Source organism: Curtobacterium sp. MCPF17_047 (genome assembly GCF_003234045.1).
Taxonomy (GTDB): Bacteria; Actinomycetota; Actinomycetes; order Actinomycetales; family Microbacteriaceae; genus Curtobacterium.
In genome coordinates this window covers 55,151-110,446 of the sequence record NZ_QKSF01000008.1, presented here as the reverse complement: position 1 = coordinate 110,446, position 55,296 = coordinate 55,151, and the positions used below count along the sequence as shown (strand labels likewise).

59 protein-coding genes (2 of these 59 only partly in view) are annotated in these 55,296 nt (G+C 72.4%); 36 read left to right on the top strand and 23 right to left on the bottom strand.

From position 1 onward, the window contains the following. A protein-coding gene (locus DEJ33_RS09980; protein ID WP_111076835.1) for a phosphatase PAP2 family protein crosses the window boundary here: on the top strand, positions 1-625 show its 3' portion. 92 nt of this gene lie to the left of the window's left edge; 625 of the gene's 717 nt are visible here — the last part of the coding sequence; its start codon lies off the left edge, out of view; it ends in the stop codon at positions 623-625. 52 nt (positions 626-677) lie between these two features. Further along, positions 678-1,136: a MarR family winged helix-turn-helix transcriptional regulator gene (locus DEJ33_RS09975; protein ID WP_111076834.1), complete on the top strand. Its 459-nt coding sequence runs from the start codon at positions 678-680 to the stop codon at positions 1,134-1,136. Here the strand turns inward: DEJ33_RS09975 and DEJ33_RS09970 are convergent. Then, a complete protein-coding gene (locus tag DEJ33_RS09970; protein ID WP_111076833.1) occupies positions 1,114-1,572 on the bottom strand; it encodes an iron chaperone in 459 nt (152 codons plus the stop codon). The genes DEJ33_RS09975 and DEJ33_RS09970 overlap by 23 nt on opposite strands. Positions 1,573-1,625: 53 nt before the next feature. Between DEJ33_RS09970 and mgrA the strand changes: the two genes are divergently transcribed. The 3 genes from mgrA (at position 1,626) to DEJ33_RS09955 (ending at position 5,371) form a co-directional block, all read left to right on the top strand. Continuing rightward, positions 1,626-2,669, top strand: coding sequence for an L-glyceraldehyde 3-phosphate reductase (gene mgrA / locus DEJ33_RS09965; protein WP_111194872.1), 1,044 nt, complete (start codon positions 1,626-1,628; stop codon positions 2,667-2,669). Between the two features lie 99 nt (positions 2,670-2,768). Beyond that, on the top strand, positions 2,769-3,947 hold the full coding sequence (locus tag DEJ33_RS09960; protein ID WP_220034472.1) for a Fic family protein: 1,179 nt from the start codon (positions 2,769-2,771) through the stop codon (positions 3,945-3,947). A 200-nt stretch (positions 3,948-4,147) separates the two neighbouring features. Then, complete coding sequence (locus DEJ33_RS09955) at positions 4,148-5,371, top strand: MFS transporter (RefSeq protein WP_111194871.1); 1,224 nt, start codon at positions 4,148-4,150, stop codon at positions 5,369-5,371. A 13-nt stretch (positions 5,372-5,384) separates the two neighbouring features. Here DEJ33_RS09955 and mnhG read toward each other — a convergent pair whose 3' ends face one another. The 7 genes from mnhG to DEJ33_RS09920 form a co-directional block, all read right to left on the bottom strand. Then, positions 5,385-5,747, bottom strand: a complete 363-nt coding sequence (mnhG, locus tag DEJ33_RS09950; RefSeq protein ID WP_111076828.1) for a monovalent cation/H(+) antiporter subunit G — start codon at positions 5,745-5,747, stop codon at positions 5,385-5,387. Beyond that, positions 5,744-6,142 carry a hypothetical protein gene (locus DEJ33_RS09945; RefSeq protein WP_181432842.1) on the bottom strand — a complete coding sequence of 133 codons (399 nt, stop codon included), beginning with the start codon at positions 6,140-6,142 and terminating at the stop codon, positions 5,744-5,746. The genes mnhG and DEJ33_RS09945 overlap by 4 nt, the downstream gene beginning before the upstream one ends. After that, the gene (locus DEJ33_RS09940) at positions 6,139-6,720 is read right to left on the bottom strand and encodes a Na+/H+ antiporter subunit E (protein WP_111194870.1); all 582 of its coding nucleotides are present in this window, start codon (positions 6,718-6,720) and stop codon (positions 6,139-6,141) included. The genes DEJ33_RS09945 and DEJ33_RS09940 overlap by 4 nt, the downstream gene beginning before the upstream one ends. Then, positions 6,717-8,450, bottom strand: coding sequence for a Na+/H+ antiporter subunit D (locus DEJ33_RS09935; protein ID WP_111194869.1), 1,734 nt, complete (start codon positions 8,448-8,450; stop codon positions 6,717-6,719). Before DEJ33_RS09935 ends, DEJ33_RS09940 begins: the two co-directional genes overlap by 4 nt. After that, positions 8,447-8,929, bottom strand: coding sequence for a Na(+)/H(+) antiporter subunit C (locus DEJ33_RS09930; protein WP_111194868.1), 483 nt, complete (start codon positions 8,927-8,929; stop codon positions 8,447-8,449). The genes DEJ33_RS09935 and DEJ33_RS09930 overlap by 4 nt, the downstream gene beginning before the upstream one ends. Beyond that, positions 8,926-11,796, bottom strand: a complete 2,871-nt coding sequence (locus tag DEJ33_RS09925) for a Na+/H+ antiporter subunit A (protein ID WP_111194867.1) — start codon at positions 11,794-11,796, stop codon at positions 8,926-8,928. Before DEJ33_RS09925 ends, DEJ33_RS09930 begins: the two co-directional genes overlap by 4 nt. 163 nt (positions 11,797-11,959) lie before the next feature. Continuing rightward, entirely contained in the window at positions 11,960-12,763 is an 804-nt protein-coding gene (locus DEJ33_RS09920; RefSeq protein ID WP_111194898.1) for an SDR family NAD(P)-dependent oxidoreductase, read from the bottom strand. A gap of 52 nt (positions 12,764-12,815) precedes the next feature. Here DEJ33_RS09920 and DEJ33_RS09915 point away from each other — a divergent pair, with 52 nt between their 5' ends. The 5 genes from DEJ33_RS09915 to DEJ33_RS09895 all read left to right on the top strand — a co-directional run bounded on the left by DEJ33_RS09915 (position 12,816) and on the right by DEJ33_RS09895 (position 17,449). After that, positions 12,816-13,583, top strand: a complete 768-nt coding sequence (locus DEJ33_RS09915; RefSeq protein ID WP_111194866.1) for an SDR family oxidoreductase — start codon at positions 12,816-12,818, stop codon at positions 13,581-13,583. A 73-nt stretch (positions 13,584-13,656) separates the two neighbouring features. Beyond that, the gene (locus DEJ33_RS09910; RefSeq protein ID WP_111076821.1) at positions 13,657-14,286 is read left to right on the top strand and encodes a DedA family protein; all 630 of its coding nucleotides are present in this window, start codon (positions 13,657-13,659) and stop codon (positions 14,284-14,286) included. A 69-nt stretch (positions 14,287-14,355) separates the two neighbouring features. Beyond that, positions 14,356-15,258, top strand: a complete 903-nt coding sequence (locus tag DEJ33_RS09905; protein WP_258378144.1) for an SMP-30/gluconolactonase/LRE family protein — start codon at positions 14,356-14,358, stop codon at positions 15,256-15,258. A 17-nt stretch (positions 15,259-15,275) separates the two neighbouring features. Further along, positions 15,276-16,427, top strand: coding sequence for a 23S rRNA (uracil(747)-C(5))-methyltransferase RlmC (rlmC, locus tag DEJ33_RS09900; RefSeq protein ID WP_111194864.1), 1,152 nt, complete (start codon positions 15,276-15,278; stop codon positions 16,425-16,427). A gap of 335 nt (positions 16,428-16,762) precedes the next feature. Beyond that, entirely contained in the window at positions 16,763-17,449 is a 687-nt protein-coding gene (locus DEJ33_RS09895) for a transglycosylase family protein (protein ID WP_111044597.1), read from the top strand. 127 nt (positions 17,450-17,576) lie between these two features. Here DEJ33_RS09895 and DEJ33_RS09890 read toward each other — a convergent pair whose 3' ends face one another. Further along, positions 17,577-18,614 carry an LCP family protein gene (locus DEJ33_RS09890; protein ID WP_111194863.1) on the bottom strand — a complete coding sequence of 346 codons (1,038 nt, stop codon included), beginning with the start codon at positions 18,612-18,614 and terminating at the stop codon, positions 17,577-17,579. Positions 18,615-18,690: 76 nt separating this feature from the next. Then, positions 18,691-19,110 carry a MarR family winged helix-turn-helix transcriptional regulator gene (locus DEJ33_RS09885; protein ID WP_111194862.1) on the bottom strand — a complete coding sequence of 140 codons (420 nt, stop codon included), beginning with the start codon at positions 19,108-19,110 and terminating at the stop codon, positions 18,691-18,693. Between the two features lie 86 nt (positions 19,111-19,196). Between DEJ33_RS09885 and DEJ33_RS09880 the strand changes: the two genes are divergently transcribed. Together DEJ33_RS09880 and DEJ33_RS09875 are read left to right on the top strand one after the other, a co-directional pair. Then, on the top strand, positions 19,197-21,332 hold the full coding sequence (locus DEJ33_RS09880; RefSeq protein ID WP_111194861.1) for an efflux RND transporter permease subunit: 2,136 nt from the start codon (positions 19,197-19,199) through the stop codon (positions 21,330-21,332). 12 nt (positions 21,333-21,344) lie between these two features. Then, positions 21,345-21,995: a GntR family transcriptional regulator gene (locus DEJ33_RS09875; RefSeq protein WP_111194860.1), complete on the top strand. Its 651-nt coding sequence runs from the start codon at positions 21,345-21,347 to the stop codon at positions 21,993-21,995. Positions 21,996-22,023: 28 nt separating this feature from the next. Here DEJ33_RS09875 and DEJ33_RS09870 read toward each other — a convergent pair whose 3' ends face one another. After that, entirely contained in the window at positions 22,024-22,860 is an 837-nt protein-coding gene (locus DEJ33_RS09870; RefSeq protein ID WP_181437290.1) for a YdcF family protein, read from the bottom strand. 136 nt (positions 22,861-22,996) lie between these two features. Here DEJ33_RS09870 and DEJ33_RS09865 point away from each other — a divergent pair, with 136 nt between their 5' ends. From DEJ33_RS09865 to DEJ33_RS09855, 3 genes are read left to right on the top strand one after another with little or no spacing between them, the layout of a single operon-like run. Further along, entirely contained in the window at positions 22,997-24,502 is a 1,506-nt protein-coding gene (locus tag DEJ33_RS09865) for an LCP family protein (RefSeq protein WP_258378143.1), read from the top strand. A gap of 59 nt (positions 24,503-24,561) precedes the next feature. Next, positions 24,562-25,176 (top strand): sigma-70 family RNA polymerase sigma factor, encoded by a 615-nt coding sequence (locus DEJ33_RS09860; protein WP_181432839.1) that lies wholly within the window; start codon positions 24,562-24,564, stop codon positions 25,174-25,176. Further along, positions 25,173-25,955 carry an endonuclease/exonuclease/phosphatase family protein gene (locus DEJ33_RS09855; protein WP_111194856.1) on the top strand — a complete coding sequence of 261 codons (783 nt, stop codon included), beginning with the start codon at positions 25,173-25,175 and terminating at the stop codon, positions 25,953-25,955. The genes DEJ33_RS09860 and DEJ33_RS09855 overlap by 4 nt, the downstream gene beginning before the upstream one ends. Positions 25,956-25,958: 3 nt before the next feature. On the opposite strand, the gene DEJ33_RS09850 is transcribed toward DEJ33_RS09855, so the two are convergent. Next, positions 25,959-26,702, bottom strand: a complete 744-nt coding sequence (locus DEJ33_RS09850; RefSeq protein WP_146242587.1) for a hypothetical protein — start codon at positions 26,700-26,702, stop codon at positions 25,959-25,961. A gap of 136 nt (positions 26,703-26,838) precedes the next feature. On the opposite strand from DEJ33_RS09850, the gene DEJ33_RS09845 reads away from it, so the two are divergent. After that, positions 26,839-27,045 carry a hypothetical protein gene (locus DEJ33_RS09845; RefSeq protein WP_111076809.1) on the top strand — a complete coding sequence of 69 codons (207 nt, stop codon included), beginning with the start codon at positions 26,839-26,841 and terminating at the stop codon, positions 27,043-27,045. A gap of 99 nt (positions 27,046-27,144) precedes the next feature. Beyond that, on the top strand, positions 27,145-28,056 hold the full coding sequence (locus DEJ33_RS09840; protein ID WP_111076808.1) for an SDR family oxidoreductase: 912 nt from the start codon (positions 27,145-27,147) through the stop codon (positions 28,054-28,056). A 144-nt stretch (positions 28,057-28,200) separates the two neighbouring features. On the opposite strand, the gene DEJ33_RS09835 is transcribed toward DEJ33_RS09840, so the two are convergent. Continuing rightward, complete coding sequence (locus DEJ33_RS09835; RefSeq protein ID WP_111076807.1) at positions 28,201-28,521, bottom strand: hypothetical protein; 321 nt, start codon at positions 28,519-28,521, stop codon at positions 28,201-28,203. Between the two features lie 203 nt (positions 28,522-28,724). On the opposite strand from DEJ33_RS09835, the gene DEJ33_RS09830 reads away from it, so the two are divergent. Beyond that, entirely contained in the window at positions 28,725-29,417 is a 693-nt protein-coding gene (locus DEJ33_RS09830) for a TetR/AcrR family transcriptional regulator (RefSeq protein ID WP_111044495.1), read from the top strand. A 110-nt stretch (positions 29,418-29,527) separates the two neighbouring features. Continuing rightward, positions 29,528-29,722, top strand: coding sequence for a DUF2795 domain-containing protein (locus DEJ33_RS09825; RefSeq protein ID WP_110903840.1), 195 nt, complete (start codon positions 29,528-29,530; stop codon positions 29,720-29,722). A 99-nt stretch (positions 29,723-29,821) separates the two neighbouring features. Here DEJ33_RS09825 and DEJ33_RS09820 read toward each other — a convergent pair whose 3' ends face one another. Together DEJ33_RS09820 and DEJ33_RS09815 are read right to left on the bottom strand one after the other, a co-directional pair. Further along, positions 29,822-31,324: a threonine/serine exporter ThrE family protein gene (locus DEJ33_RS09820; RefSeq protein ID WP_111076806.1), complete on the bottom strand. Its 1,503-nt coding sequence runs from the start codon at positions 31,322-31,324 to the stop codon at positions 29,822-29,824. Between the two features lie 91 nt (positions 31,325-31,415). Beyond that, positions 31,416-31,856, bottom strand: coding sequence for an OsmC family peroxiredoxin (locus tag DEJ33_RS09815; RefSeq protein WP_111076805.1), 441 nt, complete (start codon positions 31,854-31,856; stop codon positions 31,416-31,418). Positions 31,857-31,957: 101 nt separating this feature from the next. Between DEJ33_RS09815 and DEJ33_RS17245 the strand changes: the two genes are divergently transcribed. From DEJ33_RS17245 to DEJ33_RS09805, 3 genes are read left to right on the top strand one after another with little or no spacing between them, the layout of a single operon-like run. Beyond that, on the top strand, positions 31,958-32,116 hold the full coding sequence (locus tag DEJ33_RS17245; RefSeq protein WP_181432838.1) for a hypothetical protein: 159 nt from the start codon (positions 31,958-31,960) through the stop codon (positions 32,114-32,116). A 35-nt stretch (positions 32,117-32,151) separates the two neighbouring features. Next, positions 32,152-33,111: a GNAT family N-acetyltransferase gene (locus DEJ33_RS09810; protein WP_111076804.1), complete on the top strand. Its 960-nt coding sequence runs from the start codon at positions 32,152-32,154 to the stop codon at positions 33,109-33,111. Between the two features lie 43 nt (positions 33,112-33,154). Then, positions 33,155-33,571, top strand: coding sequence for a VOC family protein (locus DEJ33_RS09805; protein WP_111076803.1), 417 nt, complete (start codon positions 33,155-33,157; stop codon positions 33,569-33,571). A 21-nt stretch (positions 33,572-33,592) separates the two neighbouring features. Here DEJ33_RS09805 and DEJ33_RS09800 read toward each other — a convergent pair whose 3' ends face one another. Continuing rightward, positions 33,593-35,488: a gamma-glutamyltransferase family protein gene (locus DEJ33_RS09800; protein WP_111076802.1), complete on the bottom strand. Its 1,896-nt coding sequence runs from the start codon at positions 35,486-35,488 to the stop codon at positions 33,593-33,595. 200 nt (positions 35,489-35,688) lie between these two features. Between DEJ33_RS09800 and DEJ33_RS09795 the strand changes: the two genes are divergently transcribed. The 6 genes from DEJ33_RS09795 to DEJ33_RS09770 all read left to right on the top strand — a co-directional run bounded on the left by DEJ33_RS09795 (position 35,689) and on the right by DEJ33_RS09770 (position 41,619). Beyond that, on the top strand, positions 35,689-36,849 hold the full coding sequence (locus tag DEJ33_RS09795; RefSeq protein ID WP_111194854.1) for a peptidoglycan DD-metalloendopeptidase family protein: 1,161 nt from the start codon (positions 35,689-35,691) through the stop codon (positions 36,847-36,849). Positions 36,850-36,887: 38 nt separating this feature from the next. After that, the gene (locus DEJ33_RS09790; RefSeq protein ID WP_111076800.1) at positions 36,888-37,529 is read left to right on the top strand and encodes a DNA alkylation repair protein; all 642 of its coding nucleotides are present in this window, start codon (positions 36,888-36,890) and stop codon (positions 37,527-37,529) included. Between the two features lie 79 nt (positions 37,530-37,608). After that, on the top strand, positions 37,609-38,439 hold the full coding sequence (locus DEJ33_RS09785) for a cytochrome c oxidase assembly protein (RefSeq protein ID WP_111194853.1): 831 nt from the start codon (positions 37,609-37,611) through the stop codon (positions 38,437-38,439). A gap of 101 nt (positions 38,440-38,540) precedes the next feature. Further along, positions 38,541-39,746: a zinc-dependent alcohol dehydrogenase gene (locus DEJ33_RS09780; protein WP_111044599.1), complete on the top strand. Its 1,206-nt coding sequence runs from the start codon at positions 38,541-38,543 to the stop codon at positions 39,744-39,746. Then, positions 39,743-40,768, top strand: coding sequence for an NAD-dependent epimerase/dehydratase family protein (locus tag DEJ33_RS09775; protein ID WP_111194852.1), 1,026 nt, complete (start codon positions 39,743-39,745; stop codon positions 40,766-40,768). The genes DEJ33_RS09780 and DEJ33_RS09775 overlap by 4 nt, the downstream gene beginning before the upstream one ends. Before the next feature lie 122 nt (positions 40,769-40,890). After that, the gene (locus tag DEJ33_RS09770) at positions 40,891-41,619 is read left to right on the top strand and encodes a trypsin-like serine protease (RefSeq protein ID WP_111194851.1); all 729 of its coding nucleotides are present in this window, start codon (positions 40,891-40,893) and stop codon (positions 41,617-41,619) included. A gap of 56 nt (positions 41,620-41,675) precedes the next feature. On the opposite strand, the gene DEJ33_RS09765 is transcribed toward DEJ33_RS09770, so the two are convergent. Further along, positions 41,676-42,143, bottom strand: a complete 468-nt coding sequence (locus tag DEJ33_RS09765) for a MarR family winged helix-turn-helix transcriptional regulator (protein ID WP_146242586.1) — start codon at positions 42,141-42,143, stop codon at positions 41,676-41,678. A gap of 208 nt (positions 42,144-42,351) precedes the next feature. On the opposite strand from DEJ33_RS09765, the gene DEJ33_RS09760 reads away from it, so the two are divergent. The 3 genes from DEJ33_RS09760 (at position 42,352) to DEJ33_RS09750 (ending at position 44,826) form a co-directional block, all read left to right on the top strand. Beyond that, positions 42,352-42,999, top strand: a complete 648-nt coding sequence (locus DEJ33_RS09760) for a hypothetical protein (RefSeq protein ID WP_110903833.1) — start codon at positions 42,352-42,354, stop codon at positions 42,997-42,999. Positions 43,000-43,093: 94 nt separating this feature from the next. Continuing rightward, positions 43,094-43,978, top strand: a complete 885-nt coding sequence (locus DEJ33_RS09755) for a S26 family signal peptidase (protein WP_111076796.1) — start codon at positions 43,094-43,096, stop codon at positions 43,976-43,978. Next, positions 43,975-44,826 (top strand): LamG domain-containing protein, encoded by an 852-nt coding sequence (locus tag DEJ33_RS09750; protein WP_111194850.1) that lies wholly within the window; start codon positions 43,975-43,977, stop codon positions 44,824-44,826. Before DEJ33_RS09755 ends, DEJ33_RS09750 begins: the two co-directional genes overlap by 4 nt. 204 nt (positions 44,827-45,030) lie before the next feature. Here the strand turns inward: DEJ33_RS09750 and DEJ33_RS09745 are convergent, their stop codons facing one another. Both DEJ33_RS09745 and DEJ33_RS09740 read right to left on the bottom strand, forming a co-directional pair. Then, a complete protein-coding gene (locus tag DEJ33_RS09745; protein ID WP_111194849.1) occupies positions 45,031-46,029 on the bottom strand; it encodes a signal peptidase I in 999 nt (332 codons plus the stop codon). A gap of 42 nt (positions 46,030-46,071) precedes the next feature. Further along, positions 46,072-46,689, bottom strand: coding sequence for a hypothetical protein (locus DEJ33_RS09740; RefSeq protein WP_258378142.1), 618 nt, complete (start codon positions 46,687-46,689; stop codon positions 46,072-46,074). A gap of 102 nt (positions 46,690-46,791) precedes the next feature. On the opposite strand from DEJ33_RS09740, the gene DEJ33_RS09735 reads away from it, so the two are divergent. The 3 genes from DEJ33_RS09735 to DEJ33_RS09725 all read left to right on the top strand — a co-directional run bounded on the left by DEJ33_RS09735 (position 46,792) and on the right by DEJ33_RS09725 (position 48,459). After that, positions 46,792-47,274, top strand: coding sequence for a MarR family winged helix-turn-helix transcriptional regulator (locus DEJ33_RS09735; protein WP_258378141.1), 483 nt, complete (start codon positions 46,792-46,794; stop codon positions 47,272-47,274). 91 nt (positions 47,275-47,365) lie between these two features. Beyond that, the gene (locus tag DEJ33_RS09730; RefSeq protein WP_111194847.1) at positions 47,366-48,031 is read left to right on the top strand and encodes a pentapeptide repeat-containing protein; all 666 of its coding nucleotides are present in this window, start codon (positions 47,366-47,368) and stop codon (positions 48,029-48,031) included. Next, on the top strand, positions 48,028-48,459 hold the full coding sequence (locus DEJ33_RS09725) for a DUF6314 family protein (protein WP_111194846.1): 432 nt from the start codon (positions 48,028-48,030) through the stop codon (positions 48,457-48,459). The genes DEJ33_RS09730 and DEJ33_RS09725 overlap by 4 nt, the downstream gene beginning before the upstream one ends. Positions 48,460-48,462: 3 nt before the next feature. Here the strand turns inward: DEJ33_RS09725 and DEJ33_RS09720 are convergent, their stop codons facing one another. Then, a complete protein-coding gene (locus DEJ33_RS09720; protein WP_111194845.1) occupies positions 48,463-49,458 on the bottom strand; it encodes an NAD(P)/FAD-dependent oxidoreductase in 996 nt (331 codons plus the stop codon). Positions 49,459-49,525: 67 nt separating this feature from the next. Here DEJ33_RS09720 and DEJ33_RS09715 point away from each other — a divergent pair, with 67 nt between their 5' ends. Then, the gene (locus DEJ33_RS09715) at positions 49,526-50,143 is read left to right on the top strand and encodes a helix-turn-helix domain-containing protein (protein ID WP_111194844.1); all 618 of its coding nucleotides are present in this window, start codon (positions 49,526-49,528) and stop codon (positions 50,141-50,143) included. 99 nt (positions 50,144-50,242) lie between these two features. Here the strand turns inward: DEJ33_RS09715 and xylB are convergent, their stop codons facing one another. The 3 genes from xylB to DEJ33_RS09700 form a co-directional block, all read right to left on the bottom strand. Beyond that, the gene (xylB, locus tag DEJ33_RS09710; protein ID WP_258374549.1) at positions 50,243-51,751 is read right to left on the bottom strand and encodes a xylulokinase; all 1,509 of its coding nucleotides are present in this window, start codon (positions 51,749-51,751) and stop codon (positions 50,243-50,245) included. After that, the gene (xylA, locus tag DEJ33_RS09705; protein ID WP_111194843.1) at positions 51,744-52,937 is read right to left on the bottom strand and encodes a xylose isomerase; all 1,194 of its coding nucleotides are present in this window, start codon (positions 52,935-52,937) and stop codon (positions 51,744-51,746) included. Before xylA ends, xylB begins: the two co-directional genes overlap by 8 nt. Positions 52,938-53,065: 128 nt before the next feature. Next, a complete protein-coding gene (locus DEJ33_RS09700) occupies positions 53,066-53,815 on the bottom strand; it encodes a TetR/AcrR family transcriptional regulator (RefSeq protein WP_181436484.1) in 750 nt (249 codons plus the stop codon). 278 nt (positions 53,816-54,093) lie between these two features. On the opposite strand from DEJ33_RS09700, the gene DEJ33_RS17685 reads away from it, so the two are divergent. Further along, positions 54,094-55,296, top strand: partial view of a GrpB family protein gene (locus tag DEJ33_RS17685; RefSeq protein WP_111194842.1) — the 5' portion only. 507 nt of this gene lie beyond the right edge of the window; the window shows 1,203 of its 1,710 coding nt (coding positions 1-1,203); it begins with the start codon at positions 54,094-54,096; the stop codon falls past the right edge of the window.

Genomic DNA, 55,296 nt, shown 5'->3' with positions numbered 1-55,296 from the left:
GATCGCCCTCGGCACCGTGATCGTCATCACGATCGTCGGGTTCGTCCTCGGCGACGTCGACTTCGGCCTCGCGCACGCGCTGAACACCCTGCACACCGGACCCCTCGGGGCGTTCGCCACCGCGGTCTACCACGTGATCAGCCCCGCCCCGGCGATCGGCGTCACGATCATCGTCACCGGGGTGGTCTGGGCCGTGCAGCGCGACGTCCGCCCGGCGGCCGCGTTCGCCGGGACGGTCGCGATCACCTGGGTGCCATCGGACCTCGTCAAGGAACTCGTCCAGCGCCCCCGCCCGGACACGTCGCTGCTGCCGCACCCGTTCGCCACGCAGCCCGACCCCTCGTACCCGAGCGGGCACACGGTCTTCATCGTCGCCATCGTCATCGCCCTGACGTGGGTGCTCCGCGACACCCGATGGCACACCCTCGCGGTGACGCTCGGCACCGTGGTCGTCGTGGTGGTCGTGCTGTCGCTCACCATCGACGCCGTGCACTACCCGACCGACACCGTCGCGTCGGTGGTGTGGGCGCTCGCCGTCGCGCCGGCCGCCCGGCTCGTCTGGGTGGACTGGGCGATGCCGCGCATCCCCGTGCTGCGGCGCCCGGCGCTCACCGCACGGCACTGAGCGCCGTCCGTCGCCCAGCAGGCTGTCCGTCGGCGCGGGTTACGGTGCGGGGATGACCTCCCCGACCTCCGACGACGCGTTGGCCCGGCTCGCGGACGTCGTCCTCAGCGTCGCGCGGGAGCTCGACCCGACCGGTCCGCGCGCGGTCGACGTCGTGCCACTGACCGGTACCGAGGTCCTGGTGATGCGCTGGGTCGACACGAACCCGGGGACGACGCCGAGTGCCACGGCGGACGCGACCGCGCTCCGGCGGAGCAACCTCAGCGTCGCGCTCGGGTCGCTCGTCGCGAAGGGCATGGTCGAACGCCGTACGCACCCGGACGACGCCCGGACCGCACAGCTGTTCCCGACGGCGCTCGCGGCCGAGAACATCGGCGTGCTGCGGGCCCGGTGGGCGGAGGCGCTCCGGACAGCGCTCGGGGCGCAGGGCATCGACGCTGCCGCCGTGGTGTCCGCCGTCGGCCTGCTCGAGCGGATCGAGGCGGGGCTCAGGCCGTCGCGCGACGGATGAGCTCGGCGACGGCCTGCTCGTCGGCGCCGGAGAACTCCGGCGTCACCGCGAACGAGGTCGGCCAGAACGATCCGTCGTCCAGTGTCGCCGGGTCCTGGAACCCGAGCGTCGAGTAGCGCGCCGTGAACTTCCCCGCGTCCTGGAAGAAGAACACGACGGCGCCGTCCTTGGCGTACGCGGGCATGCCGTACCAGAGCTTCGGTGCCAGGTCGGGAGCAGCCTCGAGCGCGATCCGGTGGATCCGTTCAGCCAGGCCCCGGTCGGGCTCGGGCATCGCGGCGATCTTGTCGACCACGGCCTGGGCGTCGAGCGCCGCCTTCTCGGCCTTCGTCGTCCCGCGTTTCCGGCTCGCCTTCACCTCGGCCGCGTGCTCGCGCATGGCAGCCTGCTCCTCGGCAGTGAAGGTGGTCTCGGACGCGTCGTCGCGTGCTGCCATGGGTGCTCCCTCGTCGGTGCAGCCCACGGTAGCGCCGTGGCAGGCTCGGGTCCATGACCTACATCGCTGCCGACGACCGCTACGACTCGATGACCTACCGGCGGACCGGGCACTCGGGGCTCGACCTGCCGCTGCTCTCGCTGGGCTACTGGCACAACTTCGGCGACGACGTCCCGTTCGAGACCCAGCGAGCGATCAGTCGCCGGGCGTTCGACCTCGGCATCACCCACCACGACCTGGCGAACAACTACGGCCCGCCCTACGGTGCCGCGGAGCTGAACTTCGGCAAGCTCATGCGCGAGGACTTCGCGCCGTACCGTGACGAGATGGTGGTCTCGACGAAGGCCGGCTGGGACATGTGGCCCGGCCCCTACGGCCAGGGCGGCGGCTCCCGCAAGTACGTCCTCGCCTCACTCGACCAGTCCCTCCGCCGCACCGGGCTCGACTACGTCGACGTCTTCTACTCGCACCGCCTCGATGCCTCCACCCCGCTCGAGGAGACGATGGGCGCGCTGCACACCGCCGTCCAGCAGGGCAAGGCGCTCTACGTCGGCATCTCGTCGTACGACGCCGAGCGCACCCGTCAGGCCGCCGCGATCCTCCGTGACCTCGGCACGCCGCTCCTCATCCACCAGCCGTCCTACTCGATGCTGAACCGCTGGATCGAGACGGAGGGGCTGCTCGACGCGGCCGGCGAGCTCGGGTTCGGTGTGATCGGGTTCACCGCCCTGGCGCAGGGGCTGCTCACCGGCAAGTACCTCGACGGCGTGCCCGAGGGCTCGCGTGCCGCGGCCGGGAAGTCGCTCGACCCCTCGTCGATCACGCCCGAGGTCGTCGAACACCTCCGTGCGCTCAACGCCGTCGCCGAGTCGCGCGGCCAGATGATGGCACAGCTCGCCCTGGCCTGGGCGCTGCGGGACGAGCGGGTCACCTCGCTCGTGATGGGCGCCTCCCGCGTGGAGCAGCTCGAGGACAACGTCGCCGCGCTCGCGAACACGTCGTTCTCGGACGACGAGCTCCGCACCATCGACGAGCACAGCGTCGGGATCACCGACGTCGACCTCTGGGCGGGGGCCCGCGCCGGCGAGGTCTCCTGACCCGAGCCGCCCCGACGGAAGTGTCACCAGCGGGGCACGAGTTCGACACTTGGTAGGCTAAGTGTCGAACTCGAGCCCACGCAGTGACAGGAGGACGACATGGGATGGCCCGCCGTCGACTCCGAAGAGCTGTGGTTCGAGTCCCGGTACGCCGGATTCGGCGTCGCCGCGAGCCGACGATCCAGCGTCGGGCATGCGTACAGCGCTGCCGTCCCGCCGCTCATCGTCGACCTCGACCCGGTGGTGTCGTCCGCGACGGCCGCCGTGGTCGACGATGCGACGGAGGCCCTGGTCCGCTTCGATGCGGGCCTCGGTGGCGAGATCGCTGCATTCGCGCCGCTCCTGATGCGCTCCGAAGCCGCGGCTTCCTCGCAGATCGAACACCTCACCGCGAGTGCGCGAGCCGTCTTCACCGCTGAGCTCGGCGACACGTCGCGGCAGAACGCTGCACAGATCGTCGCCAACACGCGTGCGATGCAGGCGGCGCTCGACCTGGCGGACGAACTCACGCCGGAGACGGTCCTCGCGATGCACGCCGCGCTCCTCCTTGGCGATCCGCACCACGACGCCGGAGCGTGGCGGGACGAACCGGTCTGGATCGGACGGGCCGCGGACAGTCCTCGGGATGCGGAGTTCGTCGCGCCCCGAGCCGACCGCGTCCCGGTGCTGATCGACGACGTCATGCGGTTCGCGCGGCGGTCCGACCTGCCACGGCTCGTCCAGATCGCCGTCGCGCACGCGCAGTTCGAAACGATCCACCCGTTCACCGACGGCAACGGCCGGACCGGGCGGGCGCTGATGCAGGCGATGTTCCGCGGAACCGGACTGACGAGGAACGTGACCATCCCCGTCTCCGCCGGCCTGTTGACCGACACCGCTGGGTACCACGCAGCCCTCGACTCGTACCGCGCGGGTGACGTCGAGGCGATCGTCCTCGCCACCGCCGAAGCGTGCTTCCGAGCGGTGCACAACGCCACGGTCCTGGTGGACGAGGTGCACGCGGTGCGTGAGCGCTGGCGGGAGACGGTCCGGTCCCGGAGCGATTCCGCAGTGTGGCGCGTCCTCGAGGTGATCGCCCGTCAGCCGGTCGTCACCGCGGCGACACTGGGAGTCGAGCTCGGGCCGTCCGTGAACGTCTACCGGGCCCTCGACACCCTCATCGCGGCCGGCGTGCTGCAGGCGAAGTCCGAGTACTCGCTGCGTTCGCGGGTCTACCGCAGTGACGATGTCCTCCGCGCCCTCGACGCCTTCGCGGCTCGCGCCGGCCGCCGCGGCTGACAGCTGCGCTCGCTCTGACGGAGGAGCGCCGGACGGGAGGCTCGGTGCCGGACCCTGGGTGAGCCTCCCGTCCGGCAGGTACAGTGGACGGGCAAACCAGCAACAACCGTGTATCTACCGGACGCCGGCACCCCGGCGGACAGCGGCGGCACCCGATGGGTCCGCTCCACACGAGTGGGCCGAGAAGGCACACCCCCACCATGCTCCAGGCGCGTTCCTCCGGCGCTTCCCTGATCGCCCTCGCCGGGCGGTCCTACTTCCCCATCGCCTTCGTGGCGCGACTGCCGTTCGCGATGATGGTCGTCGGCGTGCTGACGCTCGTCGTCGCCGCACGCGACTCGGTCGCCCTCGGTGGCATCAACTCGGCCTCGGTCGGCATCGGCTCGGCGCTGTTCGGGCCGCTCGTCGGCGCCGCCGCGGACAAGTACGGGCAGCGCGCCGTGCTGGTGCCCGTCGGCCTGGCCAACGCCGTCCTGCTCGGGGCGCTGCCCTTCGTCGTGCAGGGCAGCGCCCCGGACCTGGCCGTCCTGGCGATGTCGTTCCTCATCGGGGCGAGCGCACCCCAGGTGGCGCCGATGTCCCGCACCCGGCTCGTCGCGATCATCCGGAACCGGATGGAACCGAATCGGCACGAGCGGGTCCTCAGCGGCACCATGGCGTACGAGTCCGCCGCTGACGAGACCGTCTTCATCGTCGGACCGTTCCTGGTCGGCGTCCTCGCGAGCGCCATCGCGCCGTGGGTCGCCGTCGCCGGTGCCTCGGTGCTGACGTTCGTGTTCGTCACCGCGTTCGCCCTGCACCCGACCGGTCGCCTGACCCTCGGGCATGCGTCCGACCCGCGTCCGGCACCGGCCCGGCAGCTCCTGCGGCCCCGACTGGTGGTGGTCGTCGTCGGCATCCTCGGCATCGGGTTCTTCTTCGGGTCGACGCTGACCGCGCTGACCGCGTTCATGGCCGACCACGGTGGGTCCTCGCGGGCCGGGTTGCTCTACGGCCTGATGGGCATCGGCTCGGCCGGGCTCGCGCTCGGGTCGGCGGCGTTCCCGCGGGCCTTCCGGCTCGGTTGGCGCTGGCTGCTGTTCGGCGTGGTGCTGCTGGCATCCGCGATCGTCTTCGCCACCGTGGACTCCGTGCTCGCGGTCGGGATCGTCCTCGCCGTGATGGGCATCGGCATCGGCCCCACCCTCGTCACCCAGTACAGCCTGGGCTCGGACCGGTCGCCGGTGGGCCGTTCGGCGACCACCATGACGATCCTCGGCTCGGCGGTCATCGTCGGGCAGTCGATCGCGAGTGCGGTCGTCGGTGAGGTCGCCGAGCGTGCCGGCACCCCGGCCGCGATGGCGTTCCCGGCGTTCTCGGCCGCCGTCGTCGTGCTGGCCGGTGCGGCCAACCTGGTGCTGTCCCGCCGGGACGCGCTGCGCTGACCCCGCTCCGCCGTCACTCCGTGTCGTCGACCAGCAGGTCCTCGTGCCGGTAGTCGCCCGAGCGCAGTCCGGCGCGGGCGATCATGTGCGTCGACACCGGCACGAGCGCGAGCTGGAACACCATCGCCGGGATCACCATCCACAGCACGGACCAGGTCCACACCGCGACGACGACGGCCGCCAGGCAGCAGGCGAGACCGAGGACCTGCGGCTTCGACATCGCGTGCAGTCGGACCAGCGGGTCGGGGAACCGGACGATGCCGATCGCCGCGCCGAGTGACAGCGCAGCCCCGACGAGCAGCAGCGCGAGGGCGATCCACGCTCGGATGCCGGCGTCGTCGAGGAACGCCTGGAGCATGTCCGTCATCTCGGTCATCGCTGCCCTCCCGCGCTGTGGCCGTCGTCGGTGGTGTGCGCGTCGTCCGCAGCCTCTTCGTCTGCTGCCTGCACCGCGTGCTCGGGGGTGGTCGCGTCCATGCCCTCGTCCTCGGGGTCGGTCGACGGGGTGACCGCGCGCGCGACGGCGACGGTCGCGAAGACGCTCGTCGCGGCGATCACGACGAGCACCGGCACGGCGCTCGCGTCCTGGCGGACGACGATCGATGCGGCGATCACGAGCAGGACGGTGGTGAGCACCATGTCGGACCCGATCATCCGGTCGAGGATGGTGGGGCCGCGGACGATCCGGCCGACCGCGAGGACGAGGGTCGCGCCGAGCAACGCCAGGACCAGGGCGATCCCGACCGCCATGACGACGACGGCGGCGCTCACCGGACCACCTCGGGCAGCGGTTCGGACAGCTCGGAGACGTCCTGCGCCGACCCGATCGCACGGATCACGAGCGCCTCGATCCGGTGCGCTTCCCGTCGGGCGGCGTCCACCTGCTCGGGGCGCTCGGTGTCGAGCACGTGGAGGAGCAGGCGTCGACGGCGCAGGTCCTCGTCGATGACGTAGGAGCCGGGGACGAGTGAGATCGCGATGGTGGACAGCGTGAAGGTCATCTCCGACGTGGTGTGCAGTTGGACGAGGACGATCGAGCTCTTCCGGACTCCTCGTGGCCGGACCGCGACCCAGGCGACCCGGAACGACGCGAGCACGACGTACCCGGCCCAGACCAGCAGGAACCACACGACGTGCACGATCGAGAACCGTGCCGACAGCGGGACCGGCGGCAGCGGCAGCGACTGGGTGACGAGCAGCGCGACGACGACGCCGCAGAGCAACGTGAGCGGTGTCCAGTTCCCCCAGAGCAGCGCCCACAGCACCGTGAGCCCGGCGACGAGCGGCACGTCGTAGCGCCACGCCAGCGCCATCCGGCGGGCGTTCGTGAAGCGTCGGTCGTCGGTCATCGTGTCTCAACCCCGAGGACGGCCTGCACGTAGCGGTCCGGCGACTCGAGGGACTCAGCCGCACGCGTCGCGTAGCCGTAGAGGGGCCCGGCGAGGACGGTGAGGGCGACCGACCCGAGGACGGCGACGGTGGTCACGACGACGAGCATCGGCGGCAGCTTCGACCGCGCGTGCTCGGTCGACGGTGCGTCGCCGTGGTCCTGGGCGTCCGACCGCGTCGGGTCGTCGAGCGTCGCGACCGAGCCGTCCCCGGCCGGGGCGCGGACGACCGCGGCCGGCGCACCGGTGTCGGACGGGCCTCCTGTCCGGCCCTCGGTCTCCGTCTCGGGGACCGTGACCGGCGCGGGTTCCGGTGCACGCAGGTGCTCGTGCGGCTCGGCGACACTGGCGTGCGGGGCGGCGGCCTCGGCGGCCGGCTTGGGGCGCCAGAAGGCCGCGTCCCAGACGCGCATCAGCGCGTACAGGGTCAGGAGGCTCGTCACGACCCCGGCGCCGATCGTCACGAACGCGAGTGGTGAGCCGTCCTCGGCCGCGGCGCGGAACAGGCCGAGCTTGCCGATGAAGCCGGAGAACGGTGGGATGCCGCCGAGATTGAACGCCGGGACCAGGTAGAGGGCCGCGAGCAGGGGCGCCGCCTTGAGCAGGCCACCGAGGGAGCGCGTCGAGGTCGTGCCGCCGACCCGTTCCATGAGGCCGGAGACGAGGAACAGCGTGGTCTGCACGACGATGTGGTGCACCGTGTAGAACACCGCGGCCGCGGTGCCGACCACCGAACCGAGTCCGATGCCCATCACCATGAACCCGATGTGACTGATGAGCGTGAAGGACAGCAGCCGTTTCACGTCGGTCTGCGACACCGCGCCGAGCACCCCGACCACCATCGTCAACACGGCGACGACGAGCAGGACCCCGTTCAACTGCGGTCCGGGGAAGATGATCGTCTCGAGCCGGATGATCGCGTAGATCCCGACCTTCGTGAGCAGACCAGCGAACACCGCGGTGACCGGCGCCGGGGCGGTCGGGTACGAATCCGGCAGCCAGAACGCCAGCGGGAACACGGCGGCCTTGATGCCGAACCCGATGAGCAGCATGGTGTGCAGCAGCAGCTGGACGTGGTCCGGCAGCTCCGCCACCCGCTGACTGATCTGCGCGATGTTCACGGTGCCGGTCGCGCCGTAGACCAGGCCGATGGCGGCGAGGAAGATCGACGACGCGATCAGGCTCGTCACGATGTAGGTGGTTCCGGCGCGGACCCGCTGCACACTGCCACCGACGGTGATGAGCACGTAGCTCGCCACGAGCAGCATCTCGAACGCCACGTACAGGTTGAACAGGTCGCCCGCGATGAACGAGTCGAGCACGCCCGCCGCCAGCACCAGGTACGTCGGGTAGAAGATCGTGACCGGGGCGTCCTCATCGTCGTCGGCCAGGCCCTGCCCGATGGAGAACAGCAGGACGACGAGCAGCACCGAACTCGACACCGTCAGGAGCAGGGCGCTCAACCGGTCGACGACGAGCGAGATGCCGTACGGAGCCTGCCAGCCGCCGACCTGCACGACGATGGTGCCGTGCCGGTCGACCAGCACCATGAGCGTGACGGCCACCGCGACCGCGATGACGAGCACCGCGACCGTGATGGCGCGCTGCAGCTGCTGGTGGCGGAGGAGTCCGAGGGCGACGGCGGCTCCGAGGAGCGGGACGAGGACCAGGAGCGGGACGAGGAAGGTCACGGCGCGGGCCTGCTCTCGGTCGGGTGTGGGGCCGTTTCGTGCGGGTCGTCCGCGTCCTCGGGGGACTTCGGGTCGTGTCGTCGGGGGCTGTCGTCCTCGGCGAGCTCGGGGTCGTCGTCGGCGGGGTCGGCGCGGTCGGTGCGGATCGCGACGTCGGCCTCGTCCACCTCGACCTCGTCCGCACGCGACAGCCGCCAGGAGCGGTGGATGAGGGCCAGCAGGAACGCGCTGACCGCGAAGGTGATGACGATCGCGGTGAGGGCGAACGCCTGGGGCAGCGGGTCCGTGATCCCCTCGGCGGACTTGCCGATCGGCGGGTCACCGGCCGCGCCGGACATCGTCAGCAGCAGCAGGTTCAGGGCGTTGCCGAGGAGCAGGAACCCGAGCAGCATCCGGGTCAGGGACCGTTCGAGGAGCAGGTAGACGCCGCACGAGAACAGCACGGCCATCGCGATGACGAGGACGAGGGTGACGGTCATGCGGGTCCCTCCAGGGTGTCGGCGGTGGGGACGCGCCGGTCCTCGAGGCGCTGTCGGTCGACCTCGGCCCCGAGCGAGCGGAGCACGTCGAGCACGAGTCCGACCACGACCAGGTACACGCCGATGTCGAAGAACGTGGCGGTGACGAACTCGACGTGGCCGAGGACCGGGACGGTGGCCTCGAAGAACTCGGAGTACAGGGCGTCCTTGCCGAAGAACATCGGCGTGATCGCGGTGATGCCCGCCGTGGCGACCCCGAGGCCGAGCAGTCGCCCGGCACGGATCGGTGCCGCGGCCCCGAGTTCCGCCGGGCCCCCGGCCAGATACCGGGCGGCGAGGGCGACACCGGCGACGAGACCGCCCGCGAAGCCACCACCGGCCGAGTTGTGTCCAGCGAAGAGCAGGTAGACCGACAGCACGACGAGCCCGTGGAACAGCAGGCGGACGACGATGTCGAGCAGTGCCGAGCGTCCGGTCGGGATCGCGGCGCTCGTCGGCAGCCAGGCCCGCGGCTCGCCGTCGGCCCGGTCGTCACCGCTCGCGACCGAGGCCGGCATGTCCCGGAGTCGCGGCAGGGTGTCCTCCCGCGACCGCACGAAGATCAGGCTCGCGACACCGGTCGCCGCGGCCACGACGACGGTCAGCTCGCCCAGGGTGTCCCAGCCGCGCAGGTCGACGAGGGCGACGTTGACGACGTTGAGGCCGTGCCCGAAGGAGCTGGTCAGCGCCGGCAGGTCGGGCCAGAGCGGCTCGGCGGTGCGGGCGGACGCGGCGACGACGACCACGATCGCCAGGGTCAGGCCGGCGAGGGCGGCGAACAGTGCCCGGAGCACCCGGAAGCGCGACGGGTTGGCGGTGCCGATGCGCGGGGGCAGGCGACGCAGCACGAGGACGAACGCGATCAGGGTCACGGTCTCGACGACGAGCTGGGTGAGCGCGAGGTCGACGGCGCCGTGCAGCAGGAACAGGATCGCGGTGCCGTACCCGGTCACGCCGACCAGGACGGCTGCGGCGAAGCGGGTCTTCGCGGCGAGGACGGCGATCGCGGCCATCGCCATCACGACGACGACGGGCAGCTGGCCCCAGGTGTCGGCGAACCGGATGTGGAAGGCCCAGGGACCGCCGACGACCAGGTTGGCGAGGGCGCCGGCGACGAACACCGACAGGATCACGGTCAGGTAGTAGGGCAGCGAACCGCGCTGCAGGCTGGCGGTCAGCCAGGTCGCGAACCGGTCGAGCCCGCGCATCATCCGTCGGTAGTTCGCGGACGCCGAGGGGGAGCCGGCCAGGCGGTGCTGCACGGCCTCGACCCGCGTGCGGAGCAGGAACAGGACGCCACCGCCGACCAGGGTCAGGGCGGAGATGCCGAGCGCCGGCTCGAACCCGTGCCAGAGCGCCAGGTGCGGGACCTTGCCGCTGCCGTGCCGTGCGGCGGTGGCGGCGGACTCGAAGCCGTGCGCGACGAACGGGGTGGCGAGCCCGAGGACGAGCCCCGCGACGCCGAGCACCGTCGGGACGACCCAGAGCCCGTGCAGCGCGTGCGGCTCGGTCTGGGCGACCCCGGACTTGCGGGCGAAGGTGCCCCAGAAGAACCGGCACGAGTAGGCGACGGTCAGGATCGAACCGATCGTGACACCGACGAGTGCGACCCAGGCCCACCCGGCGTCCGCACCGTGCAGTTCCTCGAGGAAGCCGCCGAGCACGGCCTCCTTCGCGACGAAGCCGATGAGCGGCGGGATGCCGGCCATCGACGCCAGCGCGAGCACTGCGACGGCGGCGAGCCCGGGTAGACGGCGTCCGACACCGCTGAGCTTCCAGAGGTCCCGGGTCCCGGCGACGTGGTCGACCGTGCCGACGACCAGGAACAGCGTGGACTTGAACGTGGCGTGGGCGACGAGCAGGACGACCCCACCGAGGGCGATCTCCGGTACACCCCATCCGGCGGCGAGCACCAGGAACCCGAGCTGGGCGACCGTTCCGTACGCGAGCAGCAGCTTGAGGTCGGTCTGCCGCAGGGCCCGGTACCCGCCGACGAGCATGCCGAGCACCCCGAGCACCGTGATCGTCTCGCGCCAGCCGTCGAGCAGCGCGAAGGCCGGGGCCAGCCGGGCGACCAGGTAGATGCCGGCCTTGACCATCGCGGCGGCGTGCAGGTAGGCGCTGACCGGGGTCGGCGCGGCCATCGCGGCGGGCAGCCAGAAGTGGAACGGCACGATCGCCGACTTCGTCAGCGCACCGACCAGGACGAGCATGACGGACACCGAGACGGCCGTGCCGGTCGGGGGGGCGGCGATGATCCCGGACAGCGACGTGGTGCCGGCGGCGACCGAGATCACGACGAGCCCGGCGAGCATCGCGAGCCCACCGGCGGTGGTGACGACGAGGGCCTGCATGGCCGCGGCCCGGCTGGCCCGCTTCACGGCGTCGTGCCCGATGAGCAGGTAGGAGAAGACCGTCGTGGCCTCCCACAGGACGAACAGCACGATGACGTCGTCCGCGATCACCAGGCCGTACATCGACCCGGCGAAGGCGGTCAGGACGCCGGCGAACCGACCGAGCCCGGGCTCGTCGTCGGGGAAGTACGAGGCGCAGTAGACGAGCACGAGCGCGCCGACCACGGTGACCACGAGGGCGAGCACCCACGACAGGGCGTCCACCCGGAACGCCAGGTCGAGTGCGAGCTGTGGGATCCAGCGCACGCGTTCCGTGACGCCGTCGCCGAGTGCCGGAGCGGTCTGGGTCAGGGTGAGGACCGCGGCCGCGGTGGGGGCGAGGGCGGCGACGAAGAAGACGCGACGCCCCAGCAGGGGGGTGAGTGCGGGGACGACGAGTGCGATGACGCCGAACGCGATGAGGACGGTGAACACAGGGGCACCTCCTCGGGGGTCGGGCTGCAGTCCGGCTCTCTTGGCACCTCACAGCCTACGGAGAGCCGCATGCGCAGATCCTGTGCGACCGGACAGGTCCGTCACGGTGGTCCAGACTGCCTCCGACTCTGCCCGCTCGCGGAGGCGACCGCCCGGGTCCGGATCAGCCCTCGTACGCCCGCGACGGGATCTGGGTCGCGAGCTTGCCGCCCGACACGTCGAGCAGCGTCCCCGTCACGTACCCGGCCAGGTCGCTCGCCAGGAAGAGCAGCACGTCCGCCACGTCGTCCGGCGTCTCCCACCGCCGGATCGACAGCGTGTCGAGCAGCCGGTCCTGTGCGGCGGCCGGCATGGTCGCGAAGCCGTTCATCGCGGTCGGCACCATCCCCGGCGCGTACGCGTTGACAGTGATGCCCCACGGCCCGAGCTCGGATGCCAGGACCCGGGTGAACTGCACGACCGCCGCCTTCGACGCCGCGTAGGCCGCGCTCCCCACGCTCGGCACGATCGCCGCGAAGGACGCCGCGTTGATGATCCGGCCGCGCCCCGCCCGCTGCATGACGGGCGCCACCGCCTGGCTCATGAGGAGGGTGCCGCCGAGGTTCACGTCCATGCACCGTTGCCAGGCATCCCACTCCAGGTCGACCACCCGTCCCTCGACGTTGATCCCCGCGTTGTTGACGAGGACGTCGACGGTGCCGTGCCGGGCCACCACCTCGTCCACCGCGGCGCGCACCGACTCCGGGTCGGTGACGTCGCAGGCGAGAACCTCGAGCGGGTGGGCGGCGCCCGGGACGCTGGGCGGGCCTCCCGGCTGGTCGTCCGCCGCGCGGTCCGCGAGCGCCGCCGCCAGGTCGAGCGCGACCACGTGCGCGCCCTCGAGGCGGAACCGCTCCGCGATGGTCCGGCCGATCCCGCGGGCGGCGCCGGTGACGACCACCACCCGGTCGCTGAGGTCGAGGTGCATCGGTCGCTCCTTCGGGGCGTTCGTCGACGCCGACGCGTCTACTGTCCCACCCATGACGGACGACGGCACGGCGGACCAGCGCACGACGGACCAGCCGGCGACGGACGACCGCGTCCTGTGGGTCACGGGCGGCGGCAGCGGCATGGGTGCCGCGGCCGCGCAGGTGGCGGCACGGTCGGGCTGGAGGCTCGTCCTCAGCGGGCGTCGCACCGACCGTCTCGACACGGTCGCCGCCGGCATCCGCGCCGCGGGCGGCACCGCTGACGTCCTGCCCCTCGACGCCACCGACCCGGACGCCGTCGCCACGGCCCGCGACACCCTCCTCGGACGGCACGGTCGGATCGACGGGCTCGTCCTGTCGGCCGGGCTGAACTCCCCACGGCGGCGGTGGGACGACCAGTCGATGACCGACCTCCGGGCCGTGATCGACACGAACCTGACCGCGGTGGTGCAGGTCGTCGACGCGGCGCTCCCCGCCCTCCGGCGCTCCGGCGGGGTCGTGGTCGTCGTCTCCTCGTACGCGGGGTGGTCGTCGCAGCCGGGCGCGGGCGTGGCGTACTCGGCGAGCAAGACGGCCCTCGGCCCGGTCGTCCGCACGCTCAACCAGCAGGAGGCGCACCACGGTGTCCGGGCCACGCACCTCTGCCCGGGGGACGTCGCGACGGACTTCCTCGACCAGCGCCCGAGCGTGCCGGACGCCGCGGCACGTGCCGTGATGCTCACGCCGGAGGACGTCGGCCGTGCCGTCGGGTTCGTGCTGTCCGCCCCGGCACACGTGCGGATCGACGAGCTCGTGCTCTCCCCGGTGTCGCAGCGCTGAGCGGGCGCGGTCCGGCGCAGGACCTGGGATGATCGACAGTGGTGCGTCCGACTCGTGCCGTGGAGGGTGACCGGTGGACGCAGCAGAACAGGTGGTGCTGCAGCTCGTCGGCACCCCGTGGGCGTTCCTGGTCGTCGGCCTGGTGCTCGCCGTCGGCAGCATCGCGGTCTTCCTGCCCAGCCAGGCGATGGTCGTCGCGATCGGCACGCTCCTGGTCGGCGGTGACGGCGGACTCCTGCCGGTGCTGCTGCTGATCGTCGCGGCCACGATCGGCATGGTGCTCGGCGACCTCGCGCTCTACCAGCTGGCCCGGTCGGTCGACCTCGGCTCGAGGTCCTGGTTCGCGCGGCCCAAGGTCAGGAAGGCGCGGGAGGCCATCGACGAGCGTTACCGCGCCGCCCCCGGTCGCATCGCAGTGCTCGGGAGGTTCATCCCGATGGGCCGCCTCACCACGAACCTCGTCGGTGCCGACAGCGGTCTGGACGTCCGGCGCTTCCTGCTCAGCTGCGCGCTCGCCGACGTCGTCTGGGCCGCCTACTGCGTCGGGATCGCTGCGGCGACCGGGCACTGGAGCCGGGACCAGCCGTTCCTCGTGACCGTGCTGGCCGTGGTGGCGTCGATCCTGCTCGGGTTCGGCATCTCCGCGGTCGAGAAGGCCCTGCGGCGACGGAGCGCGGCGGCCGCGGCGGCCGCGACGGTCTGATCCGTCGGGGGCGCCGGCGCACCGGGGTGCGCGCGCACTAGCGTGGTCGCACCGTTCGAAGGAGAACCCGTGCCGAGCCTCACCGACCTCGTCCCCGACCCCACCGCGCTCGAGACCCTGCACGCCGGCAGCACGTGGGCCGAGGGGCCGTGCTGGATCCCGGCCACCAGGACGCTCCGGTGGTCGGACATCCCCGGAGACCGCATCCTGCAGTGGTCCGCCACGGACGGCACGGTGTCGGTGTACGCCGACGGGGTCGAGTTCACCAACGGCCGGACCCTCGACCCCGACGGTTCGGTGGTGCAGTGCTCGCACGGACACCGGCGGGTCGAGCGTGACCGGGACGGCGTCGTCACGCCGATCACGACGCGGTGGGGTGCGGTCGCCTACAACTCCCCGAACGACGTCGTCGTCGCCCGCGACGGCAGCGTCTGGTTCACCGACCCGGCCTACGGCATCACGCAGCCGCGCGAAGGCCACCCCGGGGAGCGTGAGTACGGCGACCACTGGGTGTTCCGCTGCGGCCCGGCCGGCGAGGACCTGCGCCCGGTCGTCCTCGACGTCGACGAACCGAACGGGCTCGCGTTCTCACCCGACGAGCGCGTCCTGTACGTGGCGAGCTCGGACGGCGACCGCCCGGTGATCCGCGCCTACGACGTCGTCACGGACGGTCCGGCGGCGTCCGGGGTGCCCGGGGTGCGGGTGAAGAACGGCCGCGACCTGGTGCGCTTCGCACCGGGCGAGGGTGTGCCGGACGGTCTCCGCGTCGACGAGGACGGCCGGATCTGGACCTCCGCCGCGGTCGGGGTGTTCGTGTACACGCCGGACGGCACCCGGATCGGGACCGTCCCGGTGCCCGAGGTCGTCGCGAACCTGTGCTTCGGCGGCGACGACGGCCGCGACCTCTTCGTCACCGCGACGACCTCGGTGCACCGCATCCGGACGACCACCCGGGACGCTGCCCGCCGCTGACGTATCCTGACTCGGCCATGCAGTGCGACTACTTCGACCGCGGGGTCTGCCGGTCGTGCACCCTGATGGGTCAGCCATACGGAGACCAGGTCCTCGACAAGGAGCTCCGCACCCGCGAACTCCTGCACGACGCCGTCGACGCCGCGGGTGGCCCGGGGACGGTCGAGTGGCTCCCGGCGATCACCAGCCCCGAGTCCGGCTACCGCAACAAGGCGAAGATGGTCGTCGGCGGCACCGCGCAGCGACCCACCGTCGGGATCCTCGACGAGCGGCAGCGCGGGGTCGACCTGCGGCACTGCGGCATCTGCACGCCGGGCATCCAGCGGGCGCTCCCGGTCCTGGCCGACTTCATCGCCTCCGCCGGACTGATGCCGTACGACGTCCGACAGCGTCGCGGCGAGTTGAAGTACGTGCTCGTCACCGAGTCGCCGGACGGCGAGCTGATGGTCCGGTTCGTCCTCCGGAGCGAGGGGCAGCTGCCACGCCTGCGGAACCGGCTCGGCGACCTGCACCGGGTCCTGCCGCAGGCCGTCGTCGTCACCGCGAACCTGCTGCCCGAGCACAAGGCCGTGACCGAGGGGGACCGGGAGGTCGTCCTCACCGAGCAGCAGACCCTGCCGATGCGCCTGGGGCCGGTGACGATGCACCTGCGCCCGCAGAGCTTCTTCCAGACGAACACCACCGTCGCGACCCAGCTGTACGCGCAGGCGTCGGAGTGGATCGACGAGGTCGGTCCGGCCTCGATGTGGGACCTGTACTGCGGTGTCGGCGGGTTCGCCCTGCACGCAGCACGCCCGGGTCGCGCGGTCACCGGCATCGAGACCAGTCGTGAGGCGATCGTGTCCGCCAAGCAGTCCGCCCGCGAGGCCGGCCTGACCGACGTCCGCTTCGCCGCCGACGACGCGACCGCCCACGCCCTGCGCGCCCGGCCCGGCACCACCCCCGAACTCGTCGTCGTCAACCCGCCCCGACGCGGCATCGGCGCCGAGCTCGCGGGGTGGTTGGAGACGTCCGAGGTCCGGCACGTCGTCTACTCCAGTTGCAACCCCGTGACGCTCGCACGCGACCTCGCGGTGATGCCGTCGTTCCGCCTGCGACGGGTGCGCGTGCTCGACATGTTCCCGCAGACGGGGCACCTCGAGGCCGTCACGCTGCTCTCGCGGGGCTGACGGACGGGAGGCGGCTCGCGGTGCCGCCACGGGCCTCCCGTCCGTCCTCGGTCGCTCGGATCCGCGATTGCCAGGGAACTCGGAAGGTCGTGTACCCGGGTACGTCCGATCGCCGCGCCCATGGGCATCGAGACGTTCAGGTTCGCGGCGGGGTACATAGCACTACTGGGTAGAACCGTTGGTCTCAGTTTGATAACGAGCATGGATTTCCTATGGTGGCCCACCGTGACGCCGGCGCGGAGGCTGCCCCCGGTGACACCATCAGACTGACCGCGATCGGTCGGGGTGGGCAGCCGGCGTCGGGAACGACGATGCGACCCCGGTGGAGCAACGACATGAAGAACCACACCCGAACCCGCGCCCTCGTCGGCGGACTCGCCTTCGCCGGCATCGCCGCCACGGGCGTCGGTCTCGCAGCTGCACCGGCCAGTGCGGCCGACGGCTCGACCTGGGACGCCCTGGCAGCCTGCGAGTCCAGTGGCAACTGGGCCACGAACACCGGCAACGGCTACTACGGCGGACTGCAGTTCTCGCAAAGCACCTGGGCCGCCAACGGTGGCACCGGCAGCCCGGCCGGTGCGAGCCGTGCGACGCAGATCGCCGTGGCCGAGAACGTCCTCGCCTCGCAGGGCTGGGGCGCCTGGCCCGCGTGCTCCGCGAAGCTCGGCCTGAGCGGCACGAGCGGCGCCGCCCCCGCCCCGGTCGCCCAGCAGGCGGCTCCGGCACCGGCTCCGCAGGCTGCTGCCCCGGCGGCACCCGCCCGTCAGGCTGCGCCGGCACCGCAGGCGGCGGCCCCGAAGGCCGTCGCGAGCACGCCGGCACCGTCGGCGACCGCGACCAAGCCCGCCGCCGTGCCGACCAGCGGCAAGACGTACAAGGTGGTCTCGGGTGACACGCTCGACACCATCGCGACGAAGCTCGGCGTCGAGGGTGGCTGGAAGCAGCTCTGGGCGGCGAACACGTCGACCGTGGACGACGCGAACCTCATCTACGCGGGACAGACCCTGCAGCTCCCGGCCTGACGCTCAGCGTCTCGCGCCGATCGGAAGCGCCCCACGACCTCGGTCGTGGGGCGCTCCGTCGTCCGGGCGGAGGGGGCGCCCGGAGTCATGGGCCCTCCGTGGGTCGTGGGACCTCCGGAGGCGCAGGTCATCCGGACGGGTGCGTCGCGAGCCAGTCCGAGAGGTCGTCGGAGCGCAGCGCGATCGACAGGCTGGAGACGGCGGAACGGTCGACCCGCACGTACGACTGACCGTCGTCACTCGTGCCGCCGCCGGCCGACGGCAGTGTCGTGGTGGCCAGGTCACCCGCGCGGAAGTCCCGGAGCGACCACCCGAGTCGGACGAGTGTCGAGAAGTCCAGGCCGGGGTCCACGGAGAGGTACTCGCTGGTCGAGGACACGAACTGCCGGATCCTGCCCGGGCTCGTCAGGGTGTCCTCGGACAGGACCCGCTGGACGAGGGCCCGCATGAACGCCTGCTGGTTCCGCACCCTGGTGTGGTCGGCGTCGGCGAAGGCGGAGCGCTCCCGGACGAAGGCGAGGGCTGCGGCGCCGTCCAGGTGGTTCGGGCCGACCGTGAAGTGGTGCCCCCGGGCGTCGAACGCGGTCGACGAGTCGACGGTGACACCACCCAGTGCGTCGGTCATGCCGGCGAACCCGGCGAAGTCGATCTCGGCGACGTGGTCGATCCGGACATCGAGGAGCTGCTCGACGGTCTGCACGGTGAGTGGGGCGCCTCCCCAGGCGTAGGCGGCGTTGATCTTCGCCTCGCCGTGGCCCGGCACGTCGACCCAGGTGTCACGGAGGATCGACAGGAGGGTGATGTCCTGCCGATCGGCCGGGATGTGCGCGAGCATCAGTGTGTCGGACCGTCTGCCGGAGACACGGTCACCGTCGGGGTCCTCGTGTGCCCGCGAGTCCGACCCGATGAGCAGGACGTCGACCGCGTCGCCGTGCTCGGACGGGCGTGTGCCACCGGGGAAGGGGTCCTCGAGCACGGTCCGGCCGGCGTCGTACCGCTGCGCGAGGCCGCCGATGAACGTGGCGGCGACGACGGCGAGCACCGCGGCGACGGCGGTGAGCGAGCCGACCGTCACGACGAGGGCGACGAGGAACGGCCGTCGGCGTCGTGCGGAACGTGCGGAACGTGCGGATCGGGCGGATCGGGCGGCGCGGCGGCCGGACATGCGGGCTCCCTGGCATCAGGTCGGCCCTGATGCCGACCCTCCCAGCGTGTCACATCCTGCATATCAGACGCAAGTGTCACCGTGCGGGAGGCGCACCCCTCGAGTTGGCGAGGATGGCCCCGAGCCGGGCGCGGAGCTCCGGGTCGTCCGGCAGGACCTCGCGCTCGATGTGCCGGGCGGTGTCCCACATCTCCCGCCCGTGGTCGGTGACGGTCACGAGTCGCCGGCGGCCGTCCTCCGGGTGCGGGCTGCGCTCGATCATCCCGTCGCGTTCGAGTCGCTCGAGGGTGCGGGACATCGTCTGCGGCTGCACCCGGGCGGTGCGGGCGATGACATCGGCGCCGGTCGGGCCGCTCCGCAGGGCGATGTCGAGTGCGATGAGGGCGGCGTGCTGCAGTCCGATGGCCCGGAGGCGCTCGTCCCACTCCCGTTCCACCGCGCGGGAAGCGGCGGCGAGCAGGCGTCCGATCGGCCACTGCGCGGACTGGTCCTCCATGGTCCGAGTCTACGGTGGGGCTGACGACGTGCCTGGTGCGGAGCGGAAGTGATCAGCATGCTGACGATCGGTGTACGCTCGCCGACGTGTCCCGCTCCCTCCGCATCGTGGTCCCCGCGCTCGTCGTCCTCGTCTGGCTCGTCGTCGCCTCGGTCGGCGGCCCCTTCTTCGGTCGCATCGCCGAGGTCTCCACGAACGACCAGACCTCGTTCCTGCCGGCCTCGGCCGACGCCACCGCGGTGCAGGACCGCAGCAGCGACTTCCGGGACGCCGGCGGGGCGCCGGCCGTCATCGTGTTCGAGCGGGACGGTGGCCTGACGGCGGCCGACACCGCCGCTGCCGGCCGCATCGCTGACGCCCTCGGAGACCGGGACGACGTCGACCAGGTCAGCCCGGTCATCCCGAGCGAGGACGGCGACGCCGCCGAGGTCGTCGCCACGCTGACCGCCTCCGCCGAGACTGGGGAAGCGGTCGCCGCCATCCGTGCGGACGTGGACGACGCCCTGCCGGACGGGCTGCGCGGGTACGTCACCGGCCCGGCGGGCTTCACCGCAGACCTGACCGAGGCGTTCGCCGGCATCGACGGCCTGCTGCTCGGGGTCGCGCTGATCGCGGTGCTCGTCATCCTGATCGTCGTCTACCGCTCGCCGCTGCTGCCGTTCCTGGTGCTCGCCACCGCCGTGTTCGCCTTGACCGCGTCGATCCTCGTCGTCTGGGCACTCGCGAAGGCCGGCGTCGTCACCGTGAACGGGCAGGTGCAGGGCATCCTCTCGATCCTGGTGATCGGCGCCGCGACCGACTACGCGCTCCTCTACACGGCCCGGTACCGCGAGGCCCTCCGCGACCACCGGGCCGGATGGGACGCCACCAGGGCCGCACTCCGCGGCAGCCTCGAGCCGGTCATCGCCTCGGGCGGCACGGTCATCGTCGGCGTGCTGTGCCTGCTGCTCTCGGACCTCAACTCGAACAAGGCGCTCGGCCCGGTGGCCGCGATCGGCATCGCGTTCAGCGTGCTCGCCGCCCTCACCCTGCTGCCCGCGCTGCTCCTCTGCTTCCGCCGAGCCGCGTTCTGGCCGCTCAGGCCGACGTTCGGCAGCGCCCACCCGGTCCTCACCGGCCCGGATGCCCGGGGGCTCTGGGCCCGCGTCGGTCGGCTGGTCGGCCGGCGCTCCCGGACGGTCTGGATCGTGTGCACCGTGGGCCTCCTGGCGATGGGCACGGGGCTGCTCGGTCTCCGGGCGGACGGGGTGCCGCAGAGCGAGCTGGTGATCGGGCAGTCGCAGGCGCGCGACGGTCAGACCGTGCTGGCCGACCACTTCCCCGGTGGTTCCGGCAGCCCCGCCCTCGTACTCGGCGACGCCGACCGGATCGACGAGCTCGCCGACGCGGTCACGGGTGTGGACGGGGTCGACGGCGTCACCGCGGCGGCCGAGGACTCGCCCTCCGGCACCACGACGGTCGGCGCGGGCGACACCACGAGCACGACGCCCGGAGCCCCGGCCGCCGACCCCACCGTGTCCCGGGGTCAGGTGCTCCTCGAGGCGACCCTCGCCGACCCGGCGGACTCCGGCGCGGCCGAGCGGACCGTCCGCGAACTCCGCACCGCGGTCGAGCGCGTCGACCCGGGTGCCCGTGTCGGCGGTGTGACCGCGACGGCGATCGACACCGACGACACCGGCATCCGCGACCGGACGCTCATCATCCCCGTCGTGCTCGCGGTGATCCTGCTCATCCTCATGCTGCTGCTCCGGAGCATCGTCACGCCGCTCGTCCTCATCGGCAGCGTCATCGTGTCCTTCGCGGCCGCGCTCGGCGTCGGCGCGCTCGTCTTCGACCATCTGTTCCACTTCCCCGGCGCGGACCCGTCGGTACCGCTGTTCTCGTTCGTGTTCCTGGTGGCGCTCGGCGTGGACTACAACATCTTCCTCATGACCCGGGTGCGCGAGGAGACCCTCCGGCACGGTCCCCGCGAGGGCGTGCTGCGCGGGCTCGGGGCCACCGGCGGGGTGATCACGTCCGCCGGCGTGGTGCTCGCGGCCACCTTCGCGGCCCTCGGCGTGATCCCGATCCTCTTCCTCGTGCAGATCGCCTTCGTCGTCGCGTTCGGCGTGCTGCTCGACACCGTGGTGGTCCGCTCGCTGCTCGTCCCGGCGCTCGTCCTCGACCTCGGCCGCCGGGCCTGGTGGCCGTCGCGCCTCTCGCGCCGACCGCGTGACATGTGACACGCTGACCGCATGCCCGTTCCCGCCACGCAGCCCGCCGCCGAGCGCAAGCTCCTCCGCGACACCGTCCAGGACAAGATCCGCGACGCGATCATGGACGGCACGCTGGAGCCCGGTGAGCGCCTGAACGACGACGACCTGATCGCCTGGCTCGGTGTCTCCCGCACCCCGATCCGTGAAGCGCTCGCCGAACTCGCCCGCGCCGGGCTCATCGAGATGGCGCCGAACCGGTACACCCGGGTCGCGGCACCGACGGCGGCCGAGGTGCTCGACGCGTACCGGACGCTCGGCGTGATCTACGGCGGCGTGGTGCGGCTGGCGGTCCCGCGCTTCACCGACGCCGAGCGCCGCGAGGTCGCGGCGACGCTCGACCAGGTGCTCACCCGTCTGGGCGAGGGTGAGCAGGCCGCACTGGCGCACGACGGCGCCGACGTCTACGCGATGTGGGCCGACGCATGCGGCAACGCCTCGCTCGCGCAGCTGTGCCGGTCGACGACCGACGGCCTGTCCTACAAGCTCCGCGTGCCCGAGATCGCCGAGGTCGTCCCCGTCGAGGCCGTCACGCCCCACATCGCGGACCTCCGCGACGCCGTGCGCGCTGGTGATCCGATCGCCGCCGAGCTCGCCATGGAGGCCGTGCACCTGCTGCCCGGACGCGACTGAGCCCCGGCGCGACTGGGCCCCTAGCGCGTCAGGCCGGCAGCATCCCCGTCGCCAGCGCCGCGCCCCACAGCACCACGATCGCGGCCAGCGCTCCGAGGTGCCACCAGCCGTGCATCACGAGCACGGCCGCGAACTCGCGGAGGAACGCACTCGGCACCGACTGCCGCGCGGTCGGCGCCCCGAGCACCCGGGCGTCCAGGCCCGTACGACGCGCCGTCATCGCCGTGCGCATCACGTGGTAGTCGTTCGTGACGACGAGCGTCCGGCCGTCGACCCCGGCGTCGCGCAGGACCTCGTGCGAGAAGCGGAGGTTCTCGCGGGTGTTCGTCGACCGGGTCTCGCGGTGCACGAGCTCCGCCGGCACACCGTGGGTGACCAGGTACTCCGCCATCGCGTCGGCCTCGGTGCGGTCCTCGTCGTCGCCCTGTCCGCCGGAGGGCACCACCACCGGCGTGCGGCCGGCGGCGACGGACCGGTGGAACACCTCGAGCGTCCGGTCCAACCGCGAACGCAGCATCGGTGAGACCGCGCCGTGCACGAGCCCGCAGCCGAGGACGACGAGTGACTCGGCCTCCTCCGTGACCCGGACGTGGCCGTAGGTCAGGGCGGCGCCGAGGAAGACGAGGAACACCAGTGCCAGGTAGCCCGCCAGTGCCAGCACCAGGACGAGCAGGGCGGTGCTCACCGTCGTGCCGACCGCCGCGAGCACCGCGACGAGGACCCCGAGCGCCAGGACGGCCAGGCCGGCGACCAGCGCGAGGAGGCGGGTCAGGCTCCGCGCACCCCGACGGAAGGCCCGGACGCCGTTCACCAGCAGAGGCACCGCCACGGCGGCGCAGCAGACGGCGACGACGGTCAGGAACACCCGACCGACAGTACGGGGCGACCATGGGTGGACGGCGGCGGTGCGCCGGCCCGCCTCCGGGCCTCCCGGCCGGTGCGTACAGGTCGTCCAGGCGGAATCCATGTCATCCGTGCGCTCCACGGTTATGGTTCTCCCCGTGACGAACGCACCCGAGGAGACCAGGCCGCGCCGGGCCGATCGCGCCGTGCCGCCCCGCCACGGACGCCGCAAGCGCCACTGGGGAGTCGTCTTCCCCGCGCTCGCCGGGGTCCTCACCATGGCCGTGTTGCTGAGCGGCGGGTACGCCGCGTACGCGTACAACCGCCTCGCCAGCAGTGTCACCAAGGTCGACGCCATCGGCAGTGCACCGCCCGCGAAGGACGACGTCGACGGCCGAGCGATGAACATCCTGCTGGTCGGCGACGACCACCGACCGGACAACGCGACGCCGGAGGAGATGGCGGAGCTCAACACCCAGTCCGACGGCGGGGCGACGAACACCGACACGATGATCGTGCTGCACATCGCCGCGGACGGTCGGAGCGCGACGATGATCTCGTTCCCACGCGACTCGTACGTCGACATCCCGGGCGTCGGCAAGGGCAAGCTCAACAGCGCGTTCTCGTACGGCACCATGAACGGCGGCGGTGACACCGGTGGCGCGAAGAAGCTCATCGCGACCATCCAGGGCCTCAGCGGGCTGACGATCGACCACTACGTCCGTGTCTCGCTGCTCGGGTTCTACGAGATCGTCAAGCAACTCGGGCCGGTGAACGTCTGCCTGAACCAGGCCGCCCAGGACGACTACTCGGGCGTGGACCTGCCGGCCGGCGTCTCGGAGCTCAACGCCTCGCAGGCCCTGTCGTTCGTCCGGCAGCGCCACGGTCTGCCGAACGGCGACCTCGACCGTCAGGTCCGGCAGCAGTACTTCCTGTCGCAGGAGGCGCGGAAGATCCTGTCCGCCGGCACCCTGCTGAACCCGGTGAAGACCACGAACATCATCGACGCGATCGGCAGCTCGGTGGAGACCGACCAGGGGCTCGACATGCTGACCCTGGCGCGGCAGATGAGCAACCTGCGCCCGTCGAACATCAAGTCGGCGACCATCCCGATCCTCGGCACCCCGACCATCTACCCGAACGGTTCGGCGCTGTCGATCGTCGAGGTCGACACCGCCGGCATGCCCGCGTTCGTCCAGGGGCTCGTCGGGGAACCGCCGGCGTACACGAAGGCGACGGCGGCAGCCGCTGGCTCCGTCACGGTGACGGTCTCGAACGGCAGCGGTGTCACCGGCGCTGCGGCGGCCGCCTCGACGGTCCTCGCCGGCCGGGGCTTCCAGGTCGGTGCCCCCGGTTCCTCGGCCACGACGGCGGCGACGATGGTGCAGTACCCGGCCGGCATGGAGGCGCAGGCCAAGGCACTGGTCGCCGTCGTGCCCGGCGCGGTGCCGGTCCAGAGCACCGCCGTGCAGGGGGTCACCCTGGTGCTCGGCACGGACGGCAAGACCCCGCAGGCGGCCGCGCAGCCGGGTACCGAGACGCCTGCTCCCGCCGAGCCGTCGAAGGAGGCCACGGCCCCGAAGCCGACGAAGGAGGCCACGGAGCCGAGCCCGTCGTCCACGGCCGTGCACGAGTACGGCCAGGAAGGCGTCTGCATCAACTGAGCGGGGTGGCGTGCCGGGCGTCCCGCTGCTGTCCAGACTGGCATGTCACATTGCACGGTGTGGACGACGAGTTGCGCCGACGACGGGACGAGGAACGCGCACTGCTGCTGCGGGTCGCCGCCGGGGACCGGGAGGCCTTCCGCCGGATCGACGAACGGTTCCGACCACTCGTGCTGCAGGTCGTCCGCCGGCAGCTGCGCGACGACTGGCTCGCCGAGGACGTCACGCAGGACGTGATGCTCGAGGTCTGGCGACTCGCACCGCGGTACGACTCGGCGCACCCGGCGATCGCCTGGATCCGGACCATCGCGACCCGGCGGGCGGTCGACCGGGTCCGGAAGGCCCAGGCGGACCGCGACCGGGACCGGCGCGTGGGGATCCGCGACCACGAGGACGTCGACCACGGTGCCCTCGACCGCGCCGAGTCGGTGCTCGACCGGATGACGCTGCGTCGGGCGCTCGAGGCGCTGCCGGAGCGACAGCGCCACGCGGTGGCCCTCCGCTACCTGGCCGACCTGACCGGGCCCGAGCTCGGTCGGGTGCTCGGCGTCCCCACCGGCACGGCGAAGTCCCGGGCCCGCGACGGCGTGCTGACGCTCCGGCGGACGCTGGTCGGTCCGGCAGGCGAAGACAGCGGAGGCTCCGGGGACCGCGCGGGTAGGTTCGACGGGTGACCAGCACCGCACGCCCGATCACCCTCATGACCTACAACATCAAGAACCCGGACCCGGTGCACGACTGGCCCGCTCGACTGCCGGTGGTCCTCGACGTCATCCGCCGTCACGACCCTGACCTGCTCTGCGTGCAGGAGGCCTTCGACCACCAGATGGACGCCCTCCGCGCGGGCCTGCCGGACCACGACGCCGTCGGCCAGGGGCGCGAAGGCGGCACCGCGGGCGAGCACGCCGCGGTGTTCTACCGACGCGACCGGTTCCGGCCCGTCGAGTCCGGCTCGTTCTGGCTGTCGGACACCCCCGACGAGCCCGTCTCGAACACCTGGGAGAGCCTGTACCCGCGGATCGCGAACCACGCGCGGTTCCTCGATGCCGAGGGCCCCGCCTTCACCCTGCTGACGACCCACATGGACCACGAGCAGGGCCCGCACGGCGACGAGGTCCGTCGACGCAGCGCATCGCTCATCGTGCAGCGGCTGTCCGTGGTCGACGGTCCGGTGCTCTTCGCGGGGGACTGCAACGAGCCGGCCGGGGCCGGTGCGGCCGCACAGGTGTTCGCGGACGCCGGGTACACCGACGCATGGACGGTGGCGGGGGACCCGGACGACCACACGGCGTCCTACAACGACTGGCAGCCACCGGTCGCGACCGGGGAGCGCATCGACTGGGTGTTCACGCGTGACGTCACCGGGGTCGACCGGGTGCAGATCGACCACGACGGGCCGGAGACCTGGTTCGCGAGCGACCACTTCCCGGTGATCGCGACGATCCGGGTCTGAGACTCAGCAGCCGCGGGCGGGGCGGATCGGCATCGGCGAGCCGATCACGGTGACCGTGGATTCGTCGGTCAGGACCGAAACCCCGTTGGTGCCGTCGTCCGAGCGTTCGTCGTCGTCCGACCAGCCGCGCTCGAGCAGCAGCTGCCACGCCTGGGCGTCGTCCGACCCGAGGGACTCTCGCTCGCTCTTCGACGCGTCGTCGATCTGCCGTGCGACGTCGTCGCCGACCTGGACCCCGTGCGGGCCGGAGAGCTCGATGACCGCGCCCAGACGGGAGCGGACGTGGTCACGGAGCACCCGGACCTCGACCCGGTTGCCGGCCCTGCCGGGCTGGGACAGGGCGGCGACGCGGATCGCCCCGCCCCACGTCGAGGTCGTGCTGGCCGGGACGCACCGGCCGGCGTCGCCCACGGCGGTCTGCGTTCGGGCGGGGGTGCCGAGGACGCGGTTGAGCACCCCGACGGTGTGCTTGGCGTCCCGCATGGAGATGGTGGTGACGGTGCGGTCGTCGGCGCGGAGGACGACCGACTCGGCGCGGAGCTCGACCGCGTCGACGGACTTCAGGGCGGCGGCGGACACCGGGCGCCACGTGGGCACGGGATCGGCCGTGCGGGTCACCAACACACTCGGCTCAGCGGCAGCGGCACGGTCGGTGTCCTGGCCGGACCACTGGTCGACCGCAGCGCCGTTGCCCACCACGAGGGCGAGCGCCACGGCGCTGATCGTCAACACGGTCCTGGGAGTCACTCGCTCGACCGTAGCCGCACCTCCCCCAGCGGGCGACAGGTGTTACCGAAACGGTTCCGCACCGTCACCGGACCGTGACATTCCCGGAACGCGGGTCCGGGGCCGGTACGCGGTCGCCCCGGGTAGCGTCAGCCCCATGGCGGAGTACGTGGTGGACAGCACCGGAGACAACGCGGCGCACGGCGTCGACCTGATCGACGGCGACGAACCGGCTGTGCGGATGATCGTCCACGGGGACCTGCCGTCGACGATCGAGCACGACGGCCGGACCTGGGCCCGCACCGGCGACGCTGAGGACCAGGGCGACGACGCCCCGCCGATCGCGGTCTACCGACCGGTCTGAGCGGTCGCCGGCACCGGTCCGCGCAGCACCAGCCGGACTGCGCGGCGGGGGACAGTCCCCTGAACGGAAGCGGGTGACCCGGTGCGTACCGTCGCACGCATGACGGACCAGCGGATCGACCAGTACACCATGCAGGACCCGACGAAGCTCTACGCCGACAAGAAGCCGGACGAGCAGTACCTCTCGGGTGCCGGCACCGACGCCGAGATGGCGCAGAACGTCCCGGCCGACCACGGCGAGGACACGTACCGCGGCTCCGGTCGACTCGAGGGCCGCAAGGCACTCGTCACCGGCGGCGACTCCGGCATCGGCGCTGCCGTCGCCATCGCCTACGCCCGTGAGGGTGCCGACGTCGCGATCGTCTACCTGCCCGAGGAGCAGGAGGACGCCGACCGCATCGTCGGGCTCATCGAGGCCGCCGGTCGCAAGGCCGTCGCGATCCCGGGCGACATCACCGACGCGGCGTTCTGCGAGCAGCTCGTCGAGACGGCCGTGCAGGAGCTCGGTGGCCTCGACATCCTGGTGAACAACGCCGGCAAGCAGCAGAACGTCGACGACATCACGAAGATCTCCGACGAGGAGTTCGACGAGACCTTCAAGACGAACGTCTACGGCACCTTCCGCATCACCAAGGCCGCGGTCCCGCACCTCAAGCCGGGCTCGACGATCATCAACACCACCTCGATCCAGGCCTACGCGCCGTCGCCGCACCTGGTGCACTACGCCGCCACCAAGGCGACCGTGAACAACATGGCCAAGGGCCTCGCGGCACAGCTCGCGCCGAAGGGCATCCGCGTCAACGCCGTCGCCCCGGGCCCGATCTGGACCCCGCTGCAGCCGGCTGGTGGCCAGCCGCCCGAGGCGCTGCCCTCCGCCGGGGAGCAGACCTACCTCGGCCGCTGGGGCCAGCCCGCCGAGCTCGCGCCGGCGTTCGTGTTCCTCGCGAGCGGCGAGTCGTCCTACGTGGTCGGCGAGACGCTGCACGTCGACGGCGGCATGCCGACGCCGTAGTCGTCACACCGGCGGTGACGCCGGACCGGACGGGAGGTTCCCCACCGGGCACGGCCGGCTCGCCGCTGGCGCGTCGAGCCGGAACCGGCAGGCGTGGGCCCAGTGGCTGCGCAGCCACGGGCCTCCCGTCTGTCTACGGTCGGTTCAGCGCATCCCGCAGGTGCGCGCCATCGACTCGAGCAGTTCGCGCGCCGCGAGGGCGGCGGCCAACTCGACCTCGACGGGGTTGATGCCGACGGCCTGCTCGAACTCCCGGCGCCGGGCCTGCAGGGCGACCGGGACCTCGGGCCGTTGCGGCAGGACGGCGATCGCCTGGGCGGCGGCCTCGAACGCACCCTCGGGGCGACCGAGGTGCTCCCACATGGTGCGGACGTCGTGCGCCACCTGCTCCGGGGTGCTCGCGAACTCGAACCCGGCGGACGCCATGGTGGCCAGGCCCTGTGCGGTGGAGTCGTTCGGAGACATCCCGGCATCGTCACACACCGGGCATCGGACTCGCCCGGGCAGTGGCCGCTGAGCGCCGTCGCTTGTCCCCCATGTTGCCGACCCCCGTACCGGGGATGCGCGTCACCCGTGATCTACGCCAGGATCGTCATGCGGACAGGACGTCCGCACCCCCGGACGCGACGGCCACGACCTGACCGCGTGTCCCGGACACGGAGGGCAAGATGCTCGAGGACACCAGCGCCGACACGGTGGCTGCCGCTGCGGCTGCGGCCACCCTGCACCTGCGGATCAGGATCGTGGGTGCCACGGTCGACCTGCTTCGTGACGTGCCCTTCCACGAGGCACGCGTCGAGCACGTCGCCGAGCGGCTGGACATCTCGACGTACGAGCTCCAGCAGCACTTCCCGTCGTGGGACGGACTCGTCCTGGCCGCGGTCGACCGGTGGAACGGTGCCCGGATGGACGAGGTCACGCGCGAGGTCGGCAACGGCAGCACGGTCGAGCTGCTCCGTGCGATCGTCGCCTCGAACGCGGACGACCCGGCCCTGATGCGCCTGCTCGTCGCTCTACTCAGCGTCGCCGGCAACCCCGAGCACGCCATGTCGACGTACCTGCGCTCGCGGTACCAGCTGTTCTTCTCGCAGGTGAAGCGCGGGTTGGAGCACGACATCGCGGTCGGCCGCGCCCCGCACACCATGGACCCCCGCCGCGGAGCCGAACAGCTCATCGCACTGTACGAGGGGCTGCAGCTGCAGGCCCTCCTGCGCAGTGACCTGGACCTGGTCGCGGCGTTCGACCGTGCCGTCGCTCGTCTCGAGCGCGGGTGGATGGAACGGTACGAGGCGACCGCGCAGCGACGGCTGTCGACCTGGGGCGACGTGTCCTGGTCCGACGACGAGACCTGGTCGGTCTGACGGGAGGCGCGGGCCGGCTCGTGCCGTCCGTGCTGGCCGCCGACCGCATCCGCTGGGTCGTCGCCGAGGGGACCCCGGGTACGCCGGGAAGCCCAACGGAAGGAACGATCGTGGCAGCACCGAACCCCATCCAGATCCAGAAGTACCTGAGCGGCATCGACTACCCCGCCTCGAAGGACGACGTCGTGTCGACCGCCGAGAAGGAGAACGCTCCCGACGACGTGCTCGAGGCGCTCCGTGCGATCCCGGACGGCGAGTACGACGCTCCGACCGCCGTCTCCAGCGCGGTCTCGGACGCGAGCTAGGCACCGCCTCGTTCCGCTGGGACCCGCGCTGAGCGACCGTGCGCCGGGCCACGTGCCCGCGTCGTGTCGCTCAGTGCGGGTCCCACTCGGGCGCGCGGCTCACCAGCGCGGGACGCTGCCGTTGCCCGGGTCGTAGCCGGAGTCGCGGATGACCGGCAGCGCGGTGGTGTCGCTGTGCACCGAGTGCACCTCGATCCGGCGGCCACGGCGCAGCGCACGCCGGGCTCCGGGCGTCGCGAAGAGCCCGCCGAGCACGAGTCCGGCCCCGATCGCGAGCGCCACGGTCACCGCCGACCCGAAGTCGAACACCGAGCTCGACGACCCGCTCATCACGTTGAGCAGCGCGTTCGAGACGGCGACCCCGGGCAGCAGCGCACCGCAGAACGCCGGCACCGCGATCGCCGAGACGGCCGTGCGCATCCGGACGGCCGCGTAGGTCGAGAGCACCCCGAGCAGGACCGAGGCCACGAACGTCGCCCCGAGCAGCGGGAGCCCGAACGCCTTGAGCTGCCAGAGCGCCGCCCCCGCCGCCACGGAGAGCACCACCGCGACCGGGATCACGCGAGCGCTCGCCTGCTGCACGAAGCAGTTCGCCCCGGCCGAGACCACGGTCAGGGACAGGGAGGCCCACAGCGGTAGGGCCTGCGTGACGATGCCGGACGGGTCGACCTCGAGCCGGAGCCAGTGCGTCATCGCGATGCCCGCAGGCACCCCGACGACGATCGCCGCGATGAGCATCCCGATCGTGAACGCCCGGGCGACCGCCATCGCGCGGAACCCCGAGATCGCGTCCTGCGCCCACGTGACCAGCTGCACGTGCGGCAGGAGGAGCACCACCAGGGCCGCCACCATCGTCGCCGCGCCGGTCGGGGTGAGCACGCCGGCCCAGATGGCGAGCGTGCCGATCACCGACGCCACCGCGCCCTGTGCGCCCGAGACGAAGAACTGCGGGTAGCCGCGGCCGGTCAGCCACCGCCCGGAGACGATGATCCCGAGCATCAGGACGAACGCCCCGACGCCGGCCCGCCAGCCACCGCCGGCCTGCAGCGCGATCGACGTCCCGAGGACGGACAGGCCCACGTCGGCGAGCCACATCGGCCACCGCGGCGGCATCCGGAGCACCGCCACGAGGGCGCTCACCGCACTCGTCATGTCCCGGTCGTCGTGGATGACGTCCTCGACGATCTGGTTCGCCCACGCCAGGCGCCCGAGGTCGGCGCCGTCGGAGCGCGTGCTGCGCATCTTGACGAGCGGCGGGCCCTCGGTCGGCGAGTACTGGATCGTCACGGCACTGCCGGAGAAGTCCAGGTCGAGCGGCGCGAGGTTCCACTTCGTCGCCACGGCGATCACCGCGGTCTCGACGCTCCGGGTGTCGGCACCGGAGGCGAGCATCACCTCGGTCAGGTCGAGGCAGAAGTCGACGATCTGCCGGGCCGAGTACTGCTCCCGCAGCGACCGGGTGTCGGGGGCGACGTGCTCGTAGATCGTGCCGCGCAGGCGCGCGCGGACGTCCCGCATGTCGTGCTGGGCGACGCTCCGGGCCCGGGGTCGCGGTCGGGGTGGTCGGCCCGGTCGGGGGCCGGGGAGGAGCGGTTCGGCCATCGGACCATTGTGCATCGCGCTGCCGGGGAGACGGACGGGAGGCTGCCCACCGAACCGGTGGGCAGCCTCCCGTCAGGAGCGCGCTCGGTGCTTACTGCTCGAACGTGGCGTGCAGGTCGATGTCGACACCGGTGAGGGCCTTGCTGACCGGGCAGGTCGCCTTCGCCTCGTCGGCGGCCTTCAGGAAGGTCGCCTCGTCGATGCCGGTGACCTCGCCGTGCACGGTGAGGACGATGCCGGTGAGCTTGAAGCCGCCTGCGGAGTCCGGGCCGAGCGAGACGTCGGCCTTGACGTCGAGGGACTCGACGGTGCCGCCGGCCTCGCCGAGGACGGCGGAGAACTGCATGGCGTAGCAGGCCGAGTGCGCTGCGGCGATGAGCTCTTCGGGGCTGGTCGTGCCGCCGGCGTCGTCAGCGGCGCGCTTCGGGAAGGACACGTCGTAGGTGCCGACCTTGGAGCTGGAGAGTTCGACCTGGCCGGAACCGTCGTTGAGGCCGCCGTTCCAGGCGGTGCGTGCGGTGCGTGTGGGCATGGCCGCTCCTTTCGTTCGGGTGTGAGGGCCGGGTGCGACCCTCGGTGCCGAGTCAATCGGAGAACGAGCGTTCTCGCAACGGTTCCCGGGGAAGACGCAGGATGGTGGTTCCGGCCGCTCGGGTACCGCGGCCCCAGGAGCCGCCCTTCCGCATCGAGCCGGACACCGTGGGGTTCGCCCTCGCCGACGCGCTCGAGGCCTGCCGGGAGTTCGAGGCCGGCGAGCTGAGCGGCCGCGCGGTGGTCGTCTCGACGCTCTAGCGTCCGCCGGTCGTCCGGCCCTATGGTCGGGTCCGATGACCGACGCAGCAGTCCGCACCGCACTCGAGACATGGTCCCCGGTGCAGCTACCGGACTGGAACCCGTCCTGGCGTCAGGACCTGGCGGCGTCGGCCGAGCCGGCGCTCGCCCTGGTCGGTGACGCCTCGTGGGGCGCGGCGGTCCGCGACGCCGTGCAGCTCCCCGTCGCCGATCCGTTGCTGTGGGCGAACCGACGCATCGAGCTGTCGTCCGGGCACTGGGCGATCACGGGCATCCGGTTCCGCGGGCGGGACGTCGCGAAGCCCTTCGTCGACGTGATCGCCACCGACGTGGCACCGGACGCCGCCGGGATCGCCGAACTCGCCGAGGTGCTGCCGGCCCATCGGGACTTCGCCCCGCTGTGCCTCCGTGTGCACCTGCCGGGTGACCAGCACTCGGCACCGACGTCGGACGGGTTCACCGCCGTGACGGACCTGCTCGTGGTGTCAGCCCCGGTGGCACGGGTGGCCGATGGCGCAGCGAGCACCGGTGTGGACGTCGAACTGGTCCGGGCCGAGCCGGCGGGGGCCGCGGTCCGGGTCGCCGACGCCTACGACGGACTGCGGCGGTCGGAGCCGGACCTGGACCAGTGGGCGACCGCCGCCGACGAGGACTCGCTCGCCGACGCGGACGAGGAAGGGCTGCTGTTCGACGTGGTCGTGGCCGGCCGCATCGCCGGGGCCGTCGCAGCCACGCGGGACGACGCGGACGGCTTCACCGGCTTCACGGTCGAGGAGATCGTCCTGGACGCCGAGCACCGCGGACACGGGTACGGGCCGCTCGTGCTCCGGCAACTCGCTCGTGCGCTGCCGGCCGGCCCCTCGGACGTGCTCCGCGGGCACATCCACCCCGACAACACCCGATCGCTCCGGAACGCCCTGGCGAGTGGCCGCGAAGTCGTGTCGTCGCTGGTGTGGATCACCCCCACCGGTTTCCCGGGGATGCCGACGGTGTAGCCCACCCTTGACGGCGGACCCGGGCAGCAGGAGTCTTGCGCGCATGACCCTCTTCATCAGCTGTCCGGTCGCGAGCGTCCAGCGCGCGACCGCGTTCTACACGGCACTCGGCTGGACGCAGAACGCCGAGATGTCCGGCCCGGACACGTCGTGCTTCGCGATCGCGCCCGAGCAGTACGTCATGCTCGCCAGTCGGGAGATGTACGCCAGCGTCGGCGGCACCGAGGACCTGATCGGCGGTCCGGACACCCCCTCGAAGACGACGGTGTCGTTCGACCTCGGCAGCCAGGAGGCCGTCGACGAACTCGTCGAGCGCGCGGCCGCTGCGGGCGGCACGGTCGGCGACACCGACGACTACCCGTTCATGTACCAGCGTCAGTTCGACGACCCGGACGGGTACCACTGGTCGCCGTTCTGGATGAAGACGGACGCGGACACGACCGCGGGATCGACCGCCTGACCCGCTGCGGCGACGGCGTGTTCAGCGCCCAGCCGCGTACCCCTGCGCGCCTCGCGGGTTCGCGGCCGCACCGACCACTCCGGTCTCTGGATCCCGGATGACGCACGTCAGTCGGCCCAGGCTCCAGTCGCCCGCGCGCGTGACGACGTGACCGCGGGCCTCCAGCCCGGCGATCACCGTGTCGCCGAGCCGGTCCTCGACGACCAGGCCCGCCGGCTCCCACGTCCGCGGCCAGAACGACCCCGGGAACGACGTCGTGTGCAGGGCCGGGGCGTCGATGGCCTGCTGCGGCGTGTACCCGCCGACGATCCACCGGAGCAGGAACAGCAGCTGCCACTGGTCCTGCTGGTCGCCGCCGGGAGAGCCGAGCGCCATGACCGGCACGCCGTCGCGGAGGACGAGCGTCGGGGTGAGTGTGGTGCGCGGGCGTTCGCCGGGGCGCAGGGTCGACGCGGTGCCCTCCTCGAGCCAGGTCATCTGCAGCCGCGTGCCCAGGCAGAAGCCGAGCTCGGGGATCGTCGGTGACGACTGCAGCCAGCCGCCGGAGGGCGTGGCGCTGACGATGTTGCCCCAGCGGTCCACGACGTCGATGTGGCACGTGTCACCGCGGGTGTCGCCGTCCGGTGCGACGAACGGTTCGCCACGGTCCTCGACCGGGACCTCCGCAGCCTCGTCGACCGGTCCACGCCGGGCACCGGGCACGGTGGGCTCCCCGACGCCGGCCGCACCGGTCACGTCGTACGAGGTGCGGAGCGGCGGCAGGACCGGGTCGACGCCCGGCACGTCGCCCGGGCGGAACTCGGCCGAGGCGGTGTCCGCGATGAGTGCCCGACGTGCAGCGACGGTGGCGTCGGTGAGCAGGACGTCGAGCGGGACCGTGCCGTCGCCGTAGAACGCCTCGCGGTCGGCGAGGGCGAGCTTCAGCGCCTCGACCACCGTGTGCGCGCCGAGCTCGGTCGACGGGTCCAGGCGCTCGTCGTCCAGCGGCTCGAGCATCCGCAGGGTCTGCAGGAGCGCCGGTCCCTGCCCCCACGGCCCGGTCTTCGCGATGGTGTGGCCGCGGAACTCCGCGGTCGTCGCCGGTTCGGTGGTCGCCCGGAACGCGGCCAGGTCCCCGGCCCGGAGGACGCCGGCGTGGTCGGTGCCGGACGAGTGCCGGTGCGGCTGCCGGACGAAGGCGTCGATCGTCGTCGCGACGAACCCCTCGGCCCACTCCCGGCGAGCGGCGTCGATCCGGGAGGCCCGTCCACCGTCCGCCCCGCTGTCGTCCGTGTCCGCGCCGGCCGCGACCAGCCGGTCGAACACCGAGGCGAGCGCCTCGTTCCGCACCAGGTCCCCGGTGACGGGAGGCGCGCCTCCCGTCAGCCACCGCTCGGCGGAGGTGGGCCAGTGGTCGCGGAACAGGTCCGCGACCGCCCCGATCGTGCGGACCACGCCGGCGCTCACCGGGTGGCCGTCGCGGGCGTACCCGATGGCGGGGGCGAGCACGTCCGCGAGCTCCCAGGTGCCGTGGTCGCGGAGCAGCAGGAGCCAGGCGTCGACCGCTCCCGGCACGGCCGCGGCGAGGGCGCCGGCACCGGGGACCAGGTCGAGCCCCTCGGCGCGGAAGTGCTCCGGGGTCGCCCCGGCCGGAGCCGGACCCTGGCCGACGAGGACCACGGGGGTCGGGTCCGCCGCGGTCGCGTACACCGCGGTCAGGTCCCCGCCCGGGCCGTTGAGGTGCGGTTCGACCACGTGCAGGACGAACGCGCCCGCGACCGCCGCGTCGAAGGCGTTGCCGCCGCGTTCCAGGACCGACTGGGCGGACGCGGTGGCGAGCCAGTGCGTCGAGGCCGTCATCCCGAACGTGCCCTGCAGGTCGGGACGGGTGCGTTCCGCGGCCGGACGGACGAAGGCGGGGTTCGGCTGAGCGGGCATGGGTCCCATCCTGTCCCCGGAACGCCGGGAGCACACGGACACGCGTCGCGCAACGCCCCCGGACCGGGGATGGCCCTGATCGGTTCCGCCTGCGAACCTTGATCGTCGAGTCGTACAGGGACGTCTCGACACCGGACACGCACCGCGCTGGCGCTCGGCCGCCCGCGGTGGGCCTCACCACGAGCAGGGACGACCACCACATGATCAGGGCACGAGCACGCTTCGCCGCGGCCGTCACCGCTGTCGCGATCGCGGCCGCGGGACTCGTCGCGGTCGCCGCACCGGCGCACGCAGCGACCACCTACACCGGCACCGCCCCGGCGGGCACCTGGCTCCGGGCCGGCGACCAGGTGACCTCGCCGAACGGGCAGTTCCGGCTGGTCATGCAGGGCGACGGCAACCTCGTCGAGTACGGCATCGGCAACGCGGTGCTCTGGGCGTCGAACACCTCGAACCAGTCCGGCGCCGCCGCGGTCGTCCAGAAGGAGGGACCGCTGTCGATCATCAAGAACGGCAAACTGCTGGCGCAGTGGGGTCCGAAGAGCTCCCCGACGAAGAGCCTGGGAGTCAGCGGCGACGGCACCCTCCTCCTGCTGAACACGGCGAACACGACCACCTGGAAGCTGCAGACGTTCCAGAGCCGGGTGCCTGCCGGGACGACGATCCTGCCCGGCACGGTGCTGCGCTCCGGTGCCGGTCGCGACCAGACCTTCACGATGCAGACGGACGGCAACCTCGTCCAGTACGTGAACGGCGCCGCGGCGTGGTCGTCGAAGACCTTCCGGCACCCCGGCGCGACCGCCGCGGTGCAGACCGACGGCAACCTCGTCGTCTACCCGAAGGGCGGCGGCACGGCGCTCTGGGCTTCGAACACCTCGCGCAAGGGCGGCGGAGCGCTGCTGGTGCAGCTCGACGGCAACGTCGTCCTCTACGGGAAGGCGGACACCCGTTCCTGGTCGACGAAGAAGGTCACCGGACTGCAGTGGCCGGTCGCGGGCACGACGATCACCGGTCGCTACGGTGACGACCGCGGCGCCGGCCACGTGCCGCGCTACCACCAGGGCACCGACTCGCCCGTGAAGATCGGTACCCCGGTGTACGCCTCGGGGACCGGGCGGGTGACGACGGTGGTCCGCAACAACGCCAGCTACGGCAACTACGTCGTCGTGACCTACGGCCTGACGACGGTGCTGACGGCGCACATGAGCTCGATCGCGGTCAGCAAGGACCAGGTCGTCTCGCTGAGCACGCAGCTCGGCAAGTCCGGCAACACCGGGCAGTCCACCGGCCCGCACGTGCACGTCGAGACGCGGGTCAACGGCACGCTCAAGGACCCGCTGACGATCCTCGCGTTCCGCTGACGGCCGGCGTCCCGGACGCCGGCCGTAGGGTGGTGGGGATGTCACGCCCCACCGCCGAGGACGTCCTCGTCGCGTTCGCCCGGACGCCGGGGGACGTCGGCGCCGCACGCCGCATCGCCCGGCGCTTCGCGGACCTGAACCCCGGGGAGCGGTCGGCGCTGCTCTGGAGCGAGGACCCGGGCGGTCGCCTCGTCGCCGTGGTGCTGCTCCTGCAGGCCGCCCGCGAGCGGCAGGCCGAGCACCGCGGCCCGGACCCGGACCTGACCGACGAGTACCTGTCCGCGCTCCGGGCCGAGCGGCTCGACGACCCGGCACTGGTCGACCTGGCCGCCGAGGACCTGGTCGGCACCCCGCTGCTCGGCGGCTCGACCGGGCCGCTCTTCGCCCTCGCGAAGTCCGACGTGGCGCTCGTCCGTCGCGCCGCGGTGGTGGCGACCCTTGCGTTCGCGAAGCAGGGCGACGCCGAGGTCCCGCTCGCCGTGGTCGGTCGCCTCGTCCGGGAGCGCGGCGACGTCGTGCAGTCGGCCCTCGGCCGGGTGCTGCGCGAGGTCGGCAAGCGGGCGTCCGAGGTCGAGCTCGTCGCGTTCCTCGAGCGGCAGGGCCGGTTCCTCAGCCGCGCGGCCCTCGAGACCGCGACCGAACACCTGCCGCCGGCGGAACGGGACCGATTGCGCGGCTGACCAGTCGCGGGACCCCGTCGCGCCGAACACCGCGCACCGGTCTCCGACAGGATGGTCGGACGACGACAGGAGCTCATCGGTGCACTCTCACGGCGGCACGCTCGGGACCTTCACCCTCATCGCCCTCACCGTGGCGGGTGCGGTGTACATCGTCGGGGCGTCCGGACAGCGGCGACGCGGGCACGCCGCCTGGCCCCCGGCACGGACGGTCTCCTGGATCGCCGGACTGCTGGCCGTCGCCGCGGTGCTCGTCGGGCCGCTCGGCCACGCCGGTGGGCACGACCTCACCACGCACGTCCTCGGCCACGTCGTCATCGGCATGGTCGCCCCGGTGCTGCTGGTCCTCGGCTCGCCGGTGACGCTCGCCCGCCGCACGCTCGAACCCGTCCCGCTGCAGCGCCTCGGCCGCCTGGCCGGCAACCCGCTGACCCGGGCACTCGCGTTCCCGGTGGTCGCCGCGATCCTGGCCGTCGGCGGGTCCTGGCTGCTCTACACCGGCACCACCGCGGCCGACTCGACCCGCGACCCGGCCCTGCACTCGGTCGTGATGATCGGGTTCCTGCTCGCCGGACTGCTCCTGACCGCGGGCGTGGTCGGGGTCTCGGCCGGCATCCGTCGCAGCCCGCGCTGGCTGCGGGTGACCGTCCTGGTGCTCTCGACCGCCGTGCTCTGCGCCGAGTCCGCGCTGATGGCCGCGGCCGGCGTGCCGGACATCCCCGCCGACCAGGTGCCGTCCGCATCGGCAGCGCTCTGGATCGGTGCGGTGCTGTACGCCGTCGCGCTGGGTGTCGTGGTCGCCGGGGAGCGTGCCCGCGACGAGCGCACCGCACGCGACGACCGGGTGGCCGCTGACGTCCGGGAGGCGCGCCCCGCGCCCGCCGCACCCGTCGCCTCCGACCCGGTGCGCTGACCGGCCCACGCTGGGAGGCTCCGCGAGGCGGGGGCGTACCGATGGGACGACGCGTGCCGGGCCTCCCGTCCGGCCGCGACCGCGACGAGAGGAGCGCACGCATGCGCGCACTGACCTGGCAGGGCACCGAGAAGGTGTCCGTCGAGACCGTTCCCGACCCGACCATCCAGGAGCCGACGGACGCGATCGTCCGGATCACCTCCACGGCGATCTGCGGCTCGGACCTGCACCTGTACCGCGTCCTCGGCCCGTACATCGACAAGGGTGACGTCCTCGGCCACGAGCCGATGGGCATCGTGGAGGAGGTCGGCTCGGCCGTCACGAACCTCAAGGTCGGCGACCGTGTCGTCGTCCCCTTCAACATCTCCTGCGGGCACTGCTACATGTGCCAGCGTGGGCTGCAGTCCCAGTGCGAGACCACCCAGGTGACCGCGTACGGCAGCGGTGCCGCCCTCTTCGGCTACACCAAGATGTACGGCCAGGTCCCCGGGGGTCAGGCCGAGTACCTGCGTGTGCCGCACGCCGACTACGGCCCCATCAAGGTGCCCGACACCGGTGCGGACGACCAGTGGCTGTTCCTGAGCGACATCCTGCCGACCGCGTGGCAGGCCGTGCAGTACGCCGACGTCCCCGAGGGCGGCACGCTCGCGGTCCTCGGACTCGGCCCGGTCGGGCAGTTCGCCGCCCGCATCGGCAAGCACCTGGGCTACCGGGTGCTCGCCGTCGAGCCGGAGCAGGTCCGTCGTGACCTGGCGGCGAAGTACGACATCGAGACGTTCGACCTGTCGAAGGACCTCGTCGCCGAGCTCGTCGACCTGACCGACGGCCGTGGCCCGGACGCCGTCGTCGACGGGGTCGGCATGGAGGCGCACGGCAACCCCGTCGCCGGGTTCGCCCAGCGCGCCGCGGGCCTGCTGCCCGACAAGCTCGCGCAGAAGGCCATCGAGACCGCCGGTGTCGACCGTCTCGACGCTGTGCACACGGCCATCGACCTGGTCCGCCGTGGCGGCACCGTCTCGCTCAGTGGCGTCTACGGCGGCATGGCCGACCCGATGCCGATGATGACGCTGTTCGACAAGCAGATCACCATCCGCGAAGGCCAGTGCAACGTGAAGCGTTGGATCGACGACATCATGCCGCTCGTCGAGGACCCGTCCGACCCGCTCGGCACCCTCGACCTGACGACCCACCGGGTCTCGCTCGAGGACGCCCCGCACATGTACGAGGTCTTCCAGAAGAAGGAGGACGACTGCATCAAGGTCGTCCTCGACCCCGCACTGCCCGCAGGTACCCCGGCCGCGGCATGACCAGGATCGTCGTCGTCGGCGCCAGCGGGAACGTCGGGACCGCGCTGCTCCGCCGCTTCCGGGACGCCGGCGCCGACGTCGTCGGGGTCGCGCGCCGACGGCCGGACCTGCACGCCCAGCCGTACGACAGCGCGCTCTGGCACACCGTCGACGTCGGCGCCCCGGATGCGATCGACCGGCTGACGGCCGTGTTCCGGGGCGCCGACGCCGTCGTCCACCTGGCGTGGGCGCTGCAGCCGACGCACGACATCCCGGCACAGCACCGCACCGACGTGACCGGCACCGCGAACGTCCTGGCCGCCGTCGCGGCGGCGAGCGTGCCGCAGGTCGTCGTCGCGTCCTCGGTCGGCGCCTACCGCGGGGTCGACGTCGACGGCAAGCGCACCCCGGTGGACGAGTCCTGGCCCGCCGACGGCATCCCGACCGCCACCTACTCGATCCACAAGGCCGAGAACGAGCGCGCGATGGACGTCTTCGAGCGCGAGCACCCGGAGGTCGTCGTGACCCGGCTGCGCCCCGGCCTGGTGTTCCAGCGCGACGCTGCCGCCGAGATCCGTGGCCTGTTCCTCGGGCACCTCGTGCCGATGCGGGTCGTCCGCTGGATCCGCTGGGCCGTGCTGCCGCTGCCGTACCCGTTCGTGTTCCAGGCCGTCCATGCCGACGACCTCGCTGACGCGTACTGGCGGGCGATCGACCGGAAGGCCCGGGGAGCGTTCAACATCGCCGCCACACCCGTGCTCACGCCGCCGCGGATGGCGCGGGTGTTCGGGATGCTCGGAGCGGTCCGGGTGCCACTCGGTCTGGTCCGCGGGCTCGTCACGTTGAGTTGGCGGCTGCGCCTGCAGCCCACCGACGCCGGCTGGGTGGACATCGCGGCCGGTGTGCCGATCATGCGCACGGACCGTGCGCGCGAGGTGCTCGGTTGGGCGGCACGGCACAGCGCCGAGGACGCCATGCGTGACCTCGTGGCCGGGTTCGCGGACGAGCACGGTGTGGCGGCGTCGCCGCCGTTGCGGGGCTGAGGCTCGGGCCCGGCCGACTGGGTCCGTTGAAGAGCGGACTGGTGCGCCCCTCTGCCGATGGTGAGGATACGAGGCAGTTGCAGGAGGCAACTGTCTTGTGGTTCATCGACAGAGGAGTCGACATGCAGAAGTCCATCGCCGCCGCAGCCGCGGCGACCGTCATCGCCGCTGGCCTGTTCGCCGCCGCCCCCGCCTCGGCGCTCACCGCGTCGACCAGGGTCGTCGGTGGCGAGAAGGCCCCGGCGACGTCGTCGATCGTCCAGCTCCAGGCGACCGGCGGCACGATCCCCGCGGGCTACGCCAGTTCGTGCACGGGCGAGCAGATCACGGCGTCGTGGGTCCTCACCGCCCGACACTGCATCGACGGCATCGGTGCGATGAACGTCTACCACTCGAACTCGACGGTGAACCGCGGCACCCCGGTCGCCGTCGACCGGATCAGCGCCGCACCCACCGGTGACGTCGCCCTGGTGCACCTGCGGAGCGCGTACGCGCTGTCCTCGTACACGCCGCTGGACCTGGCCGCGACAGCGAAGTCGAGCGGCACCGGCACCATCCAGGGCTACGGCCTGCGCGCGAACGCCGTGCAGTCCGACGGGCTGTACCAGGCGTCCGTGGCCCTGACCGGGGCGAGCACCGACGCGTTCGGAGGCCGGGCCCAGCACGTGACGGGCGTCTCGGGAGCCTCGAACCACGGCGACTCGGGCGGGCCGCTCATCGTCAACGGCAAGGTCGTCGCCGTGTGCTCCACCGGCGACAGCGCCGACCCGGGCGCGAACACCCGCGCGGGGTCGAACTACGCCCTGCTGGCGCAGGCGTCCTCGTGGATCCGGAGCACGGCGGGCATCTGACCGTTCCGGACGGAGAACGGGCGCCGCGGTCGACGTCGACCGCGGCGCCCGTTCGTTCAGCTCGTGGAGTCCGGTGTCGCGGGGTCAGCGGTCGCGGCCTGCTGGAACAGGCCGGTCGCCAGGTCGTTGAGGACCGCGTGCAGGTCCCCACGGTGCCCGGAGTCCACCGCGCGGAGCATGGCGGCGTAGCGCTCCCGGTAGTCCGCGACGACGTCCTCGCCGGCGGGCCGCAGACGCAGCAGTGACCCGCGCCGGTCGGACGGGTTCGGTGTGCGCTCGAGCAGCCCCGCGGTGGACAGCCGGTCGACCATGTTCGTCACCGCACCGGAGGTCAGCCCGAGGAACCCGGCGACCTCGGTGGGGGTGGAGTAGCCGGTGTCACTGATGAGCACGAGGGCGCGGAGCCCACTCTCGTGCACGCCGGCGCGGGCGCTGAGTTGCGCGACCAGGCTCGCGTTGGCGCGGACGACGGCGTCGAACGCGGCCATCAGGTCCGTCGCGTCGTGCTCGTCCTGCTCACTCACGGGCTGGTCTCCAGATCTCTCTCGTTGCGGGAGATTACCGGTCCGACACGCGTCCACCGGGCGTCTGTGCGCCTCCCGTCCGCGGTGCCCCCCGCTCTGGGGGCCTTGCGGCGGTTCCATGTTGTTGAACCGATGACTATCTTAATCATTGAGCAATCGACCGAACGGAGATTGCGAAACAGACCATCCACGAACATCGAGGTATCCCGTGTCCAACCAGCTCCGCACCTCCCCGCTGAAGCGCATCCGTTTCGCACCCGTGGCGCTCCTCGCGGGCATCTTCGCCGCCGTGCTCCTCTCCCTCTCGCTCACCGGCACCCTCTCCGGGTTCGCCGCGAGCATCACCAACAGCAGCAACACCGCCGCCAGCGGCACGCTGATCATGCAGGAGCAGAACGCCAACGCGTCCGTCACCTGCCTCAGCACCGACGGCGGCTCGGTCTCGACCAACGCCGCGACCTGCTCCACCATCAACAAGTTCGGTGGCAGCACGACGATGACCCCGGGCAACACGGTCAACACCCCGATCACCATCAAGAACACCGGTACCGCCGCCGCCAGCACCTTCACGCTGACCCCGGGCGCCACCTGCACGCAGAGCGCCAACGGCACGTCGAACGGCACCGCGACCGACCTCTGCGCGAAGATGAACCTCGTGGTCACCTCCGGCTCCACCACCGTCTTCTCCGGCACCCTCGCCAGCTTCAAGGGCGGCGCCGCGATCACGCTGCCCACCGCTCCCGCCGCCGGTGCGAGCGTCCCCTTCAACTTCGCGGTCACCCTCGACTCCTCGGCCGGCAACACCTACCAGGGCCTCGCCGCCTCGGTGCCGATGACCTGGACCTTCACCGCCTGATCCGACCCACCCAGACCGGCGACGCTCGACCGACCCCCCTACGGTCGAGCGTCGCCATTCCCCTTGACCACGACCGACCAGGACGGAGCAGCACATGAGCCTCACCTCGGCCATCCCGCTCAGCGGGACCCTCCCGCGGCCGCTCCTCGGCGGACGTGCGGTCAGCCGCTCCGAAACCGTCCTCGCCTGGTCGGTCGCCGCGATCGCAGCGCTCCTCCTCACTGCCGCGGTCCTGTTCCTCACCAACGGCGGCCGCTGGTTCGTCGTCGAGACCCCGTCGATGGGTGAAGCCGCCCCGGTCGGCACGCTCGTCCTCGACATGCCGGTGCAGGCGTCGTCCCTCCGGATCGGCGACATCGTGTCCTACCGGACCGCCGCGAACCCCGACGTCACCTACACGCACCGCATCGTCGCGATCGACCCCGACGGCGGCATCCACGCCCGCGGCGACGTGAACGGCGCGGTCGACCCGTGGACGCTCACGCAGGAGAACCTGGTCGGCGCCCCGGTCCTGCTCGTCCCGCACCTGGGCTGGCTCTTCCGGGCCGCCCCGATCCTCCTGGTCGGCACGCTCCTCATCTGGGCCCTGACCAGCGTCTTCACCGACCGGGTCACCCGCGGCAGCCTGCGCATCGCCGGCAGCTCGCTCACCGTCTCGTACGCCGCGTTCGTGCTCAAGCCGTTCGTCAACGTCACGACGATCTCGAACACGTCGGCGAAGGGCAGCGTCGAGGCGACCGTGGTGTCCTCGGGCATGTTCCCCGTCCGCATCGACGCGGTCGGTGGCAACACCGTGCACCTGGTCGACGGCGAAGTGGGCCGCGTCACCATCCACGAGCTCACCCACAACGGGCAGTACCAGCTCATGTCGAACATCGACCTCGACCCGATCGGCTGGGCCGCGCTCATCGCCGCCTGCCTGCTGCCGCTGCTGTTCTGCCTGGCGATCGGCCGCGTCGAGACGGTGCGTGCGACGTGAACCTGCGTCGACTCCATGACGGCAAGGTCGTCGCCGTCCTGCTGGTCGTCGCCCTGGCCGTCGTCATCGTGCTCAACCAGTTCGCGCCGACCCGGTCCGCGTTCACCGCGAAGGTGACCAACGGGTCGAACAGTGCCGGCACCGCCAGCTACTTCACCTGTGCGAGTGCGGTGGACGTGGACAACGCCAACGCGCTGTTCACCTACCAACTCGCCGAGGCTGCCAACGCGAGAACCGCCGTCGACGACTCCGGCAAGGCCGCGAACGGTGCCTACCAGGGGTCGATGGCCACGACGACGGCGACCCCGAAGGCCTGCCCCCGCGACACCGGTGGGGCGTACGTGCTGGACGGGTCCTCGAGCTTCGTCTCCACCCCGACGATGTACCGCAACCCGACCACCTTCAGCGAAGAGGTCTGGTTCCGCACCACCGTCGCCGGCGGACTGCTCATCGGCTTCGGCAGCAACCAGGTCGCCGTCTCCGGGCAGCACGACCGCCAGGTGTACCTCAACACCAGCGGGCAGCTCGTCTTCGGCTCGTACAACAACACCACGCAGGTCGTCACGTCGCCCAAGGCCTACAGCGACGGCGCATGGCACCACGTCGTCGCCACGATGTCCGCCACGACCGGGATGCGGCTGTACGCCGACGGGGCCCTGGTCGCCTCGAACGCTGCCTTCACCGCCCCCGAGAACGCGAGCGGGTACTTCCGCGTCGGCTACGACACCATCACGGGGTGGCCGGGCGCCGGCAACTACTACTTCGCCGGCTCGATGCGGTTCGCGGCCGTGTACAGCTCTGTGCTCTCCGCCACGCAGGTCGCGAACCACTACAACGCCGGGCGCTGAGTCGTCCCACTGACGCAGCTGCCGGCGCTCGGGAGCCCGGGAGCCCGAGCATCGGCCGCCACGACGACGACCGGCGTCCCCCTGGACGCCGGCGGCCCACTCGTGGCGTCGACCGCGGATCCCGGCCGCCGCAGGACCGTACCGGCACCGGAGTCGGGCCGGACACGGCGGGGCGCTGTCGCCGACCGCCGATGATCCGTGCGGTCAGCGGGCGCAGGAGGTGCGGCCGAGCCCGAACAGGCGGATCGTGGTGATCCGCACGGTGGACGACGATGCGGCCGTCCACGTGTCGGTGAGGTCGGTGCGCACGCTGATGGTCGACGTCTTCCAGATGAAGAAGTCCGATGCGCCGAGCGTGACGTCCCGCTCGGCGGGAGTGGCGCTGATCCCGCTCGCGGCCCCGTCGACCAGGACCGTGAAGCGTTCGGGTGCGACCCCCGAGTAGGCCCACCCCACGTCGACCGCGGCGTTGCCGACGTTCACGCAGGTGAGCCCGGTCACCGGGGTGGCGACCGCGGTGGTGATCGAGCTGGTCCCGGTGGTCGTGGCCGCTGCGAAGGCCGCTGCCGCCGCTGGTGCGGGCAGTGCGACCCCGACGACGGCACACACCGTCGCCGCGACGACGACGGCCCGGGCGCGGGGGCGGCGTGGACGTGCGGCACGGTGCCGGCCGTGGCGCGGGAGCCGGTCGGTCGGGGCGTCGGTGCGGGTGCGGACGGCAGGCACCGCGGCGAACGCGGCGAGCACGAGGACCCCGGCGGTCAGTGCGACGAGCGGCGCGGTCCGGTGCTCCGCGGCCCAGACGACCGGGAGCCCGACGAGGGGGACCCGTAGGTAGCCGACGCCGACCACCGACGACCGTGCGACGGCGGTCGAGTCCGCCTCCGGGTTCGCGTCGCCCTTGGTGACGAGGTCGCCGTGGGCGTCCACGTCCTGGAGCCGGTGCAGGCGCAGCACGCCGGCGTGGTCGGGGTCCGGGAAGAGCAGCACCTGACCCGCACGGACGTCGTGGGCCGGGACCGGCTTGCTCACGACGACGTCACCGGGCAGCAGGGTGGGTTGCATGGAGCCCGTCATCACGGTGGTGGTGTGCCATCCGAGTGCGAGCGGGGCGATGCCCCAGAACACGACGCCGACGAGCGCGGCGATGACGCCACGAGCGGCGAGCACCACCGTGAACCGGAGCCACGACGACGAGCGCATCCCGATCCTCCTGTCCGGTGGGCGTGCGGTGGTGGGTGGGGACTAGAGGTTCTGGGCTTCCCAGGTGAAGCCGAGGCTGGCGGTGGCGCCCATCAGCGTGGCCGGAGCGTCGGGGGAGACGGTGTAGGTGATCTGGAAGGTCCGCGTCTCGGGCTTGGTGCCCGCGGTCTTCCAGGTGCCGAGACCGGACGCGTAGTCCTTCCGGGTCGACACGAAGGACGCGAGCGAGCCGTCGTAGAGGGTGCCGTCGGTCCCGGTCGCCGCGGTGAAGCCGTCGCAGGTGCCGTAGCCGCCGCCGGTGCCCTGCTTGACCTGCAGGGTCACGGACGAGGCCAGGGCCTTGGTCTGGGTGACGTCCTTCGCGTACATGCGGACGGCGCTCGGGAGGCTGCCGCTCGAGGTCACCGCGATGCAGTTCGTGCCCGTGGAGCCCGGCTTCAGGTTCGACGCGGAGAACAGCGCTCCGTTCGCGGCGTCGTTCGTCAGCGCGACCGTGCCCATCGACCAGTTGTCGGCACCGTCGGAGGAGGTCGCCGAGAAGGCCGAGTAGCTCGCCGTGGAGACGGCGACGCCGGCGGCGAGCAGTGCGGCGGGGATCACGGCGAAGGTGCCGAGGCGAGCGAGGGTGCGGGTGGGGCGACGCATTTCGAGAGGGTCCATCCTGATCATGACACCTCGAATTTCGAGGCATATACGACAGTACGCCTCGAAATTCGAGTTTGTCAATCTTCGTGATGAACGGATGTCGACTATGCTCGCCCCGTGACCGCACCTCCTCGGCGCTCCTCGCCCGCCGACCTCGACAGGCTCCTCGACGAGGCCGTGGCGACCTTCTACGGCGCGCAGGTCGAACACGCACATCTCATGCAGCACCTCGCTGTCCGGCACGGCCTGAACCCGGTCGACCTCCGGGCGTTGCAGTTCCTCGGTGCGATCGACGACGACCGCACGCCGAAGGAACTCGGCGGGTACCTCGAGATGGGGACGGGTGCCGTGACCGCGCTCCTCGACCGGCTCACCCGACAGGGGCTGCTCGACCGCGTCCGGAATCCCGACGACCGGCGCAGCGTCCGGATCGAGCTCACGCTCGCGGGGATCGCGGTCCTCGGGTCCGTACGAGCCGCCTACCGCGGGGTGCTCGAGGGCGCGGTGGCGCCCGAGTCCCTCGAACTGTTCATCGACTTCACCGGTCGGATGGCCGACGCCCTGCGCGCAGCCGCACGCTCGGAGGAGCCCGAGGCCTGACGAGTCCGGACCCTGACGCGATCCGCGGCGGCTGGCCGTCCGCGGCAGACTGCCGTCCGCGGCAGACTGCCGTCCGCGGCAGACTGGGCGCATGGCACGGAAGACCGGCGTCACGGCGCCCCGCATCACCCTCACCGAACCGACGGACCTCGAGGACTGGACGCCCGGGCCCGGCGACGTCCTGACCGGCGACCGCATCGAGGGCAAGCGCATCGGCGTCCTCGACCTGTCCGGCGAACGGCTGCCCGACCTGGAGGTCGAGGAGTGCCTCATCGAGACGCTCCGTGCCGGTGACGCGGAGCTGCGCGGCTTCCGGATCCGGGACAGCGTCGTCGAGGTCCTCGACGCCCCCGTGCTCCGTGCCGTCAGCAGTGCCTGGCGAGAGGTCCGGATCGCCGCCGGCCGTGTCGGCTCCGCCGAGCTGCACGACAGCTCGCTGGCCAGCGTCGAGTTCGTCGGCATGAAGCTCGGGTTCGTGAACCTCCGCGCCTCGACGCTGACCGACGTGGTCTTCCGCGACTGCGTGATCGACGAGATCGACATCGCCGACGCCCGACTGCTGCGGGTCTCGTTCCCGGGCAGCACCGTCCGCGAGTTCGCGGGCACGAACACCCGCATCGAGGACGTCGACCTGCGCGGCGCCGACCTCGACCGACTCGAGCGACTGGACGGCATGCGTGGCGCGACGATCGGCGGCGAGCAGTTGTTCACGCTCGCTCCGCTGCTGGCTGCCCAGGCCGGCTACCGGCTCGAGTGACGGACGCACTCACGCCCACCGACCTGATCGGCCGGTGGGCGCTCGAGCGGAGGGTGCACGACCGGCTCGCCGACCTGCACGGCACCGTCACCGGCACGACCGAGCTCACAGCGGTCGACGACGACACGGTGCGCTGGCACGAGACCGGCACGATGGTCCTCGGTGACCGCACGACCCCGGTGTGGCGGACGCTGACGGTCCGACGCGGCCCGGACGGCTGTGGTCCGGACGGCCGATGGCGGGTGTCCTTCGCCGACGGTCGTCCGTTCCACGACTGGGTGTGGGGAGTGCCGGTCGAGCACGCCTGCGCCCCCGACGACTACACGGGCCTGCTCGCCGGGACGACCGACCGGTGGAGCGTCCGCTGGCACGCGCGCGGGCCGGCGAAGGACCTGCTCCTCGAGAGCACGCTCACCCCGCTGCGCTGAGCATCAGCGTGTCGCACCGGCACCGGCACCGGCACCGGCACCGGCACTGATCGCTGCTGCGACGTCCGCCCGCAGCAGGTCGCCGTGCACCATCGCCCCGGTCTGTGACTCCGCCGCGGCCGAGGCGACCACCGTGAGCATCGCGTTCGCCGCGTTGCCGGCGGCGAAGACACCGGGGACCTCGGTCTGCCCGGTCCCCTCGACCGCGAGTACCCGGCCGAACAGCACGCCGTTGGCCTCCTGGTCGACCGGCGTCAGCCCGAGTCCGGCGGCCCACTCGACCCGGGCCTCGACCCGGCTCGCTGCGGCCAGGGCATCGAGTCCGATGACGGTCCCGTCCGCCAGCTCGACCCCGGACAGCGCATCGCCGTCCGAGAGCACGCGGGCGACCGGGGACCCGATCACGCGGATGCCACGAGCGGCGAAACCGGCCAGGACGGTGTCGTCGAGCAGGTCCGGATCCGCCACGAACGCCGTGACGTCGTCGCTCAGCGCGCGGAACATCTGCACCTGGTGCGCGGCGGCCGCCATCGTGACGAGGACCCCGATGCGTCGGTCGCGGACCTCCCACCCGTGGCAGAACGGGCAGTGCACGACCCCGCGGCCCCACTGCTCAGCGAGGCCGGGGACGTCGGGCAGCACGTCGACCGCGCCGCCGGCCACGACCACGCGGCGGGCAGCGACGACCTCGCCGGAGTCCAGGGTGAGCCGGAACCCGAGCGGGTCGTCGTCGGTGACCGGCGCGGCGGACGCGGCCACGATCCTCCCGTCCGTGACGGCGACCCCGTAGCGGGCCACCTCCTGTCGGCCGATGCGGACGAGGTCGCGAGGTGCGGTGCCCTCCTGGCCCAGGAGGTTGTGGACGCCTTCGGCAGGGGCGTTGCGGGGTTCGCCCGCATCGACGACCAGGACGGAGCGGCGCGAGCGCCCGAGGATGAGTGCGGCAGACAGGCCGGCGGGGCCGCCGCCGACGACGATGACGTCGAAGTGTTCAGACATGCGGCGATCTTCGGTCGCCGGCGATCAGGGTGGCAAGTGCTGTTGCCGGTGTGGCAAGATCGGCGGCATGACACTCGATCGGGAGGCGCGCCGCACCGAACCGACGACGGCTGACGTCGTCGACGCGGTCGGCCCGCGACTCCGGGCGCTCCGCACCCGGCAGGACGTCACCCTCGCAGCACTCGCAGAGCGGACCGGCATCTCGGTGAGCACCCTGTCGCGGCTGGAGTCCGGGCAGCGGAAGCCCACCCTGGAACTGCTGCTGCCGCTGGCGCGGGCGTACCAGGTGCCGCTCGACGACCTGGTCGGGGCGCCGCCGACCGGGGACCCGCGGGTGCACCTCAAGCCCGAGCGACACGGTCGCCGTGTCGTGATCCCGCTGACGAAGCGGACCGGTGGAGTGCGGTCGTTCAAGCAGCTCATCGAGCCGAACGACCACGGCTCGGACACCACGCTGAAGACCCACGAGGGCTACGAGTGGCTCTACGTCCTGTCCGGCCGACTCCGGCTGGTGCTCGGCGACGAGGTGTTCGACCTCGGCCCGGGCGAGGTCGCGGAGTTCGACACCCACACCCCGCACTGGGTCGGCAATGTCACCGACCAGGTGACCGAGGTGCTCTGCCTGTACGGACCGCAGGGGGAGCGGGCGCACGTGCGGTGGAAGCCCGCGCCGCGGCGGGACTGAACGGCGGTCGCAAAACGCAACGTCGGCGGCGAACCGCAACGCGATCGCGTTGCGTCTCGACGCCGACGTGGCGTTCTGCGGTCAGCCGAAGCGGCGCGGTCAGGCGACGGCGGCGCGGTACCGCTCGAGCACCTCGGGGTGCGGGTCCGCCGGGATCGACGTCGTCGGGATCGACCAGCCGGGGAGCTCCCCGGTGACGACCCACGCCGCCTGTCGTGCAGCGCCCGCGGCGACGTACTCGCCGGGCTCGGGCACCAGGACCTCGCGGCCGAAGACCTGCGCCGCGACCACGCGGACGGCCTCGTTCTGCGCGGCCCCACCGATGAGCAGCAGCCGTTCCACGGTGACACCGGTCCGCTCGACCGCGGCCAGGCCGTCGGCGAGGGCGCAGAGCATGCCCTCCACCGCGGCGCGGGCCAGGTGCGCCCGGTCCGTCGTGCCGGGCGTCATCCCGAGCAGCGAGGCGGTGGCGTCCGGCCGGTTCGGGGTGCGCTCGCCGACGAAGTACGGCACCAGGACGAGCCCGTCGGCACCGGCCGGCGCCTGCAGCGCCAGGCGACCGAGTTCGGCGTGGTCGATGCCCAACAAGCCGCCGATCACCTCGAGCACGCGCGCCGCGTTCAGCGTGGTGACGATCGGCAGGCGGGAGCCCGTGGCGTCCGCGAAGCCCGCCACCGTGCCCGTCGGGTCCTCGATGGCGGTGTCGGTCACGCCGAACACCGTGCCGCTCGTCCCGAGGGACACCGCGACGTCGCCCGCCGCCAGGCCGAGGCCGAGTGCGGCGCCCGCGTTGTCGCCCGCGCCCGCCGTGACGACGAGCCCGCGGGAGGCCCGCGCACCGCCCGGCAGGTCGACGTCCTGCTCGAGCGTGCCCATCGCCTCGGACGGCGCGACCACCCGCGGCACGATCACCGCGTCGCCGTCGTCACCGGTCTCGGCTCCGCGCAGCGGACGGCCCAGGGCGAGCTCGAACAGCTCCGGGTCGTACTCACGGCGTGCCGGGTCCCAGTAGGCGGTGCCGCTGGCGTCCGAACCGTCGGTCGCCAGGGCGTCCAGGTCCGGGCCGAGCGGGCTCTCGTCCGCCGGGCCGTAGCCGCGGAGGCGCCAGGACAGCCAGTCGTGCGGCAGCGCGACGGCGGCCACGCGGGCCACGTGCTCCGGCTCGGCGTCGCGGAGCCAGCGGAGCTTCGTGGCGGTGAACGAGGCCACCGGGACGAGACCCGTGCGGGCGACCCATGCCTCCCGTCCGAGTTCCTCGACCATCTCGGCGGCGGCGGCCGCGCTGCGGACGTCGTTCCACAGCAGTGCCGGGCGGATCACGCGACCGCCGGCGTCGAGCACGACCATGCCGTGCTGCTGGCCGCCGATGCCGATCGCGGCGACGTCGTCCAGACCGCCGGCGTCGGCGACGGCGGTGCCGAGGGCGTCCCACCAGGCGGCGGGGTCGACCTCGGTGCCGTCCGGGTGCGCGGCGCGGCCGGTGCGGACGACCTCGCCGGTGCCGGCCCGGCGGACGACGACCTTGCAGGACTGCGTGGACGAGTCGACCCCGGCGACGAGGAGGTCCTCGTCGCCGGGGTCGGTCGCGCTGGAGGCGATCTCAGCCACGAGCGCCCATCAAGTGCTCGAGGGCGAGCTGCTGCAGCTTGACGAAGCCGAAGCCCTTGCCGCCGAAGTACGCGTCGGCGTCGAACTCCTCGTAGGCGGAGGTGTCGGCGAGGAAGTCGTCGTACGACTCGCCCGCGTTCAGCGTCGGCTGCGCGAGCTCGGTGACCTTCGACGCTTCGAGGGCTGCCTGCACCTCGGGGTCGGTGCGGAAGGCCTGGGCACGCTCCTTGAGGAGCAGGTACATGCGCATGTTCGCGGCGGCCGAGTCCCAGACGCCCGTGATGTCCTCGGTGCGGGACGGCTTGTAGTCGAAGTGACGGGGGCCGTCGTAGGCGCGGCCACCCTGCGGTGCACCGTGCTCGAGCAGGTCGACGAGCGAGAACGCGTTCTGCAGGTCGCCGTGACCGAAGACGAGGTCCTGGTCGTACTTGATGCCGCGCTGACCGTTGAGGTCGATGTGGAAGAGCTTGCCCGAGTACAGCGCCTGGGCGATGCCGGCGGTGAAGTTCAGACCGGCCATCTGCTCGTGGCCGACCTCGGGGTTCACGCCGAACAGCTCCGGGCGCTCCAGGGTGTCGATGAACGCGATCGCGTGGCCGAGCGTCGGCAGCAGGATGTCGCCGCGGGGCTCGTTCGGCTTCGGCTCGATGGCGAACTTGATGCCGTAGCCCTTGTCGGTGACGTACTGGGCGAGGAGGTTGACGGCCTCGCGGTAGCGCTCGAGCGCAGCCTGGACGTCCTTGGCGGCGTCGTACTCGGCGCCCTCGCGGCCACCCCACATGACGAAGGTCTCGGCGCCGAGCTCGGCGGCGAGGTCGACGTTGCGCAGCACCTTGCGGAGGGCGAAGCGGCGGACCTCGCGGTCGTTCGAGGTGAATCCGCCGTCCTTGAAGACCGGGGCGGAGAAGAGGTTCGTGGTCACCATCGGGACGACGAGGCCGGTCGACTCGAGCGCGCCCTTGAGGCGGTCGATCTGGGTCTGCCGCTCGGCGTCGGTCGAGCCGAACGCGAAGAGGTCGTCGTCGTGGAAGGTGAGGCCGTAGGCGCCGAGCTCGTCGAGCTTCTCGACCGCCTCGACCACGTCGAGCTGGGGGCGCGTCGGGCCGCCGAAGGGGTCCGAGCCGTTGTACCCGACGGTCCAGAGACCGAAGGAGAACTTGTCGTCGCGGGTGGGCTGCACTGCCATGGGGGTCTGCCGATCGTCGTCGAGCGGATTTGTTGTCAGCGAGAACATATGCGACGAAGGGGCCGAGCGCAACCCCCGGTCGGGCTGGAGGCCGGGGCCGGGCCCGAGCCGCGCCTCCCGTCCGGCGGTCAGATGTCGTAGACCCCGTCGGCGGCCTCCCCGCCGACACCGGCCGCCCAGCCGCGACGGAGCCGTCCGGTCACGTCGCGGAACGCGGCCAGGACGTCGAGACCGTCCCGCAGCATGCCCTGGAGCTGCAGTCCCTCGTAGAGCGCGAGCAGCTGGTCGGCCGCGCGCCTCGGATCGATGGTCGCGGGTTCGCGGCCGGCGAGGACGTCCTGTTCGAACAGTCCGCGCACGGTCCGGTGGAACCCCGCGTACTGGTTGCGGTAGAAGGGCGCCGCCGGGTTCGCCGCGTCGGCACCGGCCGTCAGCGTGCTCACGAGCAGTCGCATCATCCGCGGGTCCGCCAGGTTCGCCGCGATCAGGCGCTCCAGGAACACGACGGCGCCGCCGCCACCGGCCGTCGCGAGCAGCGGCGCGATCCGGCCCTCGTGCCACCGCATCACGGCGACCGCGACCAGGCTCTCCCAGGTCGGGAACTGTCGTTGCACCACCTCCTGATCGACGCCGGCGGCTTCGGACACCGCAGCGCTGTCCGGTCGCAGCGTCTCACCGGTCCGGATCAGCTCGATCGTGACCGCGGCGATGTGCGCACGGAGCCGGGCCTGCTCCAGGTGGTCGTCGACAGCCGGGTCGTTGTCGACTCCGGACTCGGTGTCGAGCGCGGTGTCGGTGTCGGTGTCGGTGTCGGTGTCGGCGTCGGTCTCGGCGTCGATCTCGTCGGCGCTTCCGGCGGAGCGGGCATCGGTGGTCATCGCAGCCTCGGTTCGTCGTGAGCCCCCCGGGTGGACGGGGCTGTGCACCGGCAGTATCCCGGCGGTGCCGGACGGTCCGCGCGCCCCAGTCCTCGGGCCACGGGTCCCGGCACGCGCTCCGGCTGCGCTCCCCGGCGGATGCGGGGCACACCGTCGAGCTGCCCGGTGAGCCCGACGCGGTCGTGCAGGCCGCCCGTGCCAGCGTCACGGCACCGGCGCTCCTCCGCAGGGTCGCCGCGCGGCTCCGCGCGCCCGATCGGCGCTGGGATACTCGGCACATGTCCATCGACCCCGCAGAACGGTCCGGCTCCCGCCCCACGCTCGACGCCATCGCGCGCCGGGCGTCGGTGTCCCTGGCCACCGTGTCGAAGGTCCTCAACGGCCGCCCCGGCGTCTCCGAACCCACCCGGGAGCGCGTCGAACGCCTGCTCTCCGGCTCCGGCTACGCCCAGCGCGACACCCCGCCCGGTCCCGGCTCCCTCGTCGAGCTCGTCGTGGAGGACCTGGCCAGCGAGTGGTCGATCGAGATCGTCCGCGGGGTCGAGTCCGTCGCGCGGGAGCACGGGTACGCCCTGTCCCTCTCCGCGCTCGGCCCGGACCACGCCGTCGGCCAGGACTGGATCACCGGCGTCCTGCACCGACGACCCGCGGCCATCGTGCTGCAGTTCTCCGCCCTCACCGCCGGCCGTCGCGACCAGCTCCGCGCTCGCGGCATCCCGTTCACGGTCGTCGACCCGGTCGGCGACCCGCCCGCCGACGTCCCCGTCGTCGGTGCGACCAACACCACCGGGGGAGCGGCTGCGACGCAGCACCTGCTGGACCTCGGGCACACCCGCATCGCGGCGGTCGCCGGGCCGCTCGACATGGCCTGCGCGGTCGATCGGTTGGCAGGGCACCGTGCGGCGCTCGCCGCAGCCGGACTGGAGGCCCGTCACACCTCCGTCACGCCCGACCCGTCCGGCACACACGATCCGTCCGTCGTCGTCGCCCGGTTCAGCCGCGAGGACGGCGAACGTGCCGCCCGTGAACTGCTGGCCGCCGTGCCCCGGCCGACGGCGATCGTCACCGGCAACGACCTGCAGGCCCTCGGCGTACTCGACGCCGCACGGTCGCTCGGGCTCCGGGTGCCGGAGGACCTGTCCGTCGTCGGGTTCGACGACGTCGCTCCCGCACGGTGGGCCCGACCCGCGCTGACGACGATCCGGCAGCCCCTGCGGGAGATGGCCGAGCGGGCCACGCGGATGGCGCTGCGCCAGCACGCCGGCCTGGGCACGGACGGGCACGCGGGTGGTGCGCCGGACGAGCCGGTCCGGGTCGAGCTCGCCACGACGCTCGTGGTGCGCGACTCGACGGCCGCACCCGGGGCCGGGTCGGGGGACGAGCCTCCCGCCCGTCGCGACGCGACCGACGTCGAGCGGCGTGACGTGGCCACCGTCGAGCGCCGTGACGTGACCACCGTCGAGATCGTGGGCGGACCCGAG

Bases quoted from the DNA above. Each gene is read 5' to 3' on its own strand.
- DEJ33_RS09795 (WP_111194854.1), top strand. From the start codon at position 35,689: ATGATCAGGGCACGAGCACGCTTCGCCGCGGCCGTCACCGCTGTCGCG.
- DEJ33_RS09875 (WP_111194860.1), top strand. From the start codon at position 21,345: ATGCCCGTTCCCGCCACGCAGCCCGCCGCCGAGCGCAAGCTCCTCCGC.
- DEJ33_RS09800 (WP_111076802.1), bottom strand. From the start codon at position 35,488: ATGCCCGCTCAGCCGAACCCCGCCTTCGTCCGTCCGGCCGCGGAACGC.
- DEJ33_RS09780 (WP_111044599.1), top strand. From the start codon at position 38,541: ATGCGCGCACTGACCTGGCAGGGCACCGAGAAGGTGTCCGTCGAGACC.
- DEJ33_RS09805 (WP_111076803.1), top strand. From the start codon at position 33,155: ATGACCCTCTTCATCAGCTGTCCGGTCGCGAGCGTCCAGCGCGCGACC.
- DEJ33_RS09940 (WP_111194870.1), bottom strand. From the start codon at position 6,720: ATGACCGACGACCGACGCTTCACGAACGCCCGCCGGATGGCGCTGGCG.
- DEJ33_RS09810 (WP_111076804.1), top strand. From the start codon at position 32,152: ATGACCGACGCAGCAGTCCGCACCGCACTCGAGACATGGTCCCCGGTG.
- DEJ33_RS09815 (WP_111076805.1), bottom strand. From the start codon at position 31,856: ATGCCCACACGCACCGCACGCACCGCCTGGAACGGCGGCCTCAACGAC.
- mnhG (WP_111076828.1), bottom strand. From the start codon at position 5,747: ATGACCGAGATGACGGACATGCTCCAGGCGTTCCTCGACGACGCCGGC.
- DEJ33_RS09700 (WP_181436484.1), bottom strand. From the start codon at position 53,815: ATGACCACCGATGCCCGCTCCGCCGGAAGCGCCGACGAGATCGACGCC.
- mgrA (WP_111194872.1), top strand. From the start codon at position 1,626: ATGACCTACATCGCTGCCGACGACCGCTACGACTCGATGACCTACCGG.
- DEJ33_RS09930 (WP_111194868.1), bottom strand. From the start codon at position 8,929: ATGACCGTCACCCTCGTCCTCGTCATCGCGATGGCCGTGCTGTTCTCG.
- DEJ33_RS09755 (WP_111076796.1), top strand. From the start codon at position 43,094: ATGAGCCTCACCTCGGCCATCCCGCTCAGCGGGACCCTCCCGCGGCCG.
- DEJ33_RS09775 (WP_111194852.1), top strand. From the start codon at position 39,743: ATGACCAGGATCGTCGTCGTCGGCGCCAGCGGGAACGTCGGGACCGCG.
- DEJ33_RS09715 (WP_111194844.1), top strand. From the start codon at position 49,526: ATGACACTCGATCGGGAGGCGCGCCGCACCGAACCGACGACGGCTGAC.
- DEJ33_RS09915 (WP_111194866.1), top strand. From the start codon at position 12,816: ATGACGGACGACGGCACGGCGGACCAGCGCACGACGGACCAGCCGGCG.
- xylA (WP_111194843.1), bottom strand. From the start codon at position 52,937: ATGGCAGTGCAGCCCACCCGCGACGACAAGTTCTCCTTCGGTCTCTGG.
- DEJ33_RS09720 (WP_111194845.1), bottom strand. From the start codon at position 49,458: ATGTCTGAACACTTCGACGTCATCGTCGTCGGCGGCGGCCCCGCCGGC.
- DEJ33_RS09820 (WP_111076806.1), bottom strand. From the start codon at position 31,324: ATGGCCGAACCGCTCCTCCCCGGCCCCCGACCGGGCCGACCACCCCGA.
- DEJ33_RS17245 (WP_181432838.1), top strand. From the start codon at position 31,958: ATGGTGGTTCCGGCCGCTCGGGTACCGCGGCCCCAGGAGCCGCCCTTC.
- DEJ33_RS09920 (WP_111194898.1), bottom strand. From the start codon at position 12,763: ATGCACCTCGACCTCAGCGACCGGGTGGTGGTCGTCACCGGCGCCGCC.
- DEJ33_RS09890 (WP_111194863.1), bottom strand. From the start codon at position 18,614: ATGTCCGGCCGCCGCGCCGCCCGATCCGCCCGATCCGCACGTTCCGCA.
- DEJ33_RS09970 (WP_111076833.1), bottom strand. From the start codon at position 1,572: ATGGCAGCACGCGACGACGCGTCCGAGACCACCTTCACTGCCGAGGAG.
- DEJ33_RS09840 (WP_111076808.1), top strand. From the start codon at position 27,145: ATGACGGACCAGCGGATCGACCAGTACACCATGCAGGACCCGACGAAG.
- DEJ33_RS09830 (WP_111044495.1), top strand. From the start codon at position 28,725: ATGCTCGAGGACACCAGCGCCGACACGGTGGCTGCCGCTGCGGCTGCG.
- rlmC (WP_111194864.1), top strand. From the start codon at position 15,276: ATGCAGTGCGACTACTTCGACCGCGGGGTCTGCCGGTCGTGCACCCTG.
- DEJ33_RS09740 (WP_258378142.1), bottom strand. From the start codon at position 46,689: ATGGACCCTCTCGAAATGCGTCGCCCCACCCGCACCCTCGCTCGCCTC.
- DEJ33_RS09745 (WP_111194849.1), bottom strand. From the start codon at position 46,029: ATGCGCTCGTCGTCGTGGCTCCGGTTCACGGTGGTGCTCGCCGCTCGT.
- DEJ33_RS09790 (WP_111076800.1), top strand. From the start codon at position 36,888: ATGTCACGCCCCACCGCCGAGGACGTCCTCGTCGCGTTCGCCCGGACG.
- DEJ33_RS09770 (WP_111194851.1), top strand. From the start codon at position 40,891: ATGCAGAAGTCCATCGCCGCCGCAGCCGCGGCGACCGTCATCGCCGCT.
- DEJ33_RS09960 (WP_220034472.1), top strand. From the start codon at position 2,769: ATGGGATGGCCCGCCGTCGACTCCGAAGAGCTGTGGTTCGAGTCCCGG.
- DEJ33_RS09730 (WP_111194847.1), top strand. From the start codon at position 47,366: ATGGCACGGAAGACCGGCGTCACGGCGCCCCGCATCACCCTCACCGAA.
- DEJ33_RS09955 (WP_111194871.1), top strand. From the start codon at position 4,148: ATGCTCCAGGCGCGTTCCTCCGGCGCTTCCCTGATCGCCCTCGCCGGG.
- DEJ33_RS09885 (WP_111194862.1), bottom strand. From the start codon at position 19,110: ATGGAGGACCAGTCCGCGCAGTGGCCGATCGGACGCCTGCTCGCCGCC.
- DEJ33_RS09835 (WP_111076807.1), bottom strand. From the start codon at position 28,521: ATGTCTCCGAACGACTCCACCGCACAGGGCCTGGCCACCATGGCGTCC.
- DEJ33_RS09895 (WP_111044597.1), top strand. From the start codon at position 16,763: ATGAAGAACCACACCCGAACCCGCGCCCTCGTCGGCGGACTCGCCTTC.
- DEJ33_RS09845 (WP_111076809.1), top strand. From the start codon at position 26,839: ATGGCGGAGTACGTGGTGGACAGCACCGGAGACAACGCGGCGCACGGC.
- DEJ33_RS09975 (WP_111076834.1), top strand. From the start codon at position 678: ATGACCTCCCCGACCTCCGACGACGCGTTGGCCCGGCTCGCGGACGTC.